Source organism: Streptomyces sp. NPDC086777 (assembly GCF_040702065.1).
Lineage (GTDB): Bacteria > Actinomycetota > Actinomycetes > Streptomycetales > Streptomycetaceae > Streptomyces.
Map to the genome: position 1 here is coordinate 1 of NZ_JBFBJI010000020.1, position 56,516 is coordinate 56,516.

The 56,516-nt window shown below is 72.7% G+C and carries 50 protein-coding genes and 2 pseudogenes (1 of these 52 running past the window's edge); 20 read left to right on the forward strand and 32 right to left on the reverse strand.

Translation table 11 applies throughout. The features are described from left to right. From AB0472_RS26265 to AB0472_RS26310, 10 genes and pseudogenes are all read right to left on the reverse strand, one after another. Positions 1–146: pseudogene (locus tag AB0472_RS26265) on the reverse strand (sulfate adenylyltransferase small subunit); the annotation flags it as partial. Further along, positions 143–688: pseudogene (cysC, locus tag AB0472_RS26270) on the reverse strand (adenylyl-sulfate kinase); the annotation flags it as partial. The pseudogenes cysC and AB0472_RS26265, both read right to left, overlap by 4 nt. Before the next feature lie 86 nt (positions 689–774). Further along, positions 775–1,485, reverse strand: a complete 711-nt coding sequence (locus AB0472_RS26275; protein ID WP_366359574.1) for a phosphoadenylyl-sulfate reductase — start codon at positions 1,483–1,485, stop codon at positions 775–777. Next, positions 1,482–1,661, reverse strand: coding sequence for a hypothetical protein (locus AB0472_RS26280; RefSeq protein WP_351328653.1), 180 nt, complete (start codon positions 1,659–1,661; stop codon positions 1,482–1,484). The genes AB0472_RS26275 and AB0472_RS26280 overlap by 4 nt, the downstream gene beginning before the upstream one ends. Further along, entirely contained in the window at positions 1,658–3,352 is a 1,695-nt protein-coding gene (locus AB0472_RS26285) for a nitrite/sulfite reductase (protein ID WP_366359576.1), read from the reverse strand. Before AB0472_RS26285 ends, AB0472_RS26280 begins: the two co-directional genes overlap by 4 nt. Positions 3,353–3,531: 179 nt before the next feature. Then, positions 3,532–3,615, reverse strand: a complete 84-nt coding sequence (locus tag AB0472_RS26290) for a putative leader peptide (RefSeq protein ID WP_309500612.1) — start codon at positions 3,613–3,615, stop codon at positions 3,532–3,534. 92 nt (positions 3,616–3,707) lie between these two features. After that, the gene (locus AB0472_RS26295; protein WP_366359577.1) at positions 3,708–4,298 is read right to left on the reverse strand and encodes a GNAT family N-acetyltransferase; all 591 of its coding nucleotides are present in this window, start codon (positions 4,296–4,298) and stop codon (positions 3,708–3,710) included. Positions 4,299–4,341: 43 nt separating this feature from the next. Continuing rightward, complete coding sequence (locus tag AB0472_RS26300) at positions 4,342–5,676, reverse strand: hypothetical protein (protein ID WP_366359579.1); 1,335 nt, start codon at positions 5,674–5,676, stop codon at positions 4,342–4,344. A 172-nt stretch (positions 5,677–5,848) separates the two neighbouring features. Continuing rightward, positions 5,849–7,120, reverse strand: coding sequence for a GAF domain-containing protein (locus AB0472_RS26305; protein WP_366359580.1), 1,272 nt, complete (start codon positions 7,118–7,120; stop codon positions 5,849–5,851). 413 nt (positions 7,121–7,533) lie between these two features. Beyond that, positions 7,534–9,177: an acyl-CoA dehydrogenase family protein gene (locus AB0472_RS26310; protein ID WP_366359582.1), complete on the reverse strand. Its 1,644-nt coding sequence runs from the start codon at positions 9,175–9,177 to the stop codon at positions 7,534–7,536. Positions 9,178–9,304: 127 nt separating this feature from the next. On the opposite strand from AB0472_RS26310, the gene AB0472_RS26315 reads away from it, so the two are divergent. Together AB0472_RS26315 and AB0472_RS26320 are read left to right on the forward strand one after the other, a co-directional pair. Further along, entirely contained in the window at positions 9,305–10,453 is a 1,149-nt protein-coding gene (locus AB0472_RS26315; RefSeq protein WP_366359584.1) for a YihY/virulence factor BrkB family protein, read from the forward strand. A 138-nt stretch (positions 10,454–10,591) separates the two neighbouring features. Continuing rightward, positions 10,592–11,260 carry a helix-turn-helix transcriptional regulator gene (locus AB0472_RS26320; RefSeq protein WP_366359586.1) on the forward strand — a complete coding sequence of 223 codons (669 nt, stop codon included), beginning with the start codon at positions 10,592–10,594 and terminating at the stop codon, positions 11,258–11,260. On the opposite strand, the gene AB0472_RS26325 is transcribed toward AB0472_RS26320, so the two are convergent. After that, on the reverse strand, positions 11,246–11,644 hold the full coding sequence (locus AB0472_RS26325) for a VOC family protein (RefSeq protein ID WP_366359588.1): 399 nt from the start codon (positions 11,642–11,644) through the stop codon (positions 11,246–11,248). The two genes, AB0472_RS26320 and AB0472_RS26325, sit on opposite strands and share 15 nt — an antisense overlap. A gap of 263 nt (positions 11,645–11,907) precedes the next feature. Between AB0472_RS26325 and AB0472_RS26330 the strand changes: the two genes are divergently transcribed. From AB0472_RS26330 to AB0472_RS26345, 4 genes are all read left to right on the forward strand, one after another. Then, entirely contained in the window at positions 11,908–12,456 is a 549-nt protein-coding gene (locus AB0472_RS26330; RefSeq protein WP_366359590.1) for a membrane lipoprotein, read from the forward strand. 31 nt (positions 12,457–12,487) lie between these two features. Beyond that, positions 12,488–13,138 carry a ThuA domain-containing protein gene (locus tag AB0472_RS26335; RefSeq protein ID WP_366359592.1) on the forward strand — a complete coding sequence of 217 codons (651 nt, stop codon included), beginning with the start codon at positions 12,488–12,490 and terminating at the stop codon, positions 13,136–13,138. A 156-nt stretch (positions 13,139–13,294) separates the two neighbouring features. Next, a complete protein-coding gene (locus AB0472_RS26340) occupies positions 13,295–14,161 on the forward strand; it encodes an isocitrate lyase/PEP mutase family protein (protein ID WP_366359594.1) in 867 nt (288 codons plus the stop codon). Then, positions 14,158–14,415 carry a hypothetical protein gene (locus tag AB0472_RS26345; protein WP_366359596.1) on the forward strand — a complete coding sequence of 86 codons (258 nt, stop codon included), beginning with the start codon at positions 14,158–14,160 and terminating at the stop codon, positions 14,413–14,415. The genes AB0472_RS26340 and AB0472_RS26345 overlap by 4 nt, the downstream gene beginning before the upstream one ends. A 110-nt stretch (positions 14,416–14,525) precedes the next feature. Here AB0472_RS26345 and AB0472_RS26350 read toward each other — a convergent pair whose 3' ends face one another. Beyond that, a complete protein-coding gene (locus tag AB0472_RS26350) occupies positions 14,526–14,732 on the reverse strand; it encodes a hypothetical protein (protein ID WP_366359598.1) in 207 nt (68 codons plus the stop codon). Between the two features lie 30 nt (positions 14,733–14,762). After that, positions 14,763–15,827 (reverse strand): substrate-binding domain-containing protein, encoded by a 1,065-nt coding sequence (locus AB0472_RS26355; RefSeq protein ID WP_366359600.1) that lies wholly within the window; start codon positions 15,825–15,827, stop codon positions 14,763–14,765. A gap of 544 nt (positions 15,828–16,371) precedes the next feature. Between AB0472_RS26355 and AB0472_RS26360 the strand changes: the two genes are divergently transcribed. Then, a complete protein-coding gene (locus AB0472_RS26360) occupies positions 16,372–17,931 on the forward strand; it encodes a carboxylesterase family protein (protein ID WP_366359602.1) in 1,560 nt (519 codons plus the stop codon). Positions 17,932–18,054: 123 nt separating this feature from the next. On the opposite strand, the gene mmuM is transcribed toward AB0472_RS26360, so the two are convergent. Further along, a complete protein-coding gene (mmuM, locus tag AB0472_RS26365; RefSeq protein ID WP_366359604.1) occupies positions 18,055–18,972 on the reverse strand; it encodes a homocysteine S-methyltransferase in 918 nt (305 codons plus the stop codon). 99 nt (positions 18,973–19,071) lie between these two features. On the opposite strand from mmuM, the gene AB0472_RS26370 reads away from it, so the two are divergent. Together AB0472_RS26370 and AB0472_RS26375 are read left to right on the forward strand one after the other, a co-directional pair. Next, complete coding sequence (locus AB0472_RS26370; protein ID WP_366359606.1) at positions 19,072–19,911, forward strand: PhzF family phenazine biosynthesis protein; 840 nt, start codon at positions 19,072–19,074, stop codon at positions 19,909–19,911. 193 nt (positions 19,912–20,104) lie between these two features. Next, a complete protein-coding gene (locus AB0472_RS26375) occupies positions 20,105–21,514 on the forward strand; it encodes an RICIN domain-containing protein (protein WP_366359607.1) in 1,410 nt (469 codons plus the stop codon). Positions 21,515–21,556: 42 nt separating this feature from the next. Here the strand turns inward: AB0472_RS26375 and AB0472_RS26380 are convergent, their stop codons facing one another. The 3 genes from AB0472_RS26380 to AB0472_RS26390 form a co-directional block, all read right to left on the reverse strand. Continuing rightward, a complete protein-coding gene (locus tag AB0472_RS26380) occupies positions 21,557–24,118 on the reverse strand; it encodes an Hsp70 family protein (RefSeq protein WP_366359609.1) in 2,562 nt (853 codons plus the stop codon). After that, the gene (locus AB0472_RS26385; protein WP_366359610.1) at positions 24,111–24,518 is read right to left on the reverse strand and encodes a hypothetical protein; all 408 of its coding nucleotides are present in this window, start codon (positions 24,516–24,518) and stop codon (positions 24,111–24,113) included. The genes AB0472_RS26380 and AB0472_RS26385 overlap by 8 nt, the downstream gene beginning before the upstream one ends. A gap of 136 nt (positions 24,519–24,654) precedes the next feature. Continuing rightward, the gene (locus AB0472_RS26390; protein WP_366359612.1) at positions 24,655–26,334 is read right to left on the reverse strand and encodes a rhamnogalacturonan lyase B N-terminal domain-containing protein; all 1,680 of its coding nucleotides are present in this window, start codon (positions 26,332–26,334) and stop codon (positions 24,655–24,657) included. 189 nt (positions 26,335–26,523) lie between these two features. Between AB0472_RS26390 and AB0472_RS26395 the strand changes: the two genes are divergently transcribed. Both AB0472_RS26395 and AB0472_RS26400 read left to right on the forward strand, forming a co-directional pair. Further along, a complete protein-coding gene (locus AB0472_RS26395) occupies positions 26,524–27,582 on the forward strand; it encodes a rhamnogalacturonan acetylesterase (RefSeq protein WP_366359614.1) in 1,059 nt (352 codons plus the stop codon). Positions 27,583–27,783: 201 nt separating this feature from the next. Beyond that, positions 27,784–29,481, forward strand: coding sequence for a DUF2264 domain-containing protein (locus tag AB0472_RS26400; RefSeq protein WP_366359616.1), 1,698 nt, complete (start codon positions 27,784–27,786; stop codon positions 29,479–29,481). A 42-nt stretch (positions 29,482–29,523) separates the two neighbouring features. On the opposite strand, the gene AB0472_RS26405 is transcribed toward AB0472_RS26400, so the two are convergent. From AB0472_RS26405 to AB0472_RS26440, 8 genes are all read right to left on the reverse strand, one after another. Continuing rightward, positions 29,524–30,492 (reverse strand): alpha/beta hydrolase, encoded by a 969-nt coding sequence (locus tag AB0472_RS26405; RefSeq protein ID WP_366359618.1) that lies wholly within the window; start codon positions 30,490–30,492, stop codon positions 29,524–29,526. A 254-nt stretch (positions 30,493–30,746) separates the two neighbouring features. Further along, positions 30,747–31,427 carry an alpha/beta hydrolase gene (locus tag AB0472_RS26410; protein WP_366359620.1) on the reverse strand — a complete coding sequence of 227 codons (681 nt, stop codon included), beginning with the start codon at positions 31,425–31,427 and terminating at the stop codon, positions 30,747–30,749. Further along, a complete protein-coding gene (locus AB0472_RS26415; RefSeq protein ID WP_366359622.1) occupies positions 31,420–32,010 on the reverse strand; it encodes a TetR-like C-terminal domain-containing protein in 591 nt (196 codons plus the stop codon). The genes AB0472_RS26410 and AB0472_RS26415 overlap by 8 nt, the downstream gene beginning before the upstream one ends. Positions 32,011–32,135: 125 nt before the next feature. Beyond that, positions 32,136–32,936, reverse strand: a complete 801-nt coding sequence (locus AB0472_RS26420; RefSeq protein ID WP_366359624.1) for an ABC-2 family transporter protein — start codon at positions 32,934–32,936, stop codon at positions 32,136–32,138. A gap of 5 nt (positions 32,937–32,941) precedes the next feature. Then, the gene (locus AB0472_RS26425) at positions 32,942–33,745 is read right to left on the reverse strand and encodes an ABC-2 family transporter protein (RefSeq protein ID WP_366359626.1); all 804 of its coding nucleotides are present in this window, start codon (positions 33,743–33,745) and stop codon (positions 32,942–32,944) included. A 1-nt stretch (position 33,746) separates the two neighbouring features. Further along, a complete protein-coding gene (locus tag AB0472_RS26430; RefSeq protein WP_366359628.1) occupies positions 33,747–34,748 on the reverse strand; it encodes an ATP-binding cassette domain-containing protein in 1,002 nt (333 codons plus the stop codon). Positions 34,749–34,921: 173 nt separating this feature from the next. Continuing rightward, on the reverse strand, positions 34,922–36,157 hold the full coding sequence (locus tag AB0472_RS26435) for an ROK family transcriptional regulator (RefSeq protein ID WP_366359630.1): 1,236 nt from the start codon (positions 36,155–36,157) through the stop codon (positions 34,922–34,924). Between the two features lie 82 nt (positions 36,158–36,239). After that, entirely contained in the window at positions 36,240–37,493 is a 1,254-nt protein-coding gene (locus AB0472_RS26440) for an FAD-binding protein (protein ID WP_366359632.1), read from the reverse strand. A gap of 163 nt (positions 37,494–37,656) precedes the next feature. Between AB0472_RS26440 and AB0472_RS26445 the strand changes: the two genes are divergently transcribed. The 5 genes from AB0472_RS26445 to AB0472_RS26465 all read left to right on the forward strand — a co-directional run bounded on the left by AB0472_RS26445 (position 37,657) and on the right by AB0472_RS26465 (position 43,785). Then, the gene (locus AB0472_RS26445; protein ID WP_366359634.1) at positions 37,657–38,664 is read left to right on the forward strand and encodes a hydroxyacid dehydrogenase; all 1,008 of its coding nucleotides are present in this window, start codon (positions 37,657–37,659) and stop codon (positions 38,662–38,664) included. A 71-nt stretch (positions 38,665–38,735) separates the two neighbouring features. Beyond that, the gene (locus AB0472_RS26450) at positions 38,736–39,839 is read left to right on the forward strand and encodes a LacI family DNA-binding transcriptional regulator (protein ID WP_366359636.1); all 1,104 of its coding nucleotides are present in this window, start codon (positions 38,736–38,738) and stop codon (positions 39,837–39,839) included. 67 nt (positions 39,840–39,906) lie between these two features. Next, complete coding sequence (locus tag AB0472_RS26455; RefSeq protein ID WP_366359638.1) at positions 39,907–40,581, forward strand: pyridoxamine 5'-phosphate oxidase family protein; 675 nt, start codon at positions 39,907–39,909, stop codon at positions 40,579–40,581. Between the two features lie 58 nt (positions 40,582–40,639). Beyond that, positions 40,640–41,959, forward strand: coding sequence for a radical SAM protein (locus AB0472_RS26460; protein ID WP_366359640.1), 1,320 nt, complete (start codon positions 40,640–40,642; stop codon positions 41,957–41,959). A 314-nt stretch (positions 41,960–42,273) separates the two neighbouring features. Further along, on the forward strand, positions 42,274–43,785 hold the full coding sequence (locus AB0472_RS26465) for a cellulose-binding domain-containing protein (protein WP_366359642.1): 1,512 nt from the start codon (positions 42,274–42,276) through the stop codon (positions 43,783–43,785). Positions 43,786–43,882: 97 nt separating this feature from the next. On the opposite strand, the gene AB0472_RS26470 is transcribed toward AB0472_RS26465, so the two are convergent. Genes AB0472_RS26470 through AB0472_RS26480 form a run of 3 tightly spaced genes read right to left on the reverse strand, consistent with a single transcriptional unit; the run spans position 43,883 to position 46,745 of the window. Beyond that, complete coding sequence (locus tag AB0472_RS26470) at positions 43,883–44,887, reverse strand: ABC transporter substrate-binding protein (RefSeq protein WP_366359644.1); 1,005 nt, start codon at positions 44,885–44,887, stop codon at positions 43,883–43,885. A 32-nt stretch (positions 44,888–44,919) separates the two neighbouring features. Then, the gene (locus tag AB0472_RS26475) at positions 44,920–45,954 is read right to left on the reverse strand and encodes an ABC transporter permease (RefSeq protein WP_366359645.1); all 1,035 of its coding nucleotides are present in this window, start codon (positions 45,952–45,954) and stop codon (positions 44,920–44,922) included. Beyond that, the gene (locus AB0472_RS26480; protein WP_366359647.1) at positions 45,951–46,745 is read right to left on the reverse strand and encodes an ATP-binding cassette domain-containing protein; all 795 of its coding nucleotides are present in this window, start codon (positions 46,743–46,745) and stop codon (positions 45,951–45,953) included. The genes AB0472_RS26475 and AB0472_RS26480 overlap by 4 nt, the downstream gene beginning before the upstream one ends. A 201-nt stretch (positions 46,746–46,946) precedes the next feature. Here AB0472_RS26480 and AB0472_RS26485 point away from each other — a divergent pair, with 201 nt between their 5' ends. Next, positions 46,947–47,963, forward strand: coding sequence for a LacI family DNA-binding transcriptional regulator (locus tag AB0472_RS26485; protein WP_366359649.1), 1,017 nt, complete (start codon positions 46,947–46,949; stop codon positions 47,961–47,963). Between the two features lie 325 nt (positions 47,964–48,288). Here AB0472_RS26485 and AB0472_RS26490 read toward each other — a convergent pair whose 3' ends face one another. From AB0472_RS26490 to AB0472_RS26500, 3 genes are all read right to left on the reverse strand, one after another. Continuing rightward, positions 48,289–49,917, reverse strand: a complete 1,629-nt coding sequence (locus tag AB0472_RS26490) for a DEAD/DEAH box helicase (RefSeq protein WP_366359651.1) — start codon at positions 49,915–49,917, stop codon at positions 48,289–48,291. An 86-nt stretch (positions 49,918–50,003) separates the two neighbouring features. Then, a complete protein-coding gene (locus tag AB0472_RS26495) occupies positions 50,004–50,207 on the reverse strand; it encodes a cold-shock protein (protein ID WP_016578941.1) in 204 nt (67 codons plus the stop codon). Between the two features lie 141 nt (positions 50,208–50,348). After that, positions 50,349–51,668, reverse strand: a complete 1,320-nt coding sequence (locus AB0472_RS26500) for an acyltransferase (protein WP_366359654.1) — start codon at positions 51,666–51,668, stop codon at positions 50,349–50,351. Positions 51,669–52,019: 351 nt separating this feature from the next. Here AB0472_RS26500 and rsgA point away from each other — a divergent pair, with 351 nt between their 5' ends. The 3 genes from rsgA (at position 52,020) to AB0472_RS26515 (ending at position 56,201) form a co-directional block, all read left to right on the forward strand. Next, on the forward strand, positions 52,020–53,114 hold the full coding sequence (rsgA, locus tag AB0472_RS26505) for a ribosome small subunit-dependent GTPase A (protein ID WP_366359656.1): 1,095 nt from the start codon (positions 52,020–52,022) through the stop codon (positions 53,112–53,114). Positions 53,115–53,284: 170 nt separating this feature from the next. Beyond that, entirely contained in the window at positions 53,285–54,697 is a 1,413-nt protein-coding gene (locus AB0472_RS26510) for an AlkA N-terminal domain-containing protein (protein ID WP_366359885.1), read from the forward strand. 322 nt (positions 54,698–55,019) lie between these two features. Then, a complete protein-coding gene (locus AB0472_RS26515; protein WP_366359658.1) occupies positions 55,020–56,201 on the forward strand; it encodes an SGNH/GDSL hydrolase family protein in 1,182 nt (393 codons plus the stop codon). 4 nt (positions 56,202–56,205) lie between these two features. On the opposite strand, the gene AB0472_RS26520 is transcribed toward AB0472_RS26515, so the two are convergent. Beyond that, positions 56,206–56,516: the 3' portion of a DUF456 domain-containing protein gene (locus AB0472_RS26520; protein WP_366359660.1), read on the reverse strand. Its footprint extends 175 nt past the window's final position; 311 of the gene's 486 nt are visible here — the last part of the coding sequence; its start codon lies off the right edge, out of view; its stop codon occupies positions 56,206–56,208.

Genomic DNA, 56,516 nt, shown 5'->3' on the forward strand with positions numbered 1-56,516 from the left:
CCGCCGGAGAAGAGGATCACCGGCCGTTCGAACTCGCCCGCGACCTCGCGGAAGATGTGGACCGCCTCGGACTCCAGCGCGTCCAGGTGCGACAGGGCGTACGGGGTGCCCGTGCCCTCCCCGTGTGCCGCCACGGTCGTCGTCATGCCAGTCCCTTCCCGCTCAGCAGGGCGTACACGGACGCCGCGGACTCCTGCACGCTCTGGTGCTGCGACTCGATCCGCAGATCGGGCGTCTCGGGCTCCTCGTACGGGTCGTCGACACCGGTGAGCCCGGTCAGCTCGCCCGCGGCCTGCTTGGCGTACAGACCCTTCACGTCGCGAACGGAACACACCTCGACCGGGGTCGCCACGTGCACCTCGACGTACGCGGTGCCGTTCTCGTCGTGGCGCTTGCGCACCGCCTCGCGGCTGTCCGCGTAGGGGGCGATCACCGGGACGAGCGCCTTGACGCCGTTGCGGGCCAGCAGTTCGGCGACGAAGCCGATGCGCTGCACGTTGGTGTGCCGGTCCTCGCGGCTGAAGCCGAGCCCCGCCGAGATGAACTCGCGGATCTCGTCGCCGTCGAGTACCTCGACGAGGTGGCCCTCCTCGCGCAGCCGGCCGGCCAGCTCGTACGCGATGGTGGTCTTGCCGGCGCTCGGCAGACCCGTGAGCCAGACGGTGGCTCCGGTCGTCACGGCGTTCTCCTGGTTCGTCGATTGGGGCGTCTGGTGGGTCGTCTGGTGGGGCGTCGTCCGGTGGGCCGCCTGCGGCGCCGAAGGTCCGGTGGTCGTCATCCGTGCAGTCCGCACTCGGTCTTGGCCCGCCCGGCCCAGCGGCCGGCGCGCGCGTCCTCGCCCTCCAGGACCCGGCGGGTGCAGGGGGCACAACCGACGGAGGTGTAGCCGTCCATCAGCAGGGGGTTGGTCAGCACGCCGTGTTCGGCGACGTAGGCGTCCACGTCGTCCTGGGTCCAGCGGGCGATCGGGGAGATCTTGACCTTCTGCCGCTTCTCGTCCCAGCCGACGACCGGGGTGTTCGCCCGGGTCTCCGACTCGTCGCGGCGCAGCCCGGTCGCCCAGGCCGCGTACTCCTCCAGGCCTCGCTCCAGAGGCAGCACCTTGCGCAGCCGGCAGCACAGGTCGGGGTCGCGGTCGTGCAGCTTCGGGCCGTACTCGGCGTCCTGCTCGGCGACCGTCTGGCGCGGGGTGAGGGTGATGACGTTGACGTCCATCACCGCCTCGACCGCGTCGCGGGTGCCGATGGTCTCCGGGAAGTGGTAGCCGGTGTCGAGGAAGACGACGTCCACGCCCTTCTGCACGCGGGACGCCAGGTGGGCCACCACCGCGTCCTCCATGGAGGAGGTCACACAGAAGCTCTTGCCGAAGGTGTCGACCGCCCACCGGAGGATCTCCAGGGCGGAGGCGTCTTCGAGGTCACGGCCGGCCTGCTCGGCCAGCGCCTTCAACTCCTCGGTCGTTCGCTCTTCCTGAGCGGTGGTCATATCTGTTCCCCTCCAGCTTCGGAGTGCTTCAGTCCCCGGGCGAGCAGCCCGAGGAACTTCAGCTGGAATGCGCGGTTGCAGGCCGCGCATTCCCAGGCGCCGTGGCCCTGCTCGCTGGGACGCAGGTCCTCGTCGCCGCAGTAGGGGCAGTAGAAGGGGGCCGCACGCTCGCTCATGACAGGGCCTCCTCACTGGCGCGGGCGGCCCAGGCGGCGAACCGCTCGCCGTCCGCCCGCTCCGCCTGGAAACGCCTGAGCACCCGCTCGACGTAGTCCGGCAGCTCCTCCGAGGTCACCTTGAGACCGCGGACCTTGCGGCCGAACCCGGCCTCCAGGCCGAGCGCACCGCCCAGGTGCACCTGGAAGCCCTCGACCTGCTCGCCCGCGTCGTTCAGGACCAGCTGGCCCTTGAGACCGATGTCCGCGACCTGGATACGGGCGCAGGCGTTCGGGCAGCCGTTGATGTTGATGGTGAGCGGCTCGTCGAACTCGGGCAGGCGGCGCTCCAGCTCGTCGATCAGGGTGGAGCCGCGCTGCTTGGTCTCGACGATCGCGAGCTTGCAGTACTCGATGCCGGTGCACGCCATGGTGCCGCGCCGGAACGTGGACGGCCGGGCGGTCAGGTCCAGCGCCTCCAGGGCCTCGACCAGCGACTCGACCTGGTCCTCGGTGACATCGAGGACGATCATCTTCTGCTCGACGGTGGTCCGCACCCGGCCCGAGCCGTGCGCCTCGGCGAGATCCGCGATCTTCGCCAGGGTGGCGCCGTCCACCCGGCCGACCCGCGGGGCGAACCCGACGTAGAAGTTGCCGTCCTGCTGCCGGTGCACACCGACGTGGTCCCGCCAGCGCGACAGGGGCTCGGCGGGCGCGGGGCCGTCGACGAGCTTCCGCTCCAGGTACTCGTCCTCCAGGATCTGGCGGAACTTCTCCGCGCCCCAGTCGGCCACCAGGAACTTCAGCCGGGCGCGGGTGCGCAGCCGCCGGTAGCCGTAGTCCCGGAAGATGCCGATGACACCCGCCCAGACGTCCGGGACCTCCTCCAGCGGCACCCAGGCGCCGAGCCGGACGCCGATCTTCGGGTTGGTGGACAGGCCGCCGCCGACCCACAGGTCGAAGCCGGGGCCGTGCTCGGGGTGCCGCACGCCGACGAACGCGATGTCGTTGATCTCGTGCACCACGTCCAGCAGCGGCGAGCCGGAGATCGCGGACTTGAACTTGCGCGGCAGGTTGGAGAACTCCTTGCTGCCGATGTACCGCTTGTTGATCTCGTCGATCGCCCAGCTGCCGTCGATGATCTCGTCCTCGGCGATGCCGGCCACCGGCGAGCCGATGACGACGCGCGGGGTGTCGCCGCAGGCCTCGGTGGTGGACAGGCCGACGGCCTCCAGGCGCTGCCAGATCTCCGGCACGTCCTCGATGCGGATCCAGTGCAGCTGGATGTTCTGCCGGTCGGTGACGTCCGCGCTGCCCCGGGCGAACTCCTGCGAGATCTCGCCGATCACCCGCAGCTGCCGGGTGGTGAGCCGGCCGCCGTCGATCCGCACCCGCAGCATGAAGTACTTGTCGTCCAGCTCCTCCGGCTCCAGGATGGCGGTCTTGCCGCCGTCGATGCCGGGCTTGCGCTGCGTGTACAGGCCCCACCAGCGCATCCGTCCGCGCAGGTCGTTGGGGTCGATCGAGTCGAAGCCGCGCTTGGAGTAGATCGTCTCAATGCGTGTCCGCACATTGAGACCGTCGTCGTCCTTCTTGAACTGTTCGTTGCCGTTGAGCGGGGTGAAGTGCCCCATGGCCCACTGACCCTCGCCACGGTGACGGCTCACCTTGCGGCGGGGCGCGGAGGCGGGGTTCTGCGGGGTGGCGGCCATGGCGATATACGTCCTTCAGACGGCGACGGGAGGGGCCGGCGCGAAGCGCCGTCGTTGAGGGGTGGCGGTCGGGTGGCGGGTGAGAGGCTCTGACCAGGGCCTGCGGGCGCGCGGGGGCATGTCTGCGCGGCACTGCGCAAGGAGGGGTCTGGACAGGGAGGCGCGGCGGTGCTGTGCTCTCAGCCCGCCGGACAGATGGCGCTGGACATGCGGCCGAGGTCGACGTGCCGCCGACTCACCAAGGCAATTCCAGTTCCAGACATGACGGAAGCGTGTCACGCGGATCTCCGGCCAGTCCACCATTGTCCGCGATTCGGACCCATCTATTCTGAATGGTGAGACAGGGTGGTGTGGGTCACGCCCCGTTCCGCGCGGCCGTGTACGCCCCGGGCCAGGGTCCGGGCGTCGGGACCTCCGGTTCCTCCTCGACCTTCGTGTCGAAGAGCCGGAACCCCCGCCGCTGGTAGTTCGCCATCGCGTGCTCGCCGTCCAGGCTGCAGGTGTGCAGCCACACCCGCTTGGTCGGCGGCAGCCCGTCCCACCGCTCCGCCAGGTCCCAGGCCCGCGCGGCGCCGTACGAGAGCAGGTGGCCGCCGATGCGGCGGCCCCGGAAGGCCGGCACCAGGCCGAAGTAGACGATCTCCACCACACCGTCGTCCTGCGGTTCGAGTTCGACGTAGCCCGCCGGGGTGCCCCGGTCGTATGCGACCCAGGTCTCCACGCCCGGCCGCGCCAGGTGCTGCTGCCAGCGGGCGTGGCTCCAGCCCAGCCGGTCGGTCCAGCGGATGTCACCGCCGACCGAGGCGTACAGGAAGCGGCTGAACTCGGGGGAGGGGACCTCGGCGTGGACGATCCGCACCGCGTCGCCGTCGGGGGCGGCGGCGGGCAGGAGGTCGGCCGGGGAGGTCTGCTCCAGGGACCAGGTGGTCACGACGATGCTGCTCATGGGGGCCAGGCAATCATCCCGGCCCCGGACGTGTCGACGTCTGTTATCCGAGTGACGCGTCGATCGAGCGCAGCGGGACCGAGAACAGCATGCGGTCCGTGACCGACCACACCTCGCCCGTGTCGGGTGCGTAGGAGAGCGAACCGGTGCCCTCGGCCCAGCAGCGGTGCGAGGCGTCCGAGCCGCAGCGGGCTCCGTCCGCGCCGCTGATGTCCTGCCGCCACAGGCTGCCGTGCCCGTCCATGGCGCCGGGCAGGTGCCCGACGTACCACTCGGAGCCGGTCGCGCCCGGCGGCCGGTACGACAGGACGCCCCGGATCTCCGAGGCCCCGGTCCGGTACGCCTCGACCGCGTCCACCCGGCCGGAGGCGTTCGTGGCGAGCAGTCCGGCACGCTGCGGGTTCTCGTCGAACGCGTACCGCCACAGCCGGGCGTGCGAGTCGCCGCCGGCGGACGTCCACTCGCCGAGGACCAGGCTGTCCGGGGCCGTCCCCCGGTCCACGGAGAGCGCGCTCGGACAGGGCGCCCCGGTCCGGGAGCAGGCCCCGGCGGTGAACCGGTACGAGCCCACGGCGGGCATCACGTACCGGAAGCCGTCGGCCGACCACCCGCCGGACACCCGGCCGACCGCGTCGGTCAGCACCGAGGTGCGCTGGATGCGGTTCAGGTCGTAGACGTAGAGCGCGTCGGCGCTGCCCTGGACGGTGGTGACCAGGAGCCTGTCCCCGTACCAGGCCATGCCGGAGATCTGTGAGGTCAGCCCCCGGTAGTCGCCGCCGCCGGCGGTGGGCACGGTCAGCAGGACCCACGAGTAGGAGGGGTGGGCGGCGTCGTTCGCGTCGATCACCGCGACCCTGGCCAGGCCCCGGGAGGCGGCGGGGCCGGTGGAGGTGCTGTGCGTCCAGCCGGCCAGCACGACCCGGTTGGCGCCCCACAGACCGTCGTCGTCGGCCTCCGAGGAGGTGGTCACCGAGGCGGGCCGCCAGTCGTCGGTGAGGGTGTCGGTGGGGTCCCAGCAGTACGCCTCGGTGGCGGCCGGGGTGACCGGCAGCGAGTCCCGGTCGTCGGAGTCGCAGTCGGCCGCCCGGCGCAGCGTGTGGTCGGAGGCGGCCAGCACGTCGGCGACCCCCACCGTGCCGCCCATCGCCGAGGCGAGCCGGTCCAGCGAGCGGCGCGGTACGAGGTGCTCCCGGAGCTGCAGGCGTGCGGTGTCGGCGGCGGACGTCAGCGGCTTCAGCGCGCCGGGGTCCTCGGCGACCGTGGCCTGCGAGGCGCTGACGATCGTGGCCGTCGCGGTGAGCGCCAGCGCGGTGCCGGCCAGGGCAGCGCGCAGGGCCGCACCCCGTCTGCGCCGCCGGTGTCTGCCGCGATGCTTCATGTCTCCTCCCGAGACGGGCCAACTGCGCCTGGAGGTCAAAGCGTTGACCATGGAGCAGGTGGGGAGCCCGTAGTGGGATGCTACGGCAGCCGGGGCCGCCGTACCTCGAAGACCCGGCAATTATGCGGAACATACCTGCCCGACTGCCCCGGATGCGTGGAATACGGCCGTGTCACATGCGTCCCGGTGCCCGGGACGCCGTCACCGCCGGGGCGGTCGAGTACGGCAGCAGGTCGCGCGGGTCGTCGGGGAGCAGCACCTCGACCTCCGCGTCCTCCCGGAACCGGTACGGCCGGTGTTCGAGGAGTGCCCCGAGGTACCGCCGGATCCTGGACATCTCCGCGCGTACGGTCACGGTCCGGGAGGCGTCCCCGAAGACGTCCTCGGCCAGCCCGGCCGCGCTGCGCCCGCCCCGCCGTACCGCCAGCAGGTACAGCAACTCGGCATGTCTGGGACTGAGTTGACGGGACCACGAGCCGGTACCGCCGCCGATCGTCACCGTGGGCCGACGGGGCCGGGCCAGGTCGAGCACGAGCCGCCCGCCGCCCGCCGGCGCCGGCTCGTCCACCGCCCGCAGCAGCCAGCCGCCGGCCAGCGGCTCCACCGCGCACAGCCCGAGCGCGGGCAGCCACCGGCGGCCCGGCGACAGCGACTTGGGCAGCCCTATCCGCTGCGGAGAGGGCATGCCGGTGACCGCCGCGGTCCAGCCTTCGGCGTCCACCACCACGGCCCGTCCGCCCAGCCGGGCCAGCGCCGGCGCCGCCACCGCCCGCAGCCGCTCCAGCGATTCCAGGTGCAGCTCCCGCAACCGGGCCTCGGCGAGCTTCGCCACCGCGTTCACCCAGGCCAGGGTCGCCGGATGCATCGTCTCCAGCGCGCCGCTGACGTCCACCACCCCGAGCAGGCTGCCGTCCCGGGGGTCGGTGATGGGGGCGCCGGAGCACGTCCAGGAGACGTGCGCGCGGACGAAGTGCTCGGCGGCGAACACCTGCACGGGCCTGCGCACCACCGCGGGGGTGCCGATCCCGTTGGTCCCGACGACGTCTTCGCGCCAGTCGGCGCCGAGTTCGAGGCCCAGCCCGTCCGCCTTGCGCAGCACCGGCGAGGATCCCTCCCGCCACAGCACCCGGCCGTCGGCGTCCGCCACCACCATGATGTGCTGGGCCACGTCCGCGACCGAAAGCAGCCCTTCACGCAGCACCGGCAGCACGTCCTTGAGCGGTGACTCCTCACGTCGGCGTCGGACTTCGTCGGCGGACAGCAGGCCCGCGCGGAAGCCGTGGTCGGGATCGACACCGCTGCGCAGCATCCGCCCCCAGGACTGCTCGATCACCGGCCGGGGCGAGACACGCCCACGCTGTCCGGCGAGTCTGGCCTCCCGCACCTCGCTCAGTACCCGCGCCGCCTGCGCCGCGTCCTTCGCGGCGAGTCGCGCCACGTCCATCGGCGGGTTCCCCACTGAGGTCCTCCCGGATACGCCTCGGAAGAGGCATCGATGAGTCGCTGTCAAGCGGTCCGGGCGGCGGTTTCCGGTCCGACTGCGCGTCTCATACTGCCGTTTTCCGATGCCGGAGGCACACAGTCCCCGCACAGTCACCGAGATGTTGCAACCCCTTGCAACCCTGGTGGACCGGCCGGGGGTGGCCGAAACTTGAGCCGACGCCGTGGCGTCAGTGGCCTGACATGGGCCGAAGAGGCGGGGGTGGTGCCGTGTCGGCGCAGCACCACCTCCGCCGCCCGGTCGGGCCGTTCGCGGCAGTTGGCGCGTCTCCAGGGGTGTCGGCGGCTGACGGTGGTGGAGGGTTGCTCGCGCAGTTCCTCCCCCAGCCTTCGGCCGGCGGACCGTCGGCGCCCTTTTCAGGTAGGGGTGAGCGCCCTTGCTCGATCCACCACGGCGGCCAGGTCCAGGCCGCCTGGCAGCGTGCCGAAAGTCGAACCCCAGTCGTTGCCCAGGCGGGACGCGCAGAAGGCGTCCGCGATCTCCGGTGGTGCGAAGCGGACCAGCAGCGAACCCTGGAGCACCGTGGCCAGGCGTTCCACGAGGCGTCTGGCCCGGGCCTCCATGCCCTCCAGGTCGGCGAGTTCGGAGAAGAGATCCTTGACGGCGCGGTCCAGGCGGTGGTCGGCGCCGTGGGCTCGGCCGATCTCCTGGAGATAGGCGTCCAGGGCGCCCGGTTCGCGTTGCAGGGCGCGGAGCGCGTCCAAGGCCTGGATGTTGCCGGCCCCCTCCCAGACGGAGTTGAGCGGGGACTCGCGGACCAGCCGGGGCAGCCCCGACTCCTCCACGTAACCGTTGCCGCCCAGGCACTCGGCGGCCTCCACGACGAGCGGCGCGCAGCGCTTGGTCACCCAGTACTTGGCGGCCGGCAGGGCCAGCCGCAGCAGGGCCCGTTCGGACTCGCTCCCGTCGTCGTAGGCGGCGGCCAGCCGCAGCGCGAGCGTGGTCGCGGCCTCCGACTCGACCGCGAGGTCGGCCAGGACGCCCCGCATCAGCGGCTGTTCGGCGAGCACCGTGCCGAAGGCCTCCCGGTGCGTGGCGTGGTGCACGGCCTGCGCGACCGCCTGCCGCATGAGTCCCGCCGAGCCGAGCACGCAGTCCAGCCGGGTCGCGGCGACCATCTCGATGATGGTCCGCACCCCGCGCCCCTCCTCACCCACCCGCCGTGCCCAGGTCCCGTCGAACTCGACCTCGGCGGACGCGTTCGACCGGTTGCCGAGCTTGTCCTTGAGCCGCTGGAGGAGGAAGGCGTTGCGGGTGCCGTCGGCCAGGACGCGCGGCACGAGGAAGCAGGTGAGGCCGTCCGGCGCCTGGGCGAGCACCAGGAAGCCGTCCGACATGGGTGCCGAGCAGAACCACTTGTGCCCGGTCAGGGTGTACGTGCCGGCCTCGGCCAGCGGGGCGGCGGTGGTCGTGTTGGCCCGGACGTCGCTGCCGCCCTGCTTCTCGGTCATGCCCATGCCGAACAGGGCGCCGGCCTTCCGTGCGGCCGGCCGCAGCTCACGTTCGTAGACGGTCGAGGTCAGCAGCGGCTCCCAGGCCGCGGCCTGCTCAGGGTCGGCGCGCAGCGCGGGCACCGCCGCGTTGGTCATCGACAGCGGGCAGCAGTTGCCGGCCTCCACCTGGGTCCAGACCAGGAAGGCGGCGGCGCGCCGCACGTGCCCGGACGGCCGCGTCCAGCCGGTGGTCAGGCCCGCGCCGACGCCCTTGCCCAGCAGCCGGTGCCAGGCGGGATGGAACTCGACCTCGTCGATCCGGTGGCCGTAGCGGTCGTGGGTGCGCAGCCGCGGCGGGTGCTCGTTCGCCTGGACCCCCCACTCCTGCACCTGCGCCGAGCCGGCCGAGACGCCGAGCCCCGACAGCTCGGTGCGCACCTCGTCGAGCAGTTCCGGGGCGGTGTGCCGCTCGACGGCCTCGACCAGGGCCCGGTCGGCACCGAACAGGTCGTACCCGACCAGCGGAGGCGGCTGGTTGGTCACGGTGTGCGTGGTGTTGCCTGCCATGTCTGCGAACCTACCCCGGAAGGCGGCGATCGCATCCAGCCTGGCACAACGGCCCCGGTCACCGCGCCTGCCCCGGCCGGAGCCCCGTGAGGTGAGGACGGCCCCGGACGGCGGATACCGTTAGGGCGTGCAGCCAGCAAGCGATACTCCCGAGCGGCCCTCCGGCCGGCTCCACCGGGCCAGAGCCCTCTACCGGAACGTCTCCAAGCGCAGGACGGCCTGGCTGCTGCTCAAGGACACCGTCAATTCCTGCATGGAGTACCGCATCCTCGGCCTCGCCGCCGAGGCCGCCTTCTTCACCCTGCTGTCCGTCCCGCCGCTGCTGCTCAGCCTCATCGGACTGCTCGGCTACGTCGACGCCTGGACCGGCGCCGACACCATCGCCAGCCTGGAGAGCAACCTGCTGGAGGCCTCCCGCACGGTCCTGTCCGACAAGGGCGTCAAGGAGATCGCCGAGCCGATCCTGCACGACGTGATGAGGGGCGGCCGCCCCGACGTCATCTCCATCGGCTTCCTGTTCGCCCTGTGGTCGGGCTCCCGCGCGGTGAACGTCTTCATCGACACGATCACCGTGATGTACGGCCTCGACGGCGTCCGGGGCATCGTGAAGACCCGGATCGTGTCCTTCCTCCTCTTCATCGCCGCGTTGCTGATCGGCTCGGTCGCGCTTCCGCTGATGGTGGCCGGGCCGGACGCGGTGGTCGGGATCGTGCCCTGGTCGGAGACGCTCGTCCAGGTCCTGTACTGGCCGGTCGTGATCGTCCTGTCCATCGTCTTCCTGACCACGCTGTACCACGTCTCCGTGCCGGTGCGCTCCCCGTGGATCGAGGACGTGCCCGGCGCCCTGGTCGCCCTGGCCATGTGGGTGCTCGGCAGCTTCCTGCTGCGCATCTACCTGACCAACACCATCGAGGGCGCGACGATCTACGGCTCCCTCGCCGCGTCCGTCGCCGTGCTGCTGTGGATCGGCGTCTCGGCCTTCGCTGTGCTGGTCGGCGCCGCCGTGAACGCCGCGATCGACCGGGTCTGGCCGGCCGCCGCGACGGCGGCGGCGCGCGCCGCCAACGAGCGGCTGCGGGAGGCCCAGGTCGCCGAGTACGTGGCCCGCGCGACCGCGGCGGCCCGGGAGGCGGGGCCGGACGACCCCGACGACCCGGACATGCCGTCGGAGTTCCCGGAGCGGTGGTCCCGGTTCCTGCCGCCGGAGGACGTCACGGCGCGGTTGCGGGCGCATGTGAAGAGCAGCCATCCGCCGCCGCGGAAGCCGGAGGCCTGAGGGGCCGACCCGGGTTCGACGCGTGGGGTCGCGTTGCCGGCGGGGTGCGGGCGCGTCGTGGCTGCTCGCGCAGTTCCTCCCCCAGCCTTCGGCCGGGGGGACCCCAGCGCCCCTGACGGCGCGTCTACGCTGGCGTGTGTGTACAAGGAGCGGGTGTCGCGGCTGGCAGGGGCGGTCGTCTGGGCGAACACCCCCGTCGGGGACGGGCGCGTGCTGCCGGACGGCTGTATGGATCTGCTCTGGCACGAGGGGCGGCTGCTGGTCGCCGGGCCCGATACGCGTGCCTACGTCACAGAGGGCGCCCAGGGGGCGTGGGTGGGCCTTCGTTTCTATCCCGGTACCGCGCCGGCCCTCCTCGGCGTGCCGGCCTACGCGCTGCTCGATCAGCGGGTCGAGCTGAGCGACCTCTGGCCGGCCGCCGACGTGCGGCGGCTGCGGGACCGGACGGGGAGGGCGGGGGACCCCGCCGTCGCGCTGGAGGAGATCGCCCTGGAACGAGCCCTGCCGTACGACCCCTCCCTGCGGCGGCTCGTCGAAGCCCTGGACGCCGGACGGCCCGTGGCGGCCGTTGCCGACGAACTCGGACTCGGGGCACGCCAGTTGCATCGGCGTAGCCGGGCCGCCTTCGGCTACGGGCCCAAGACGCTGGCCCGGGTGCTGCGGATGCAGCGGGCGCTCGCCCTCGCCCGGGCCGGGGTTCCGCTCGCGGAGACCGCGGTTCGGGCGGGGTACGCGGACCAGCCTCATCTCTCCCGGGACGTGCGGGAACTGGCGGGGCTGCCGTTGGGCGGGCTACTCGGCGGGTAGCGGGGCGAACAGGTCGACGCCGTTGCCGTCGGGGTCGTGAACGGTGGCGTACCGCTGGCCCCAGAACGCGTCCCAGGGCTTGAGCTCGCCGTGGTACCCGGCGCCGACCAGGTCGTCGTAGAGGGCGTCGACCCCGGCGGGCGAGTCGCAGCGGAAGGCGAGACCCACCCGGCCGCCGCCGGTGGGCGGGCGCCATGCCGGGTGGAAGGAGCGGATCGTCTCCTCGGTGTCCAGGGCCAGGGTGAGACCGCCGGGCAACTCGGCCTCGACGTGCGGCTGTTCCTCGGCTCCGGGCGGGAACTCCAGGCCGAGGCGGCGGTAGAAGGCGAGGGCGCCGGCCAGGTCGGAGGTGACGAGACCGAGCACCGCGAATCGTGGAGTCATGCCGTCACCGTAGGCGGCGGCCGGCCGCCGGTCTTGAAGGAATCGGACACGCGGTTCGGCGGAAGGCCACCGGGCCGTGCGGGCTGCCGACGGTGCAGGAGCGACAGCGGACCCCCGCCTGCCGCCGTGACCGCCGCGGCCGGGCCGGGTGGGCCGATCGCCCACGTGTCCGGGCCGGGTGGGGGCCGATCGCCCAGGTGGCCGCGGTCCGGACGCGAGGAAAACCGGTCCCCTGTGGAACGCCTGTGCGGCACGATGGACGCATGATCCGTGCCGTGCGCGTCCTGCCGCCCCTGCTCCTTGCCGCCGCCCTGCTCACCGGCTGCGGCACCGAGAAGGCGGGCCCCGGCGCCTCCGGGGACTCGGGCGCCCCCGCCGACCCGGCCGAACTGGCCTCCAAGGCAGCGGCGTTGGGGATGGCCCCGGACATGGTCTACGTCACCGACGCGCCGGGCTTCACCCTGGCCCAGCAGTCCGTCGGCGTCCAGGGCGACGACGGCTTCTCCGCCTCGTACGCGGACCGGACCGGCGCCGTCATCCACCTGTACACCGACCACCTGCGCTACGCCGGGCAGCACGAGTACGAGGTGTCGGAGAAGGACTGCGTGGTGTGGCTGGAGGGCGAGGGCGGGGTCTCCGGCGCAGTGCTGGGCAAGGCGCTGCGCGCCGTCCACCGGCCCACCGCCGCCGAGCTCGACACCCTGCTGCCCACCCCCGACCCGGCCTTCACCGACGACCAGCCGGTGCAGCGCGGCGACCTGCCGAGCGACGGCGGGGCGCCCGACAACAGCGTGCCCACACCGGGTCTTTGAGCCGGCCCCGGGCATGGGCGACGATGCGGGCATGGCCCCGCGACTGCTCGTCCACACCCGCACCACCGGCTACCGCCACGACTCCGTCCCCGACGCCCTCGCCGCCATGCGGGAGTTCACCGGTGCCGACGTCGACGCCACCGAGGACCCGGCCGCCCTCGAACGGCCCCTGGACGGGTACGCGGCCGTCGTCTTCCTCTCCACCAGCGGCGAGATCCTGACCCCGGCGGGGCGGACGCGGCTCGCCGCCTACGTCGAGGCCGGCGGCGGCTTCGCGGGCGTACACGCGGCGGCCTGCACCGAGTACGACTGGCCGTACTACGGCGAACTCCTCGGCGCCCGCTTCGACCGCCACCCGGAGTACCAGCCCGGCCGGGCGCTCGTCGAGGACCACGACCACCCGGCGACCCGGCACCTGCCCGCCGTCTGGGACTTCACCGACGAGTGGTACGACTTCCGCGACAACCCGCGCGGCCGGGTCCGGGTCCTGCTGCGCGCCGACGAGACGTCGTACGACGGCGGCGCGATGGGGGACGACCATCCGCTCGCCTGGTGCCGCGAGCAGGGGGCCGGACGGGTGTTCTACACCGCCCTCGGTCACGCCCCTGACGCCTACCGGGATTCCGGCTTCCTGGCCCACCTGTACGGGGGTGTCGCCTGGGCCGCACGGCTGGTCCAGTGACGTTTCTCCGGTGAACCGGATCCGCCATCGGGGTGAGTAAAGGTCGCGCACGGAGATAGTCACGTGCGTACCTAGAGATGCTCTTGTCTTGGCAAAGGGCTGCAGAGACGCGGAGGCCGGTCGTGCCGCCGCGCCACCCACAGGAGGAGCCGGACCTTGACTTACGGGAAGAAGCTGCGCGAGCAGATCGCCGGGCCGGGGACCACCCCGCTGATCGGCGTGTACGACATGTACTCGGCGTCGATCGCGGCCAAACACTACGACGGGATGTTCGTATCGGGCTTCGGCTTCGCCGCCTCGTACTACGGCCTGCCGGACATCGGGTTCATCGCCTGGCCCGACATGGTGGCCTTCGTCCAGCGGCTGCGGGGCGCGTTCCCGCACCACCACCTCCTCGTCGACATCGACGACGGCTACGTCGACCCCGAGGTGGCCTGCCACGTCGTGGAGGGGCTGGAGCGGATCGGCGCCTCCGGGGTGATCCTGGAGGACCAGAAGCGGCCGCGCCGCTGCGGGCACGCCGACGGCAAGCAGGTGCTGCCGCTGGAGGAGTACCTGGACAAACTGGAGCAGGTCCTGGAGACCCGGCAGGACCTGGTCGTCGTGGCCCGTACGGACGCCACCGACGAGCACGACATCCTGCACCGCGCGGAGCGGCTCGCCGCCACCGACGCCGACGTGATCCTCGTCGACGGGGTGCGAAGCGAGGAGTGGATCCGCCGGATCCGCAAGGTCGTCGGCGACAAGCCGCTGCTCTTCAACCAGATCGCCGGTGGCAAGTCGCCCCGCCTCTCGCTCACCGAGCTGGACGAACTCGGTGTCGACGTCGCGATCTACTCCACGCCCTGCCTGTTCGCGGCGCACGAGGCGATGGACACGGCGCTGAGCGAGCTGAAGTCCGCCGACGGCCGGCTGCCGTCGGTCGACGCGGCCGGTGGCGTGGGCGTCAAGGCGTCCACCACCCTGCTGGAGCGCAACATCGCCCGTGAGCGGCTCGACGAGCCCGAGGGCGTGGGCGTGTGACGAACCCGGGGGCGCGGCTGCGTGCGGCCGCGGTGGTCGCCGCAGCCGTGCTGGGCGGGGCCGCGGCACCGGCCTGTGCGGGCGGGAGCCTGATCACCGTGCTCGACAACTCCCACGCGGACTCCATCCTGGAGGTGGACCGCACGGCCAACATCCAGGCCGGGAGAGGGACGGCGGGCAGCGACCACGACGGCAGCGCCGTGGACGCGATCCAGGCCTTGATGGGGGAGCCGCGCCAGAACGACGACGAGTGACGAACCGGCGGGTGGGGAACTGCGGGACCGTTGTGGCTGGTCGCGCAGTTCCTCCCCCGGCCTTCGGCCGGGGTACCCCGAGCGCCCCTTTGGGGCGCCCGCCCGGCGCCTCAGTCCTCGGTCAGGTCCGGCCGGCCGTTCTCGTCCAGTTCCACGTCCTCCTTCGGGTCGTGCTCGTCGGTCGGGGTGGCGGCCACCGTGGCGTGGTGCTGAGCCGGGGCGACCGTCAGGGTCGTGGCCCGGGCGGTGCCCAGGGCCGTGGTCACGGCGGCTGCGGCCAGAACACAGGCCGCAGCGGTGCGCAGGGTGAGTTTCATGGACTGGAAACGATCTTGATCAGGGTGCGGTCACCGTCGTACGGCCGAACGGGCCGCCGGCGCCGCCGTACTCGCCCGCTCCACCAGCCTGGTCGACAGCTCGGTCCGGGTGCCCTCCGGGCGGTCCCCCTGCATCATCCGCACGAGCAGCCGCAGCGCCGTCGCCGCCATCTCCGCGAGCGGCTGGCGGACCGTGGTCAGCGCCGGGGCGCCCCAGCGGGCCTCGGGCAGGTCGTCGAAGCCGACCACACTGATGTCGTCCGGCACCCGCAGCCCGCGCTCGGCCAGCGCCGCGTACACCCCGAGCGCCATCCGGTCCGCGCACACGAACACGGCGGTCGGCGGCTCCGGCAGGTCCAGCAGTTCGTGCATACGGTGCCGGGCCGTGTCCTCGTCGTGGCCCGCGTGCCGGACGTACTCGCCGCGAGGGCGCAGTCCCGCGGCGGCGAGCGCCGACCGGTAGCCGGACACCCGGGCGCCGCTGCACATCCGGCGCCGGTGGCCGGCGATCACCGCGATCCGCTCGTGGCCGAGTCTGAGCAGGTGCTCGGTCGCGGTGACCCCGCCCTGCCAGTTCGCCGCCCCGACGGAGACCACGCCCGCCGGCGGTTCGTGGCCCGGGTCGATCAGCACGTACGGGATCCGGTGGTGCTCCAGCCAGGCGTACTGCGCCTCGGTCAGCTCGGCCAGGTTGAACAACACCCCGGAGGAACCGCGCGCGGTGAGTTTGTCCAGCCAGCCGCGCTCCGGACGGCCGTCCCGTGTGCGGGCCGGCCCCGCCGACACGATGACCTCCAGGCCCGCCTCGTACGCCGCCTCCTCCACCCCGTGCAGCACCGCGCCCGACCACGAGTTGTCCAGCGCCTGTACGACCAGGTCGATCAGGGTGGGGGCCTTCGTCGCGTCGAACCGCGGTCTGCGGACGTAGCCGAGCCGTTCGAGGGCCTCGGTGACCCGGCGGCGGGTCTCGGGTGCCACGTCGTCGCGGCCGTTCACCACCTTCGACGCGGTCGGCACGGAGACGCCCGCCTCGCGGGCCACCACCGCCAGCGTCGGACCGGCCGCCGCCACGCTCGTACCTCCGCTACGGACCATGGGGAACCCGCCTCTCCGGCCCGCCCTTGGGCCGACGAAAGTAACGAAAGTTGCGACCAACGCTGCTTCCGTGGTCTGCGCGCCAGCCGTGCAGTAAGCGCTTCCTACGATAGGTGGGCGCCAACACGGCGTGAAGACCTGGGAATTCGCGGGATCTTCGCAGGCGGGACTTTCGAAACTTCGAACAGGGCAGCCGGGGCCTCCGGTCGTGCGGGTGACCCGGAAATCGGTGAAGTCCGCGGTGAAGGACGCGTCGACGAGGTCGACCGCGTGGATGGCGGCCATCGCCCGGGTGAAGCGGAGGCGGGTGCCGTGGTCGTCGGAGAGGCGGGCGAAGTCGAGGGCCGGCCCGACGGGGTGGCGGGGTCCGTCGGCCGCGTACCAGAAGCGGGCGTCGGGCCTTCTGCTTCGGCACCCTGATGTACGCCGAGTAGCCGCGTGTGTCCGCCCGACCGCCGTGTGCGCCGGAATACTGGACGACGCTGTGGTGCTCTTTTCTTACCGGCGTTTCTGGTGCACGCGGCGGGAGGAGCTGGTGGGGCGGATGACGGCAGAGCCGACGGACCAGCAGGACCCCGTGGCCGACACCCCGTACGGGGCGGTGCGCGGCAGGTGGGAACACGGGGTCGCGGTGTTCCGCGGCATCCCGTACGCCGCCCCGCCCTTCGGCAGGCACCGGTTCCGTCCGCCCGTGCCGCCCGAGCCCTGGGACGGCGTCCGGGATGCGGGCACCTTCGGGCCGACGGCGCCCAAACCGCCGTACTCGCCGGCGTTCGCGCGGTACCTGTCCGACCCGGTGATCCCCGGCGACGACTGCCTCAACCTCAACGTGTGGACCCCGGAGCCGGGCCCCGGCGCCCGGCTCCCGGTCCTGGTCTGGCTGCACGGCGGCGCCCTGACCAGGGGATCGTCGGCCGTACCGGTGTACGACGGGCATGCGTTCGCCCGGGACGGGGTGGTTCTCGTCTCGGTGAACTACCGGCTGGGCGTGGAGGGCTACGGCCTGTTCCCCGACACCCCGCCCAACCCAGGGCTGCGCGACCAGCTCGCCGCTCTGCGCTGGGTCCACGACGCCGTCGCGGCCTTCGGCGGCGATCCGTCCCGGATCACCCTCTGCGGCCAGTCGGCCGGCGCCATCAGCACCGGCGCCCTGCTCGCCGCGCCCCAGGCCCAGGGCCTGATCCGGCGGGCCGTCCTGCAGAGCGGCCCGCCCGAGGCCGCGGACCGGGACAAGGTACGGCGCATGGTCCGCCGGATGGCCAGCCGCCTCCGGATCCCCGCCACCGCCCAGGCCTTCGCCGAGGTCGACCGCGAGCTGCTGCTGCGCACCCAGGCCGAGGTGGGCCGGCTCAGCAGCCCCGTCCTCGGCGGCCCCGCCTTCGGCATCGTCGTCGACGGAGACCTCGTCCCCCGCGACCCCCTCCAGGCCCTCCTCGACGGCGAGGCGGCGCGGGGCGTCGACCTCCTGATGGGCTGGACCCGCGACGAGTACCGGCTCTGGCTGGTACCCGGCGGCCTCGTCGACCACGTCGAGCGGCTCGGCCCGGTCGCCTTCGCCGGCGCCATGGCCCGCTGCCACGCAGGGCACGAGGTGCCGCGCGGCTACCGCACCCTGCATCCCGAGGCCGGCCCCGCCGAGACCGTCGGCCAGATGGTCACCGACCACCTGCTCCGCCTCCCGCTGCACCGGCTGGCCGAGGCCCGCCCCGGCACCTCCTACCTCTACGAGTTCGCCTGGCCCTCCAACCGGCCCGGCCTCGGCGCCTGCCACGCCCTGGAGCTGGGGTTCGTCTTCGACACCGGGGAGGACCCCGACTCGGCCCGGCTGGCCGGCGAGGGCGCCCCGCAGGAGCTCGCCGACGCGATGCACGGCGCCTGGGTCCGGTTCGCCGTCACCGGCGACCCCGGCTGGCAGCCCTGGGACGAGACCCACCCGGTCCGCGTCCTCGGCGACGGCGCGCCCCGCACCGTGTCCGGCCCCCGGGACGCGGAGTTCGCCCTCTGGAGCCCCGGCGCACCCGCGCCGCACCCCGAGCGGACCGCGGAACTCGCCCTGGCGGTGCGCCGGCTGCGCCGCTCGGTCGCCGCCGTACGCCGCCACTGAGTCCCGCCCCCGAGAGGGGCGCTGGGGGTACCCCCGGCCGAAGGCTGGGGGAGGAACTGCGCGACCAGCCCAGAACGACCTGCAGCCGCGAACCGGCAGAACCTCTACGGCGAACAGGCGGCCTCAAACCACCCCCGCGATCCCGGCGATCGCCTCCGGCCCCACCCGACAGCACCCTCCGATCAACCGGGCCCCCGCCGCCCGCCACCCCGCCACCTGCTCGGTGTCGAACAACGACCGCCCCGTCCACGCCCGCGCGTCCGCGTCCCACACCTCCCCGCTGTTGGGATAGACGACCACCGGCTTCCCGGTCACCCGCGCCGCCACCTCCACCGCACGGTCCACGTCCTCCGGCGCACAGCAGTTCACCCCCACCGCGATCACCTCGTCCACCTCCGCCGCCAGGGCGAACGCCGCCTCCAGCGGCTGCCCCGCCCGGGTGAGGCCACCGGCCACGCTGTACGACAGCCAGGCCGGCACCCCCAGCCCGCGCACCGCCCGCAGCAACGCCGCCGCCTCGTCCGCGTCCGGCACGGTCTCCAGCGCCAGCACGTCCGGTCCGGCCCCGGCCAGCACCTCAAGCCGCGGCCGGTGGAACCGCTCCAGCTCGTCGACCCCCAGCCCGTAACGCCCCCGGTACTCGGAGCCGTCGGCCAGCATCGCCCCGTACGGCCCGACCGACGCGGCCACCCACAACGGCCGTACGATCCCCTCCGCCCGCGCCCGCCGGGCCGCGTCGTGCCCCAGCTCCACGCTCAGCGCGAGCAGCCGGGCGGCCTCCTCGTGCGGGATGCCGCGCTTGCCGAAGCCCTCGAACGTGGCCTGGTAACTGGCGGTGATCGCGACGTCGGCGCCCGCCCGGAAGTACGCGAGGTGGGCGTCGCGGACCGCGTCGGGCCGGTCGGCCAGCAGCCGCGCCGACCACAGCTCGTCGCTCAGGTCGTGCCCGGCGGACGCCAGCTGGTTGGACATGCCGCCGTCGAGCACGACCGTCCCGGCGGCGAGGGCGTCGGCGAGGCTGGGGGAGTTGTCGCTGGTCATGTCCCCGACGCTAGTCGACCGGGCGCGGCGACCGCCATGACGGCCGCCGCCCGACGGCACCACGGCACCGCCACCGCGTCCTCCGCTACGCTCGCCCCCGTGACCGTCACCATCGTCCGCGCCTGCCTGCGCGACGGCCGCGGGGGCAGCCCCACCGCGGTCCTGGACGACACACCGCTCACCGACGACGAGCGCCGCGGGATACCGGCCCGTGCCGGTACGTCCCACGCCGTGTTCCTCTCGGCGGACCGGGACGGTGGCGGGGCCGAGCTGCGCTTCTTCACCGCCGAGGGCGAACTCCCCGGCTGCGGCCACGGCACGATCGCGGCGCTGGCCCTCCTCGCCGCACGCGCCGGCACCCACGCGGTCACCCTGCGGACCCGGGGCGGCATCCTCGAAGGCCGGGCGGTCCGGCACGACGGCGACGGCGGCCTGGAGGCCTGGTTCGCACCGGGCCCGGTCCACCTGCGCGCCCCCGAGCCCGGCGAACACGACGACGTACTGGCCGCCCTGGGCGTCGCCGGGCGCGCGCCCGGCTGTGTCGTCGCCACCCTGGGGCGGCCCCGGCTCCTGGTCCCGCTGCCCACGCCGTCCGCGGTCGCCTCGCTCGCCCCGGACCTCGACCGCCTCCGCACCGCCTGCGACCGGCTGGCCCTGCTCGGCTGCTACCTCTACTCGGCCCCGTCCCCCGAAGGCCGGGTGTCGGCCCGCATGTTCGCCCCGTCGATCGGTGTCCCGGAGGACGTCGCCAACGCCAACAGCACGGCCTGCCTGGCCGCCCACCTCGCCCGCGGGGGCCTGCGCAGCGTCACCGCGGACATGGGTGACCCGCTCGGCGCCCCGGCGACCGTCAGGGCCGCCGCACGCCACGAACCGGACGGCCCGGAGGTCCTCGTGGGCGGCACGGCGCAGATCACCCGCCCCCCGGGCCCGCGCTAGCCGGTCAGACGGCGTCGCGCCGGGACCGGGCTGCCGTGGACAACAGAGAACCGAGCGGCGGCCGGAGCGTCGAGAAATCGCTTTCCCCCTTGTCTTGTCAGATCCGTTGACCTTCTCGTAACGCGCCCGTACCTTTTCGCCGATCTCAGAATCCCCCAGAAGCCACCAGGAACAATCAAGGAGCGTGTGTGAGATGAGACGTGCGTACGCGATCCTGCTGTCCCTCTGTCTGGCGGTGATCGGTGCTCTGGCCGCCGCGGGACCGGCCGCGGCCGCCGCCCGGACCGTCACGAACGGCACGCAGTTCACCGACACCTCGGGGAACGTCGTCCACGCCCACGGCGGCGGGGTCATCAAGGTCGGCAGCTCCTACTACTGGTTCGGCGAGGACCGCAACTCCGACAACACCTTCAGGTCGGTGGACGCCTACCGCTCCACCGACCTGAAGACCTGGGAGTTCCGAGGCCACGTCCTCACCCAGTCCTCCGCCTCCGAACTCGGCACGGCCTACATCGAGCGCCCGAAGGTCATCTACAACGCGTCCACCGGCAAGTTCGTGATGTGGATGCACAAGGAGAACGGCGTCGACTACAGCCAGGCCCGCGCCGCCGTCGCCGTCTCCGACACCGTCGACGGCGCCTACGCCTACCTGGGCAGCTTCCAGCCGCTCGGCCAGTACATGTCCCGCGACCTGACCACCTTCGTCGACACCGACGGCACCGCCTACATGGTCTCGGCCGCCAACGAGAACGCCGACCTGCACATCTACAGGCTCACCGCCGACTACACCGGCATCGACAGCCTGGTCGCCAACCCCTGGGCCGGCGCCAGCCGGGAGGCCCCGGCCCTCTTCAAGCGGGGCGGCGTCTACTTCATGCTGACCTCGGCCGCCACCGGCTGGAGCCCCAACCAGCAGAAGTACGCCACCGCCACCTCGCTCGCGGGCCCGTGGACCTCCTGGACCAACGTCGGCGACTCCACGGCGTACGGCTCCCAGACTGCGTACGTCCTGCCGGTCAGCGGCACGTCGGGCACCTCGTACCTCTACATGGGCGACCGCTGGGGCAACTCCTTCGGCGGCACGGTCAACGACTCCCGGTACGTCTGGCTGCCGTTGACCTTCCCCACCGACACCTCGATGTCGATGTCCTGGTACCCGGAGGTCTCCGTCGACACGGCCACCGGCACGGTCACCGGCACCAGCGCCACCTACAACACGCTGGTCGCCCGGCACAGCGGCAAGTGCGCCGACGTCCCCAACCAGTCCCTCTGGGAGGCCGTCGCGATCAGCCAGTACACCTGCAACGGCGGCACCAACCAGAAGTGGTGGTTCAAGGACCTGGGCACCGGCTACTACGAACTGATGGGCCGCGGCAGCTCGCTCTGCCTCCAGGAGAACTCCACCGACGTCACCCAGGAGGACTGCACCGGCACCACCGCCCAGCAGTGGTCCGTCGTCACCTCCGGGTCGTACGTGAACATCAAGGCCCGCACCTCCGGCGAGTGCCTGGACGTCAGCGGTGCGTCCACCGCCAACTCGGCCGCCGTCATCACGTACACCTGCAACGGCGGCACGAACCAGCAGTGGACACGGGGAACCTGACGCCGGGCGCCCTGCCGGTGCCGGAAACCGACCTCCGTCGGTTCAGACCGACGGCGGCGGAGGGCCCACGCTCTCCTGCGGGTACGTGGGCCTGAGTGTCCTTCGGGGGTCGGTCTCCTGCAGCTCGGCGTGGGTGGCGCTGCGTCGGTCCAGCACCAGGGACGTCTCGGCACCGGTGCCGAGATCCTTGGCCGTCGCGTGCACCACCTGGTTCGCGTCGATGTCGAAGGTCACCTCGATCTGGGGCACCCCGCGGGGGGCCGGCGGCAGTTTCGCCAGCTCCAGCACCCCCAGCTTCTTGTTGTACGCCGCGATCTCCCGGTCGCCCTGGTAGACGGGAATCTGCGCGGACGGCTGGTTGTCCTCGACCGTGGTGAAGATGTCGGAGCGCTTGGTGGGGATCGTCGTGTTCGCCTCGATGAGCCGTGTCATGACGCCGCCCTGGGACTCGATGCCCAGCGACAGCGACGTCACGTCCAGCAGCAGGTCGTCGCGCAACTCCCCGGTCAGTACGGCGCTCTGCAGCGTCGCACCGATCACCACACCCTCCGGGATGATGGCCCGGATCGGCTCCCGGCCGCCCGCGAGCCTCCGCATGAGCGCGGCGATCGCCGGCATCCTGGTGGCTCCGCCCACCAGGATGAAGTGGTCGACGTCCGCCATCTTGTGGGTCTCGTAAGGGTTCTTCAGAGCCTGGTGGATCGGTTGCTCACAACGCTCCAGCAGATCCTGCGACATCGCCTCCAGCTGGGCGCGCGTCAGGGTGACGTCCAGATGCAGGGGCCCGTCGGGAGCCGTCGTGATGTAGGGCAGCCGGATGTCCGCGGCCGGAGCCTGGGACAGCTCGATCTTCGCCTGCTCCGCGGCCTCGGCCAGCCGCAGCAGGGCGGCCCGACCGGTGAGCCGGACACCGTGCCGGGAGGCGAAGTCGGCGACGAGACGGTCGACGATCCGCCGGTCCCAGTCACCGCCCCCCAGGCGACTGTCACCACTGGTGCCCCGGGTCTCGACGACCCCGTCACCGATCTGCAGCAGGGACACGTCCAGGGTGCCGCCGCCCAGGTCGAACACCATGATGAGTTCGTCCGCTTCCCGGCCGAAGCCGTAGGAGAGCGCGGCCGCGGTCGGTTCGTTCAGCATCCGGACCACTTCGAGGCCCCCGAGGGCTGCCGCCTCGGCCAGCGCCGCCCGCTGCACGTGGTTGAAGTAGGCCGGCACGGTGATGATCGCCCGGCCCACCCGCTCGCCCAGGTGGGACTCCGCGCTCTCGCGCAGGTCGGCGAGGATCCAGGAGGCCACCTCCTCGGCGGTGTACCTGCGGCCGGCGTACGGGAAGGTCCAGTCGGTGCCCAGCTCCAGTTTGACCCGGTGCACGGCGTTCTCCGGGTGCAGCGCGGCCTGTTCCCGCGCCGGCCGGCCCACCAGCCGCCGGCCGTCCTCGGTGAACGTCACGACGCTCGGCGTGGTGACCTCGCCGTGCCGGTTCGGCACCAGCTCCGCCTCGCCTCCGACGAAGACCGCCACCGCCGAATTCGTCGTACCGAAGTCGATGCCCAGGATGCGTCCACCGCCGGACGACGGCCGGGAGAGCCGGGCGGCGTCGGGTGTGCGCCGTGGCGGTTCGCCGAGGCCACGGCTGTACCAGAGCCGCTCGGCCTGGGCGCGGACCTGCGGATCACGGTCGTGGACCAGCAGAGTCAGGGCCTCCATGGCCGACTCCCGTATCGGACCGCGCCAGCTGCCGAGCAGCCGCTCCACCTCGTGGACCGCGCCCTGTCGCTGCCAGACGGCCCCGGTGAGGATCGCGGCGCGCAGCGAGTCGGGGAGGGTGGGGCTCTGCGGTGCACTCAGGTAGAGGCTGCCGGGGCTTCTGGTCAGGTAGAGGCTGCCCTCGGCGTTGTTGACGGTCCGGGTCGGGGTCTGGCTCGGCAGCCGGCTGCGGACGCGGTCGTGGACGAAGGTGTACAGCTCCTCGGCGGAGACGTACCCGTCCCCGTCCAGGTCCGCGGCGCCGTCCCGCAGTCCTTCCACGACGGCGGCGGTGAAGACCGACGGCTCCGCCCGCTCCCTGCTGCGCACCTCGCTCTCGTGGCTGTACTGCAGAGCGGTCGAGGAGGTGATCACGATCCGGCCGCGCCCCGAGAAGGGATCCGCCACGTCGACCGCCTCGGGTGCCCCACGGGTCCGCAGCCCCTTGGCGAACGCCCCGCTGTAGCAGCAGTCCAGCAGGAGGACGGCCCGGCGGCACGGGCTGTGCTCCAGCTGGTCGGCGACGAACTCGGAGGAGACGGCCGTAGCGTCCAGGTAGTCCCACTCGGTGTCCGAGGCGACGAAGTGGAGCCTGCCTCGCAGGTCCTTGCGGCCGTGACAGGACAGATGGAGCAGCAGGAGGTCCTGCGGCTGCGCTCGGGTGAAGAAGGACTGCACCGCCTTGCGGACCTGCAGGGCCGTCCCGTTCTCGACGACGGTGACCTCGAACTCGCCGATGGCCGGATCGCCCAGCACGCCGGCGAGCTGGTCGGCATCGGCGGCGGCGCCCGGGAGTTCGGTGAAGCGCGCGTCCGCGTAGTGCTGGTTGACGACGAGGAGTGCCGACTTACGCATCGGCGGCGTCGGCGGAACCGGTCGCGTCGGACGTGTGCCTCGCGGCGAAGAGCTCGATCGCACGGCGCTGGTCCGCGCGGGACGTCGAGGTCAGATGCAGTTCGTCGCCGTCGATCGTCATGTCGATCGATCCCGAGTTCCGGCGGGCCAGCCAGTCCTGGACCAGGGAGATCAGTCCCTTGAGGGCGGCGGTTCCGGTCGCGCTCACCAGGAGCGTCGTGTACACGAGGGACGCTGCCGCCCGGGTGCCGCCCGGAGCGGGGCCGACCGCCTGGTGGCTCACGGAGGACAGGTCCAGCTGGGACAGCTCCTCGACGAGGAGCGTCACGGCGTCCGCCGCCCCTTCCGGGTCCGCCTCGTCGGTGAACGCCAGCGTGGCCTCGAACGTGCCGTCGCGCATGTTGCTGTCTCCCCCCTGACCACCCGGGCCCCCATACCCGTGCGCATTCATGATGGCATGTCAGGCCGCACCCCGTCCCGCGCAGCGCGAAGGTGTCCGGTGGGCGGCACGGGGTGCGGGCGGGTGACCGGCGGGCTCAGGCCAGCAGGTCGATCGCGTCGATCGCGGTGCCGGCGCTGAGGAAGGACGTCGTGCCCGAGCCGCTCGCCACGTAGATCTTCAGCGTGTTGTAGGCGGTGGTGTCCGTCAGCCAGGCGGAGGCCGGCACGCTGTAGGTGAACGTGTGGTTGTTGCCCCGGTACGAGCCCACGGTCAGTGACCGGGTGCTCGGCTGGGTGGGAGGCGAGGGGACGGCCGAGGTCCAGGTGTCGTTGACGACGACCTGCGGCCGGCCGTTCGCGTAGGCCGTCGTCACGCCGATCCGCAGGGTGTGCGCGGCGGCGGCCTGGGCGGCCGTCAGCCTGAAGTAGACGACGATCCCGCTGTTGACGTCCTTCCACAGGTAGCAGGGGAAGGACGAGGTCTCGGTGCCGCTGCCGACGACCACGTTCCCGGTCCAGGACGCGGCCCGCACGTCCGACGGGTGCATGTACGTCATCAGGTCGGCGTTCTTGAACCCGCCCGGCGTACCGTCCCAGTTGTTGATCCGCCAGATGGCGGTGGCGTTGCCGGGGTCGTCGGAGGAGGGGACGGCGATGGTGTCGAGGGTGGTGGTCGCACCGGCGGAGACGGTCACCGAGGCGGTGTGCACGGCCAGTTCGCCCTTGAAGACGGTGAGGGTGTACGTGCCCGGCAGCACCCCCGCGATCGAGAAGTAGCCGTCCGACGAGCGCGCCGGACCCCAGTACTGTGCCGCCGGGTTGGCGAGGCCCACGGTGTACGGGTACGCCGTGTCCCGCCCCGTGATGCCGACGCCCGCGACCCGGCCGCGCCCGCCTGCCGCCACGTACCCGGAGATGCCGAGCGAGTCCGCCCACGGGGTGGTGAGGGTGCCCGGGTAGAGGGACGAGGAGGGTGCGCCGCCGTCCGTGAGGGCGATGACGTACGGGCCCTGGAGGCCGTAGCGCTCCGACTCGGTCTGGTTCTCGCCGTAGTACAGGATCTCGTACAGCCCGCCGCCGTCGGCACTCTGGTGGCGCAGGAGCGAGCGGTAGAACGGGCCGCCGGAGGCCTTCTCGTGGTTGCTGCGGACGATCCACAGGCCGACGCCGCCGGTGGTCCAGCCGATGTAGTCGTAATCCATCACCCGCAGCCTGGAGTAGTGCTTGGCGCGGGTCTGGCCGTCGGACTTCTCGAAGACGTCCGCGGACTCGATGACGGTGGGGGCGTAGGTGTAGGAGTCCGGCTCGTCGTTGAGGAACAGGCCGGCCTTCACGCGCACGATGTACCGGGTGGCGGTGACGGACGAGTCGGCCTTGTCGGTCCACAGGTAGACGTTGTTCTCGCCGCTGCGGGCCGCGTAGTAGTGCCTCAGCGTGCCGTACGCGACGGAGACCAGGATCGTCGAACCGGACTGGGCGATGGTCACCGTGGAGGTGCCGAGGCCCGACTCGACGTGTGAGTTCTTGCCGCCGTAGCCCTGGTACTCGGTGCCTTTGTAGACCAGTGAGGTGAGGTCGCCGTTGGTCTTGCTGACCTTGAAGACCAGGCCGGCGCCGGTGTCCACGACGTAGTCGGAGCCGTCGTCCGACCAGCCGAAGCTCGCCGCCGAGGCGGTCGTGGCGAGCGGTCCGGCGAGGGCGGCGGTACCGGCGGCGGCCGCGCCGGCGAGGACGAAGGTGCGGCGTCCGAGCGGTCTGCCGGTGGATCCGGACATGGGGGTGCCTCCTTCGGTGGGACGGGGGTGCGGGTGAGTGTGAGAGTGACAGCTGAATCGATATCGCGAAAGGGCTTTCGCTGTCACGGAGTTGGCAGTTTACGGAACTGGGTCCAGGGGCTGGAAAGCGCTTGCCAGCTTGGGGTACGGTCCGCGCCAGGTCATGTCGCCACGACGGAGGAGTCCCGCGTGAGACGTTTCAACGGTGTCCGTGCCGCCGCGCTCGCGGCGGCCGTCCTCGCCGCCGGCCTGACGGCCGCCCCCGCCGCCGGGGCGCACGAGCGGCTACCGTCCCCCGGTACGGAGAACTGCACCGCGACCGCCTGCCACTTCGACGTCCCGCCGGGCGACTACGACGTGACGGTCCGGCTCGGCGGCGCGGCCGCGTCCGCCACGAGCATCGGCGGCGAGACCCGCCGCTCGCTCCTCCCCGAGACGGCCGTCGCCGCGGGGCGGCACGTGACCCGCGGCTTCACCGTCGACGTCCGCACCCCCGAGGGCGAGCCGACGGGCCCGGACGGAACTCCCGGGCTGGACCTCACCATCGGGGGCCCGGCCCCGGCACTCGCCGGCATCAGCGTCACCCCCGCTTCCCGGCACACCCGGAAGCTGTTCCTCGTCGGCGACTCCACCGTCTGCGACCAGCCCGCCGACCCCTACTCCGGCTGGGGCCAGCAGCTCCCGCAGTACCTGCGCAGGGGCGTCGCGGTCGCCAACTACGCGGACTCCGGCGAAAGTACGGTGACCTATCTCCAGAACCCGCAACTCTGGGGTACCGTCCACCCGTTGATCCGCCCGGGTGACCTGGTCCTGATCCAGCTGGCGCACAACGACAAGACCACGGACGAGACGACCTACCGCGCGAATCTGGAGACACTGGTGGCGGGCGTACGGGAGAAGGGCGGGCGGCCGGTGCTGGTCACACCCATCGTGCGCCGCTGGTTCAGTGCCGACGGCACGCTGAACAACGACATCGCGCTTCTGGTCAACGGGCTCGGCGTCAATCATCCTGAGGTGATCCGTTCGGTCGCCGCCGCCGAGGACGTTCCGCTGATCGACCTCACGGCGAGGACCAAGGCGCTGGTGGAGTCCCTCGGCGTGGAGGGCTCCAAGGCGCTGTACCTGTACGACGAGAAGAAGGACAACACGCACACCTCCGCGTACGGAGCCACCGTCTACGCGGGCCTGGTGCGCGACGGACTGCTCGCCCAGCACCTGGTGCCCCGCGGCACCGTGCGGGCGGGATGAGCGCCTGGGGCGTCCCGACCGGAACCGGGGCGCCCCAGGTCTGCACGGCACGGGGTCCGGTACGGGATTCGGTACGAGGTCCGGTACGAACGAGGTCCGGTACGAAACTCGGTACGTACGGGGTCCGGTACGAGACTCGGTACGAGACTCGGTACGTACGAGGTCCGGTACGAGATACGGCGCGAACGAGAAAGGGCATCGATGCGACTGCCTCCTGAGGACCGCGGCCCCAGCCCGCGCACCGGCTGCACCCGCGCCCACTGGGAGGCGGCGGCCGACGCGCTGCTCGCCGCCGTCGAGCCGTACGCCACCCCGGACCGCGCCCTCTACCACCTCCCCGGCGACCACCAGAGCTGGTCGGGCCGGCTCTCCGACGGCCTGGAGGGGTATGCCCGCACCCTGCTCCTCGCGGCCTTCCGCCGGGACGAGACCGTGCTCCAGCGGTACGCGGACGGCCTCGCGGCCGGTGTGTCGGGTGTCTGGCCGCGCATCGAGGACCGCAGCCAGCCGCTGGTCGAGGCCGCCTCGGTCGCCCTCGCCCTGCGCCTGACCCGCCCCCTGCTCTGGGACCGGCTCGACGACGCCGTACGACAGCGCGCCGCGGTCTGGCTCGCCGACGCGCTGACCGCCGAACCCTGGCCGTGCAACTGGGAGTTGTTCCCGGTGACCGTCGGCGGCTTCCTGGCCGAGACCGGCCACGAGCCGGAGGCCGCGCACCGGGCGGTCGACCGCGGTCTGGCCCGCATCGAGGACTGGTACGTCGGCGACGGCTGGTACACGGACGGCGACGGCCGCAAGTACGACTACTACAACGGCTGGGCGATGCACCTCTACCCGGTGCTGCACGCCTGGCTCGCCGGCGACGAGAAGCTGCTCGACCTGTACGGCGGCCGGCTGGAACGCCATCTCGCCGACTACGCACGCCTGTTCGGCGGCGACGGCGCCCCCATGCACCAGGGCCGTTCCCTGACGTACCGCTTCGCGACCACGGCCCCGCTGTGGCTGGGCGCGCTCACCGGCCGCACGCCCCTGTCCCCCGGCGAGACCCGGCGGCTGGCCTCCGGAGCGCTGACGTACTTCCTGGACCGGGGCGCGGTGGACGACCGCGGGCTCCTGACCCTCGGCTGGCACGGCCCCGACACCGCCGTCCTGCAGGGCTATTCGGGACCGGCCTCGCCGTACTGGGCGAGCAAGGGCTTCCTCGGTCTGCTGCTCCCGCCCGAGCACGAGGTGTGGACGGCGACGGAGGAGCCGGGCCCGGCGGAGCGCGCCGACGCGGTCACCCCGATCGCGCCCGCCAACTGGCTGCTCCAGTCGACGCGTTCGGACGGCGTGGTCCGCCTCCACAACCACGGCAGCGAGGACGTCCGCTACGACCCGTACTACACCCGGCTCGGCTACTCGACCGTGACCGCGCCCTCGGCGTCGTTCGACAACAGCGTGCTCGTCGGCGACGACCCGAGCCGTACCCGGATCGAGCCACTGGGGGTGGGGGAGGGCTGGGCGGCCTCCCGGCACGCGGCCGGGGCGGGCGCCCGGGTGACCAGTGCGGTGCTCGTGCACGGGTCGGCCGAGGTACGGGCCTTCCTGGTCGCGGGGGCGCGGCCCGGGACCCCGGTCCGGGTGACCGGGTGGGCGGCCCCCGAGGGGTTCCGGGCCGAACTGCTGCCCGCCGTGGGCCTTGACGACGCGCTGAGCGGGGTCACGGGAGAGGACGCGACCCTGTTCGTCGCGCTGGGCAGGCTCACCGGGGCGGTGGACGCCGAGCCGCTGGGTGAGACGGTGACCGTCCGCGCCGCAGGGGAGCGGGAACTGACGGTGCGGTGGCGCGGCGGCCCCGGGCTCCGGGTCCGGTGGCACGACTCGGGCGTGGACGTGGAGCACACGGCGGAGAGCTGAGCCGCCCCGGCCGTGCTGCCGATCCGCAGGCGGACGTCGTCCCTACTCCCGGTCGGTGCCGAGGGCGTTGCGCAGGAACGTCGTGGCCTGGTCGATGGCACCACGGGTGGCCTCGGAGCGGCTGAGCGAGTTGAGCATCATGAAGTCGTGGACCGTGCCGTCGTAGCGCACCGTGGTCACCGGGACGTCGGCCGCGCGGAGCTTGGCGGCGTACGCCTCGCCCTCGTCGCGCAGCACGTCGGCCTCGTCGACGATCAGCAGAGCCGGCGGCAGGTCGGAGAGCTGCTCGGTGGTGGCCTGGTTGGGCGAGGCGGTGATCTCCGCGCGCTGGTCCGGGTCGGTCGTGTAGGCGTCCCAGAACCACTCCATCAGCTTGCGGCTCAGGTAGTAACCGTCGGCGAACTGGTCGTAGGAACCGGTGTTCATGGCCGCGTCCGTGACCGGGTAGTACATCGACTGCTGGATGAACGTGACGTCACCGCGTTCCTTGGCCATGAGGGCGAGCGCGGCCGTCATGTTCCCGCCGACCGATTCCCCGGCCACCGCCATGCGCTGTGCGTCCAGCCCCTTGGCGGCCCCCTCGCGGACGATCCACTGCGCGGTGGCGTAGCCCTGCTCGATGGCCACCGGGTAGCGGGCCTCGGGCGACGGCGTGTACTCCACGAAGACCACGGCCGCGCGGGCGCCGACCGCGATCTCCCGCACCAGACGGTCGTGGGTACCGGCGTTGCCGAGGACCCAGCCGCCGCCGTGCATGTACAGCACGACGGGCAGCATTCCGGTGGCGCCCTGCGGTTTGACGATCCGTGCCCGTACGTCGCCCACGGCGGCCGGCACGGTGATCCATTCCTCGTCGACCGGCAGTTTGTCGATCGGCGCGGCCTGGAGGTCGTCGAGGACCTTGCGCGCCGCGGCGGGGTCCAGCTCGTACAGGAACGGGTGGTGGGAGGTCGCTTCGGCGAGATCCCGTGCTTCGGGTTCGAGGACGATGGGGGCGATCTGGTCAGCCATGGGAGTGCTCCCTGGAAATCCGAGAACGGCATGGTCGGGAAGTCCGGGAAGGGCATGGGGGCCGGGCACGCCAGGCCGGCGCGCACCGCGACGCGACGGCGCCGATGCGGTGGCCGGCGGAACCTGCGCCCTGGGTCAGCCCCTCGGTGACGACCTCTCTCCACCATAATCACGGCTTCTCCCTCGCTGCATTCCCGGTGTGCGGCCGGTCGCTCTGCGTCGCCCCCCGCTCTGCCGCGCGCGGTCCGGCTCCGTCACCCGGTCGCGAGCAGTGCCCGCGCGACCCGGTCGGCGAACCCGGCCGGGTCCTCCAGGACGCCGAGGTGGCCGCCGGGGAACTCGGTGAAGGCCGCGCCGGTGTGCTCGGCGACGGACTCCGCGGTGCGGTGGAGGAGTTGGCCTTTCGAGTCGATCCCGGCAGCGATCGTGAGGCGGCGCAGGGCGGCCGGCGGCCGGTAGGCGGTGAAGGGGCCGAGGACGTGATCGAGGAAGACGGCCATCGGGGTCCCGGGGGCCGGGCGGGAGCCGCCGAGCTGCTCGACGAGCTCGGCGCGCAGCCGCTCGCCGTCCGGCAGCAGCGTGACGCACGGCGGCTCGTGCGCGACGACGTGCCGGAGCCGGTCCGGGTGGCGGGCCGTCAGGTCGAGGGCGGCGATGCCGCCGGAGCTGGTACCGAACACGTACGCCGACTCGCCGGGCGCCCGTACCTCCGCCAGCACCCGGTGCGCGCCCTCGCTCCAGTCGCGCACGGTCTGGTCGGCGACCGGGTCCCCGAGGCGGCCGTGGGCGAGGCCCAGCGGGTCGTACGTCACGACCGTGAAGTGCGGGGCGAGCCGCTCCGTGAAGGGGCCCAGGCCCATCGGGTGCCCGGCCCCGCCGGGGAGCACGAGCAGGACGGGGCCACTGCCGGTGACGTCGTAGTGCAGGTCAGACATGGTGGTCGGGTTCCTCACGGGGCCAGTTCTCGAGTGCGACGTGCAGGGCGTCGACGGCCCGTTCCCAGGAGGCGCGGACCTCGCGCGGCGCGTTGAAGCCGCCCGAGGCCTCCAGGGCGCAGTAGCCGTGGAAGGTGGCGCGCAACAGGCGTACGGCGTCGGTGAGATCGGGCTCGGCGAGGCCGTAGCCGCGCAGCATGCCGTAGGTGATCTCCACCGTGCGGCGCATGGCGCGGTTCTCGGGGTCGACGAGGGCGGGGTCGATGCGGATCCCGGTGGCCGCGTAGCGCCCGGGGTGGGCGAGCGCGTACGCGCGGTAGGCGTCGGCGTAGGCGGCCAGCGCGTCCCGTCCGGACCGGCCGGCCACGGCGACGGCGATCCCGTCGATCATCTCGCCGCCGGCCAGCAGGGCCAGCCGGTGGCGCAGGTCCTGGAGGCCGCGGACGTGCGCGTAGAGGCTCGCGTCCCGCACGCCGAAGCGGCGGGCCAGCGCGGACAGCGAGACCTGCTCGAAGCCGGCCTCGTCGGCCAGCTCGGCCGCCGCCGCGACCAGCCGGTCGGCGGTGATTCCGGCACGTGCCATGTGGACGCCTCCCTAGGGTTCCTAACAGTAATCCTAGAGCCCCTAGGTTTTGGTGCGCGAGCGATTATGGTGCCCGCCGGGCGGCACGCGTGTGTGGAGCGGCGCCGGTGCCGTGCGGGCGGAGGTCAGCCGTTCACCCCCGTGTAGTGCCCGAGCGCCCACCGCCACAGCCACCGCGACGCCAGGTAGGCCAGCAGCCCGACCAGGGGCGAGGCGGCCGCCAGCCAGTAGGGGACCACGGCGGAGTGGCCGTGTCCGGTGAGGACCGCGGCCGGGAGATAGGCGACGAAGGCCAGCGGAAGCCCGTAGGTCAGCAGTCCGCCGACCGCCCTGGGCAGCACGTTCAGCGGGTAGCTGCCGAAGGTGCCGAGGAGTTCCTCCAGCCAGCGGCTCCAGTAGTCGGCGGCCGGGTAGCGCAGCGAGGCACAGGCGACCACCGTGAACAGGGCCGCCTCCAGCAGCATTCCGCCCAGCACCGCCGCGATCAGGTACGAGACGCGGCCCGCCGACCAGTCGAGGTGACTGCGGCCGAGCGCGCCCGCCATCAGGCCGGCGGCCACCGTCAGGTCGCCGATCGCGTTGGTGGGGAAGTACTCCAGCTGCACCTGCCGGTGGACGGGCAGCGGACGCAGGAGGTAGGCGTCGATCCGGCCTTCCTGGATGTACCGGCCCACCCCGTGCACCCGGCCCAGCAGCAGCACGAACAGACCGTGCGCGAGCATCCGCGTGGCCGGGATGAGCAGGACGTCCGAGCTGTCCCAGCCGCCCATCCCGGTGAACCGCGTGAGCAGCACCGTGGCGAACACGATCACCGACACCTGCCAGACCGCGCCGATCGCGATCATCATCAGGAACTCGGTGCGGTACTCCAGCTGCGCACGGAAGTTGAGGCGCGTGATGCGCCAGGCGATCCGGACGGCGTTCAACGGCCTCAGCCTCCCTGGGAGATGACACGGCGGGCGGCTCGCCGCCACACGAAGCGGGTGAAGAGGTGCAGCGCCACGACCCAGCCGGCCTGGACGCCGAGCTGCAGACCGGCGTCCGACAACGGGATCCGGCCCACGTACAGGGACAGCGGCACACTCAGCGTCGCCTGGAAGGGCAGGAAGGAACTGAGCGTGATGAACCAGTGCGGGAAGAACCACAGCGGGGCGTACACCCCGGACAGCAGGTTCTGCGCGAAGACCAGGATGAGCATCGCGGCGCTGTTGCGCAGCGTCCAGAAGCAGAACTGGTCGATGAGGAGCATGACGTAGTACAGGACCAGCTGACCGAGCAGCAGACTGAGCGCGAACACCGCGGCCACCGCCGCCGAGCCCGGGGGATCCACCACCCCGACCGCCAGGCAGACCGCGTATCCCGCCGCCGCCCAGGCCAGCCCGTACAGTTGCTCGCCGACCGCGCGCAGTGCGTGATAGCGCTGGGGCGGCAGCGGCCGCAGGTACCAGTAGACGATCGTGCCGAAGTGCATGTGCTGCATGACCGAGTCCCGGCCCGCGTACTGGTCCAGCTCCCGCAGCCGGGAGGCGAGCACGGCCAGCACCGCGTAGGTGACCGCCTGCCCGCGGTCCAGGCCCGCGGTCGTACCCGACTGGGCGTACAGGCCGCGCCACAGCGAGGCGACCAGCACCACCTGCACGGTCAGCCGCAGCAGGACCCCGGTCATCCGGGGCGGGGTGTACAGCTCGCCCAGCGGGGTGACCCGCGCGGCGCGCCAGGCGTAGGGGAGGGCCATCTCAGGCCGCCTCGGCCTTGGCCTGCACGTAGGCCGCCCGCATGACGTCCTCCAGGTCCGCCTCGTCCACCGCGACGCCGGTCACCTCGTACCGCTCGATGACCTGCTTCAGCGCCTCGTGGACCGTGGGCGCGCCCGCGCCGTCCGGGCCGAACACCACCTGCGGGCCCGCCCGGTCGACCACGGCGATGCCGGGCAGCGGGCCGACCGGGGTGTGCGCGTCGGCGAGGGTGGCCCGCACCTGCCACGTCGAGCCGAACCGGCGGCGCATCTCGTCCAGGGTGCCGTCCAGCACCAGCCGGCCGTGGTTGACCAGCACCACCCGCTCGGCGAGCCGCTCGACCTCGGTCATGTCGTGCGTGGTCAGCAGCACGGTACGGCCGCGCTCGGTCACCTGGTACCGCAGGAACTCGCGGACCTGCTCCTTGACCACCACGTCCATGCCGATGGTCGGCTCGTCCAGGAAGACGACGGGCGGATCGTGCAGCAGGGCGGCGGCCAGGTCGCAGCGCACCCGCTGGCCGAGCGAGAGGTGCCGCACCCGGGTGTCCCAGAAGGCGGAGAGCTCCAGAAGGTCGTCGAACTCCCGTAGGCGTGCCGCGTGTTCGGCCTTCGGTACCTCGTAGATGTCGCGCAGGATCGCGAACGACTCGCGCACCGGCAGGTCCCACCACAGCTGGGTCCGCTGCCCGAACACCGCTCCGATGTTGCGGGCGTTGCGCTCCCGTTCCCGGTACGGCACCACGCCCGCGACCCGGGCCTCGCCGGAGGTCGGGGTGAGGATGCCGGTGAGCATCTTGATGGTGGTCGACTTGCCCGCGCCGTTCGGGCCGAGCAGGGCGAGGAGTTCGCCCGGGGCGACGTCGAAGGTGATGTCGGAGACCGCGTGTTTCTCGACGCGCTCGGGGTTGACCAGGGATCGCAGGGCGCCCGCGAAACCCGGGCGCCGGACGGTGGTGTGGAAGGTGCGGGACAGACCGCGGACCTCGATGTTTCCGGCCACGCTGGGGGACCCTCTCGTTCCGTGCACGACGTACGGCCGGTCGGCTTGTGAGGCCGACCGGCCGCGGATACGCCACGACGGTCGCAGAGCGCCGAGGAGCCCGGCAATGGATTAATCGACCCGCGATTTGGACTATTCGATCACCGCGTCGAGGGCCGGGACGGCGGGAGCGGTCAGCGGGAGGCCGGCACGGTGCGGCCCGGGCGTCCCGCGTTGCGCAGGCCCACCGACCGCAGCGCGCCCTCCAGGGCGAACGTGGCCGCGCCCAGGCAGACCGGGTCGGTGGGGATGGGGGAGAGGACGATCTCGGTGGCGGCGAACGGCCGCCCGAGCGCGTGCCGCCGGACCGCCTCGCGCACCTCCGCCAGCAGCGGCTCGCCGAGCCGGCGGGCCACCCAGCTGCTGAGCACGACCAGTTCGGGGTTGAGCAGGTTGACCAGGTTGGCGATCCCGGCGCCGATGTAACGGGCCGTGTCCCGGACGACCGCGACCGCGACCGGATCGCCCTCCGCCAGGCCCCGGGCCAGCGCGCCCACGGTGGCCGTCTGGTCCTCCGGGTGCAGCAGCGGGCTCTCCGGGCTCCGCTCGCGCAGGTTCAGCATGATGCCGGGGGCGCCGACGTACGTCTCGACGCAGCCGTGGTTGCCGCAGTGGCACGGCCGCCCGTCCAGGACGAGCGTCGTATGACCCCACTCCCCGGCGCTGTTGCTGACCCCCCGGTGCAGCCCCCCGCCGATCGCGAGCCCGGCGCCGACGCCCGTGCCGAGGTTCACCACCACGGTGTCCCCGCGCCCGCGCGCCGCCCCGAACCACTGCTCGGCCACCGCACACGCCCGCAGCGGGTTGTCCAGGTGCAGCGGGTAGGCGACGTGCTCGGCGAGCAGGTCGAGCAACGGCACGTCGTGCCAGTCCCAGTTGGGCGCGTACTCGGCGATGCCGGTGGCCCGGTCCACCTGCCCCGGCACGCTCACCCCGACGCCCAGCACCCGCGCGCCCTCGACGCCGGCCTGCGCCACCACCGCGCCGACCGCCGCGGCCACCTGGCCCACCACCTGCTCCGGCCGGTTCTCACCGGTCCGCATGTCCTCCTCGGCGCGGGCCAGCACGTTCAGGGCGAGGTCGAACAGCTCGACGTGGACGTACGTCTCCGCTATGTCGACGCCGATCAGCGCGCCCCCCGAGGCGTTGACCGCGACGAGCCCCCGGGGCCGGCCGCCGGCCGAGTCCTCGAAGCCCACCTCCGTGATCATCCGCAGCTCCAGCAGCTCCCCGACGAGGGTGGCGACCGTCGCCAGGCTGAGCCCGGTGACGGCCGCCAGCTCCTGCCGGGAGGTGGGAGACTCGGCGATGATGTGCCGCAGTACCTCGTAGCGGTTCGCGGTGCGGATGTCACGTGATGTGTGCTTCACGCGGCGCAACGCTATGGCCTGGGAAGCGCTTTCGACAAGGCATTACGTTAAGGGTTTGATTAAGTCGGGCGGGCCGACTCCGTCAGCCGTCCAGGAGATCCGCCACGAAGGGGTTCGTGAACTTCCCGTCGGGGTCCAGGTCCCGGGCCAGGGCGCGGAAGTCGCCGAGGCGCGGATACCGTTCGCGCACCTCCGCCGCCGGGACGGCGAAGACCTTGCCCCAGTGCGGCCGCGGGCCGAACGGTTCCAGCGCCTCCTCCAGTCCGCGCACCACCGGCAGCACGGCCGCCAGGTCGTCCACCCAGGTGAAGTGCAGGGCGACCGAGTCCCGGCCGTGGGCGGGGCTGAGCCACTGCGGATCGGCGGCGATCGTCCGCACCTCGCAGGTCTGCAGGACCGGGGAGACCGTCCGCCGGACCGCGTCCACGGCGTGCAGGGCCTCCAGGGCCGTCGCCCTCGGCAGCAGGTACTCGGACTGGAGCTCGTCGCCGCTGCTCGGCGTGAACTCCGCCCGGAAGTGCGGCAACCGCTCGTGCCACGGCCCCGCCACCCCGAACTGCTGGGTGCAGTTCCCGGCCGGCATGCCCGGCACCGGGTGCATCGCCTCGGTCGCGGGCGCGGCCCACTCGAACTCCGTGGCGGGCCGGTCGGTGCGCCGCTTCACCCACACCTGCCGGAAGCCCGGCTCCCGCCAGTCGGTGAACAGGCTGACGCTGTACGCGGCGCCGGAGACCGCCGGGAAGTCCAGGCCGTCCAGGGGGAGTTCGGTGTACACGGTCTGCGCCATGTCGTACGCCGGCTCCAGGTCCAGGGTGAGCGCGGTGACGGCTCCCAGCGCCCCCAGGGAGGTCACCGCCCCCTCGAACCCCGCCTCCCCGCGCGCGATCCGCGCCGTCGAGCCGTCGGCGAGGACCAGCTCCACCTCCCGCACCGGCGCCGCGAGCGACCCGTTGCCCACGCCCGAGCCGTGGGTGCCGGTGGCGACCGAACCGGCCACCGAGATGTGCGGCAGCGAGGCCATGTTGGGCAGCGCGAGGCCGTGCGCGTGGACCGCGCGGGCCAGCTCGGCGTACCGCACCCCGCCCGCGACCCGGACCGTACGGGCCGCCGTGTCCACCTCGATCACCGGCGGCAGCCCGGCGAGTGAGACCAGCACGCCGTCCGGGCCCGGGTCGGCGATGCGGTTGAAGGAGTGCCCGCTGCCCAGCACCCGTACCCGCGCACTGCCGGCCACCAGCGACCGCAGCGCGTCGAGGGAGTGCGGGCGGTGGAACTCCTTGGCGGTGTACGTGATGTTGCGTGCCCAGTTGGTGACCGTCCGTGTCGGATCCGTCATCTCTGCCGTCCTGTCCATGTCGTTCGCCGGAGAGTGCCGGCCGTCCTGATGAGCAGTGTCCGTCCCCGCCGGGCAGTGCCTGTCCATTGACCCTCTCATTCGCCGAGACCTACGGTAGAGACCGGTTGCTATCCGCGCGCCACCGAGCCGGAAGGTCACTTCCTTGCCCGAGCGTCCCCAGGCACTCTTCGCCATGACCGCCCAGAACGTGCCGCACATCTTCCCGCCGGAGGTGCTCACGCGCCTGCGCGAGTACGTAGAAATCGATCCCACTCTGGTGGCGCAGGACTTCACCGACCCCCGGGTACGGGAGACGCTCGCCCGCACCGAGGTCCTGGTCACCGGCTGGGGGTGCCCGGTCCTGGACGCGGCCGCCCTGGACGCGGCGCCGAGACTGCGGGCGGTGCTGCACGCGGCCGGCTCGGTCAAGGGCTTCACCACGCCCGAGGTGTGGCGGCGCGGCGTCGTCGTCTCCTCGGCCGCCGCCGCCAACGCGCTGCCGGTCGCCGAGTACACCCTGGCGATGATCCTGCTCGCCGGGAAGGGCGTCTTCGCCTTCCGCGACCTGCTCCGCGACCGCCGGGCCTTCCCCTACGGCGACATCGTCCCAGGCATCGGCAACTTCCGGCGCCGGGTCGGCGTCGTCGGCGCCTCCCGCATCGGCCGCCGCCTCATCGAACTCCTCCGCCCCTACGACCTGTCGGTCGCCCTCGCCGACCCCTACGTGGACGAGGCGGAGGCCGCCCGGCTCGGCGTCCCCCTGCTGCCCCTCGACGACCTGCTGCGCACCTCGGACGTCGTCACCGTGCACGCCCCGCAGACCCCGGAGACCCGGCACCTCGTCGGCGCCCGCGAACTCGCCCTGATGCCGGACGGATCGGTACTGATCAACACCGCGCGCGGCTCCCTCCTCGACCACGACGCCCTGGTCGAGGAGGTGCGTACCGGCCGTCTGACCGCGATCCTCGACGTGACCGACCCCGAGCCGCTGCCCGCCGACTCCCCTCTGTACGACCTCCCGGGCGCCTTCCTCACCCCGCACCTGGCCGGCTCGCAGGGCAACGAGGTGGCACGGCTCGGCCTCACCGTCGTGGAGGAGGCCGGCCGGCTGCTCGCCGGCGCCGGTCTCCTGCACGCCGTCGACCACTCGGCCCTGGAGCGGGCCGCGTGACGGGCCGACCGCCGGGTGCCCCCGGCGGTCTCGTAGGGTGACCTGAACACATGACGAGGGGGAGCCGAGCGGTGGCGAAGCGGACACAGCCGGCGCCGAACGGAGACGCCTCGACGGTGCGGGACGTCGCCGCGCGGGCCGGGGTCTCCGCGTCGACCGTCTCCCGGGTCCTCGGCGGCACCTACCCGGTGGCCGCCGCCACCCGCGCTCGGGTCCTGAAGGCCATGCGCGAGCTGGACTACGTGGTCAACGCGCACGCCCGCGCCCTCGGCGGCGCCACCAACAACACGGTCGCCTTCGTCGTCGACGATGTCACCGGCCCCTTCTACGCGCACATCGCCCGCGGGGTCGAGGAGCAGGCCTCGGCGGAGAACCGGCTGTGCATGCTGTGCACCACGCACGGCGACCCGCGCCGCATCCTCGCCGTCGTGGAGACCATGCGGGAGCAGCGGGCCGACGCGGTGATCGTGGTGGGCGGCGCCCTGCAGGACAAGGCGTACCACGACCGGATGACCCACTTCGCGCACGCACTGGACCGGTCCGGCTCCCGGCTGGTCCTGGTCGGCCGCCCGCCGCTCGGCCCCGGTGTGCCGGCCACGGTCGTCGACTACGACAACGAGGGCGGCGCCTTCGCCCTCACCGGCCACCTCCTCTCCGGCGGCCACCGGCGCATCGCCTACCTCGGCCGCGTCCCCGGACTGTCCACCAGCGCCCAGCGCATCGCCGGCTTCACCCGCGCCCACGAACTCCTCGGCCTCGCCCCGGACCCCGGCCTGATCCTCGACGGCGTCTTCTCCCGCTCCTACGGCTACCGGGCGACCCGTGAACTCCTCTCCTCCGGGCGGGACCTCACCGCGATCTTCGCGGCCACCGACATGATCGCCACCGGAGTGATCCAGGCCCTGCGGGAGTCCGGCCGCCGCATCCCCGACGACATCGCCGTGGCCGGCTACGACGACATCCCGGTCGCCCGCGACGTCTACCCGCCCCTCACCACGGTCCACGTACCCCAGGAGGAACTGGGCCGTGCCGCCGTCCGCCTGGCCCTGCACCGCGACGAGCTGCCGGACGGGCAGCATCTGGTGCTGGGCACCCATGTGGTGCTGCGGGAGTCGACCCGGCGGGCTGCCGGCGCCCGAGCACCGGGCGCTTCGGATGCGGATTTCGTTGCCTGACGTGCAGCTCATTGCTGTGATCGTTGATTGTGTAGCCATGATGCCGCGATATCGGTAGCGTGCGCGTATGACGCCCGACCCGCTGCCCGCACGCCTCCCGGCCACCGACCTCACCCGCCATCGCCGGCTGCGCGAGCAGGGCAGCCTCGACCGGGCCGATCTGGAGGCGATCCTCGACGCCGGGTTCGTCTGCCATCTGGGGGTGGTGGTGGAGGGGCGTCCGCTGGTCGTGCCGACGGTGTACGGGCGGGACGAGCGGCAGCTGTACCTGCACGGCTCGGTCGCCAGCCGCAGCCTCACGGGCGGGACCCCGGTGTGCGTGACGGTGACGCACGTCGACGGCCTGGTGCTGGCGCGTTCCGTCTTCGAGCACGGGGTCAACTACCGCAGCGCGGTGATCCACGGCACGGCCCGCAAGGTGACCGACCCGGAGGAGAAGCTGGCGGGGCTGCGCCTGCTCACCGATCACACGGCCCCGGGCCAGTGGTCGTACGCCCGGCTGCCGAACCGCAGGGAACTCGCCGCCACCACACTCCTCGCCCTCTCCCTGGAAGAGGCCTCCGTAAAGATCCGTACCGGCGCGCCGGAGGACGGCGATGGACCGGACGCGGAACTGGGGCTGTGGGCCGGCGTCCTGCCGCTGACCTCGGCCTGGGGTGCGCCGGTGACGGACCCCGCACTGCCCCCGAACACCCCCGTACCGGGACACATCGCGCGCCGAGAGGGGACCCGGCACGGGTGACGGCGGAGCGGGGGCATACCGTGAGGAGCTGAACGCCTGAGCCGGGAGGAGACACGGGATGGGCAGCCGTACCGCGCTGGTCGAGGATCTGATGGAGAGGTTCCCGCACGTACCGAGGGAAGCCGTCTTCAAGGAGGACCTGCTCCGGGGCGGTGTGGCCTTCGACCCGTCCGCGCTGAGCGACAACGAGAGCGGCGAGGTGAAGCCGAAGTCGTACTTCATCTTCTCCTTCGACCACGGCACCCTGCCCGAACTGGGCGAGGCGGCGCTGCGCCGGCCGCCGGAGGAGATCATCCTCACCGGTGGGCCCTACGACCTGCGCCGGACCGTGGTGTCGGTGCGGGTGAACCCCACCTCGCCGTACCGGGTCGCCGCCGACGCGGAGGGCGTGCTCGGGCTCTACCTCGACGGGAAGCGGATCGCCGACGTCGGCGTGCCGCCGATGCCGGAGTACTACCGGCACAAGCTCTCCAACGGGAAGTCCGTGATGGAGGTCGCCCCGACCATCCAGTGGGGCTACCTGATCTACCTCACCGTCTTCCGGGTCTGCCAGTACTTCGGCGCCAAGGAGGAGTGCCAGTACTGCGACATCAACCACAACTGGCGCCAGCACAAGGCGGCCGGCCGGCCGTACACGGGCGTGAAGGACGTCGAGGAGGTCCTCGAAGCCCTGGAGATCATCGACCGCTACGACACCGCCAAGGCGTCCACCGCCTACACGCTGACCGGCGGCGCGATCACCAAGACCGTCTCCGGGCGCGACGAGGCCGACTTCTACGGCCACTACGCCAAGGCCATCGAGGAGCGGTTCCCGGGCCGGTGGATCGGCAAGGTGGTCGCGCAGGCGCTGCCGCGGGACGACGTGCAGCGGTTCAAGGACTACGGCGTGCAGATCTACCACCCCAACTACGAGGTGTGGGACGAGTACCTGTTCAAGATGTACTGCCCGGGCAAGGAGCGGTACGTCGGCCGGGACGAGTGGCACAAGCGGATCCTGGACTCCGCCGAGATCTTCGGCGCGCGGAACGTGATCCCCAACTTCGTGGCGGGCGTCGAGATGGCCGAGCCGTTCGGGTTCAAGACCGTCGACGAGGCGATCGAGTCGACCACCGAGGGGCTCCGCTTCTTCATGTCGCACGGCATCACGCCCCGCTTCACCACCTGGTGCCCGGAGCCGACCACCCCGCTCGGCAAGGCCAACCCGCAGGGCGCCCCGCTCGAGTACCACATCCGGCTGCTGCAGGCCTACCGCCAGACGATGGAGGACTTCGGGCTCTCCTCCCCGCCCGGCTACGGCCCGCCCGGACCCGGCCGTGCCGTCTTCTCGGTCAGTTCCTTCATGGACAGCCTGCCGGCCAAGGAGCCGACGGAGGTGTGACGCCGGGCGGGCGCAGGCGACTTCCGGGAACGGTGAGTCGAAACGCGGTCGCTGTCCGTACTAGGGGACGGAGTTGTCGGTCACGGCGGGTACGAGGGTGCTCTCCGGCGGGCAGGCGCAGCGGTTGACGTGACACCGGGGACCGGTGGTACGGGTGACGGTGAGAATCCGTGGCACGACCACCGGTAAGCGGTTTCGCACATGCTGCTTGTCAGTTGTGCAGGAGACGTGAAAAGCTCGGGCCCTGCCGTGAGGTTCCCCCCAACTCCGTTGCCGATACGGTGAGTTGACCTCGCTTTGGATGCAGGAGACCCATGCCCGACCTGCCGACCCCTCAGGACGCCGCCGAGGCAGCGCTGTTCTCCGAATGCTGGGACGCGGTGCTCTCCTATGCCGACCTGTGCACGTCCGGCTCTCTGACGGCCAATCAACTGGCCACCGAGGCCTTCACGCTCGGCATGCGCGAGGCCCGGGAGTCGGACTTCGCGCCCATCCGCAGCTCCGGACGGCGCGCCGCCCGGCTGCCGATGATCCCGCTGCTGCTCACCGCCGTGCGCAACACGGCCGCCGGCTGGGAGTCCGGCGGGCTCGGGCACAAGCTCGACCCGGACCTCAGGCTGTGGCTCAACTCCGAGAAGGCCACGCGCTACACGGGCCCGCCGCTGCAGCGGCCCGTCGCGCTGCGCGGCCTGCGCGACATGCAGGAGGCCGACGCCTCGCTGCTGTGGCTGGCCGAGGTGGAGGCGCTGCCGCTGTCCTCCGTGGCGCGCCGGCTCGGTCTCGACCAGACCCTCGTCGCCCAGGAGCTGGAACAGGTGCGCGGCCTATTCCGCGACCGCTGCCACCGCGCCCATCTCGACACCCCGATGGCCGCCGAGTGCCGCAGCTACGCCCGGCTCCTCGACGCGGTCACCCGGTCCTCGGCGGCCGACACGCCCGACGACCTCTCCCGGCACCTCGCCACCTGTGTGCAGTGCGCCGAGGCCGCCGCCTGTCTGCGGCTGCACGGCGGCGGACTGCCCGCGGCGCTCGCCGGCGGGGTCATCGGCTGGGGCGGCCTCGCCTACCTGGAGCGCCGCCGCCGCGCCGCCGAGGTACGGCTCGGCCCGGGCCGCCCGGCCACCGCCGACGGCGACGGCGGCGACCCCGCCAAGGAGAGCGGCGCCGGGCGGGGCAAGGTGCTGCGCCACGGTCTGCTCGGCGCTGCGGTGCTGATCTCGCTGGTGGCGCTCGGCGTGTCGATGATGCCGATGGGCGGCGGCTCGGGCGACGACGCGACCGCCGCCTCCCACGACGACCGCCAGCCCGTCGCCGACCCCACCGTCGACGTCCCCTCGGCCGACCCGACCGCCACCCACACCGCCTCCGCCTCGGCGGCCCCCTCCGCCTCGGCCACCACCGGGAAACCTGGCCACAAGAACCCGGACCCGGAGCCCCAGGGCACCTCCTCGGCCACGGCGGGCACCGGCCGGCACGGCACCGCCTCCGCCCGCCCGACCACCCCCGCGGCGGCCGCCTGCCGGGTCTCCTACGACCTGGTCAACCAGTGGACCGACGGCTTCCAGTCCACCGTCACCGTCACCACCACGCAGGCCCTGACCGGCTGGCGGGTCCAGTGGTCCTTCCGGGACGGCCAGAAGGTCACCCAGATGTGGGACGCGACCGTCAGCCAGGACGGCGGCCGGGTCACCGCCGACGCCGCCGACTACAACCGGACGGTCGCCGCGAACGGCACCCTGTCCTTCGGCTTCCTCGGCACCTGGAGCGGCAGCAACTCGGCGCCGTACGCCTTCACGCTGAACGGCGACTCCTGCTCGCTGAACTGAGCGCGGGCGCCCGCACGACCGGCGGCCGGGAGGACCCAAGAGGGCGGGTCCGCCCGGCCGCTGACCGTCTGTCAGGCCTGTGGTGCCAAACCTGCGTTCAGCACTGCGACTTGTAGAAGAACTTGCTGACCGACGGCTCGTTCATGTTGTCCTTGGTGATCGCCACCATGTTGGTGCCGATCGACTTGCTGACCGACTTGCCCTCGAACGCGTTGGCGAGCTGGTCCACCGCCTGCCGGCCGATCGCCGCCGGGTCCTGGGCGACCAGCACCTGGAGGGTGCCCGCCTTCAGGGAGGCGATCTCGTCCGGCTCGGCGTCGAACGCGGCCACCTTGACCGCGCCCTCCTTGCCGGCCTGCTTCAGACCGGTGGCGATGCCCTGACCGGTGTTGGTGTTGCCCGCGAACACCCCGCCGAGGTCCGGGTGGGCGGCGAGCGTCGACTGGATCTGGGAGGCCGCGGTGGCCGGCAGGTCGTTGTCGTACAGCGTGGGCAGCACCTTGATGCCCGGGTACTTGCCCATCTCCGCGGTGAAGCCCTTGATCCGCGCGTCGGTCGTCGACACACCGGGCTTGACGCTGATGACGATGACCGAGCCCTTCTCGTTCATCAGCTTGGCCAGCGCGTCGGCGGCGACCCGGCCGCCCTTCTCGTTGTCCGACGAGATCCGGGTGATGCCGACCGACGTGTCGGTCACCGTCGTGTCCACCAGCGCCACCTTGGTGCCGGCCGACTGGATCTGCTTGAGCGACGGCGTCAGCGCGCTGGTGTCGACCGGCGAGATGAGCAGCCCGTCGGGCCGGGACGCGGCCGTCGAGTCGAGCAGCGGCCGCTGCACCGACACGTCCCACTGCGCGGAACCGTCGGCCGTGAAGTCCATCCCCTTGGCCTTGGCCTCCGCCTGCGCGGCACAGGTCATCGTGATGTAGAACGGGTCGCTCTTCACCCCGGTGATCAGCCGGACCTTCTTGCCCTTGGCGCTGCCCGAACCCCCCGAGCCGCCACCGTTGTCGGACGAACCGCACGCCGAGGCCCCCGCGCCGAGGGCCAGGACCGTGCCCACCGCGACCAGCAACCGACGCCTGCTGCGAATGTTCCCCATCACTGAGTCCTCCTTTGTCACGAGCGATTCCGTCATGCGCGTTCCCGGGTCTTCCTGCGCAGCTGGTCGATGTAGACCGCCACGACCAGCACCACGCCCACCGCCACGTCCTGCCAGTACTGCTGGACGCCGATCACGATCAGCCCGGTGGTCAGCACCGCCGGGATGAAGACACCGATCACCGTGCCCAGCACCGAACCCCGGCCGCCGAACAGGCTGGTGCCGCCGAGGACCACCGCGGTGATCACCTTGAGGTTGTCGGTGGAGTGCCCGGCGATCGACGTCGTGCCGTACGAGGCCAGCCACATCACCGCGCCGAGCCCGGCCAGCAGCCCCATCAGGCCGTACACCTTGACCAGTTGCCGGCCCACCGGAATGCCCGCCCGCCGGACCGCGGTCGGGTTCGACCCGATCGCGAGGGTGTGCTCGCCGAACCGGGTACCGGCCAGCACCGCGCCGAAGATCGCGGTCACCACGGCCGCCAGGATCACCATCCAGGGGATGCCCAGCACCTTGCCGAAACCGAGGCTGTTCTGCAGATGCGTGGAGGCCGCCCCGGCCGGGTCCTGGCCACCGGTGGCCAGTTCGGCGATCCCGAGGGCCGCGCCGAGCCCGCCCAGCGTCACGATCAGCGGCGGCACCTTGCCGGTCGCCACCACCGCACCCTGCAACGCCCCCCACGCCGTGCCCACCGCCAGCGCGATCAGGACGCAGACCGTGACCGTGCCCCAGCCCGAAGTCGCTCCGCCGTGATGGATGTTGTACTCGCCGGCCGCCACCGCGGCCAGCACCAGCACCGATCCGATCGACAGGTCGATGCCCGCCGTGATGATCACGAACGTCATACCGACGCCGAGCACCAGGTAGATGGCCGCGTTCACGGCGATCTGGGTGATGTCGTACGTGGTGAAGAACTTGCCCGGCGCCGCGATCGTGAAGACCAGGACCAGCGCCACCAGGATGACGAAGGTCCACAGTTCGTTGAGGGTCGCCGCGCGGCGCACCCAGTCGGGCACCGTGGACCGGCCGCCCACGGCCGCCGGGGCCTTCTCGCTCTGCGCCGTCATCGTGCGCCCTCCGCTTCCCCGGTGCCCTTCGGCCCGTCCAACGAGCCGGTCATCGCCCCGACCAGCTCCTCGATCGTCGTGTCGGTGGCGGTGTACGACGCGACGCGCCGGCCCAGCCGCAGCACCTCCACCCGGTCCGCGACCGACAGCACCTCGGGCATGTTGTGGCTGATCAGCACGACGCAGATGCCCCGGTCGGCGACCCTGCGGACGGTCTCCAGGACCCGGGCGCGCTGGACGACGCCCAGCGCCGCGGTCGGCTCGTCCATGAAGATGACCTTGTGGGCGAAGGCGACGGCACGGGCCACCGCGACGGACTGCCGCTGACCGCCAGACAACGTTGTCACAGCGGCCGTCACATCCTTCAGCTCCACACCGAGTTCGGCGAAGGCCTTGACCGCCTCCCGGCGCATCGCGGGCCGGTCGAGCACGCCGAGGCGCCCGAGCAGCCCCCCGCGCACCATCTCCCGGCCGAGGTAGAGGTTGGCCGCCGCGTCCAGGTCGGGCGCGAGCGACAGGTCCTGGTAGACGGTCTCCACGCCCTGCCGCTGGGCGTCCATCGGACCGGAGAACCGGACCGGTACGCCGTCCAGGCGGACCTCGCCGGCGTCGGGGGCGAGCACGCCCGACAGGACGTTCACCAGAGTGGACTTGCCGGCACCGTTGTCACCGATGAGGGCGACGACCTCGCCGGGGTATGCCGTGAAATCGGCGCCCGAGAGCGCCTGGACGTGGCCGAAGCGCTTGACCACCCCATGTGCCGTGAGCAGTGGTTCCCTTGCAGAGGCCATGTTGTGCCTTCTGGTTGGTATCGTTAACAGCTTGGCTGATTCTTGGGGCGTCCACAGCGGGGTGTCAAGGGTGGTGCAGCCGGTCGCCGAGGGCGCTGGTCGTCGTCTCATCTCCTGCTGTCCGCAAGGCTGTTGACACGCGTGCGAGTTGGTAACGTTAACGAGTCGACGCTCAACCGTGACGCAGGTGGAGGACGTGGCGTGGCAGCCACCCGGCCGACCATGAAGGACGTTGCCGCGGAAGCGGGCGTCAGCACGATGACGGTGTCCCGCGTCGTCAACGGCGATTCGGCCGTCGCTCCGCGGACCGCCGCGCGGGTGGAGGCGGCGGTCCGCAAGCTCGGCTACCAACGCGACGACGTGGCACGGCAGTTACGGCGCACCCACGAACTGAGCCAGATCATCGGCCTGTTGGTCGACGATGTGACCGACCCCTTCATGGCCGCGGTCGCCTCCGCCGCCGAGGACGTCGCCCGGCAGCGCGGCAGCATCATGCTCATCGGCTCCAGCCGCGCCGACCTGCGCCGCGAGCGCGAGGTGATCGCGGCGTTCACCGCCCGCCGCGTCGACGGCCTGATCCTCACCCCGGCCGCAGGCAGCCACCGCTTCCTGCGGCCCGCGCAGGCGCAGGGCACGAAGATCGTGTGCGTCGACCGGGCGGCAACCGGTCTGGACGTGGACGCCGTGGTGGTCGACAACTTCGGCGCGGTGCGCGGGGCCGTGGGGCAGTTACTGGCGCACGGCCACCGCAGGATCGCCTACATAGGCGACACACCGAGGATCTGGACATTCGGCGAACGCCGGCGGGGCTATCTCGCGGCGCTGGCGGCCGCGGGCATCACGGCCGACCCCGCGCTGCTCAGGGACGGCGTGCGCACCGGCCCGGAAGCGGCCGCGGCGGTCACCGGGATGCTGGCGCTGCCCGACCCCCCGACGGCCCTCCTCGCCGGCAACGAACTGCTCGCCTTCGGCGCCCTGACCGCGGCCCCCGGCGATCTCGCCTTCGTCGCGTTCGACGACTTCGACCTCGCCGCCCGGCTGACCCCGCCCGTCACGGTCATCGCCCAGGACCCGGTCGCCCTCGCCACCAGCGCGGCCCACCTCCTCTTCGCCCGCATCCACGGCGACGTCTCACCCCCACGCACCGTGGTCATGCCGACCCGCCTGATCCGACGCGGCTCCGGGGAGATCCCCGGACCGTTCGCAGCCCGAAGCTGACACGGGGACCTCCGGTCACCGGCCGGGTACGGGTCGGTGGACGCGGGCCGCCCGTCGGCGCGATGGTGCGTGCCGGGGTGTGGGGGCGCCGGGTGCGCGCCGGTGGGGGCGGGACGCGCAGTTCCCCGCGCCCCTGACGGGGCCCGATGGTGCGTGCCGGGGTGTGGGGGTGCCGGGTGGGCGCCGGTGGGGGCGGGTCGCGGAGTTCCCCGCGCCCCCGACGGGGCGCGGGGAACTGCGCGATCGGCCACGATGGTGCGCGGGTGGGGGGGACGGCCTGGCGTGCCCCCAAGGAGGGGAACTGCGCGGCCGCCGCGGCGGAGCCTCAGTTGGCCGGGGTGCGGCGGCCGCCTCGGCGGCCGGAGCCGTGGCCGTTCTTGTCGGCGGCGCCGCCGGCCGGCGCGCGTCGCCGGGACCCGCGGTCCTCCTTGCCGGCGGCGTTCCCGGAGGCCGTACCGCCCGCGGCTCTGCGGTCGGCACCCCGGCCACCCGCCGCGGCGGCGGCATCCCCCCTGGCCCCCGCGGTCCCCTTGCGGCCGGTCGCCGTTCCGGCGGCACCGCCGGAACGACGGCGCCGGCCTCCGGACCTGGCGGCGGTCTTCTGGTCCGCGCGGGGCCCCGCGGGAGCTGTCGGCTGCGGCACCTCGATGACGACCGGCACCCCGGACGGCTCGCGGGCGCCGGTGAGCGTGGTCAGCTCGGCGTCGCTCGACGCGATGCGGGCCGTACGGGGTCGGATGCCCGCGTCCGACATGAGCCGGGTGACGTCCCGCTTCTGCTCGGGCAGCACCAGCGTGACCACGCTGCCCGAGCCCCCGGCGCGGGCCGTACGGCCGCCCCGGTGGACGTAGTCCTTGTGGTCGGCCGGCGGATCGACGTTCACGACGAGGTCGAGGTCGTCGATGTGTATGCCCCGGGCCGCGACGTTCGTCGCCACCAGCGCGGTCACCTGGCCGTTCCTGAACTGCTCCAGCGTGCGGTTGCGCTGCGGCTGGGAGCGCCCGCCGTGCAGCGCCGCCGCGCGGACGCCGACGGCGAGGAGCCGCTTGGCGAGCCGGTCGGCGGACCTCTTGGTGTCCAGGAAGAGGATGACCCGGCCGTCGCGGGCTGCGATGCGGGTGGTGACGGCCTTCTTGTCGGTCTCGTCCTGGACGTGCAGGACGTGGTGCTCCATCGTGGTGACCGCCCCCGCGGACGGGTCCACGGAGTGCACCACGGGATCGGTCAGGAACCGCTGCACCAGCCGGTCGATGTTGCGGTCCAGGGTGGCCGAGAAAAGCAGCCGCTGCCCGTCCGGCCGTACCTGCTGGATCAGCTTGGTGATCTGCGGCAGGAAGCCCATGTCGGTCATCTGGTCGGCCTCGTCCAGCACCGTGATGCGGACGTCGCCGAGCACGCAGTCCCCGCGTTCCACGAGGTCGTTGAGCCGGCCCGGACTCGCCACGACCACCTCGGCGCCGCGCCGCAGGGTGGTGGCCTGCTTGGTGATCGACAGCCCGCCGACCACGGTGGCCACCCGGAGGTTCACCGCCGTCGCGTAGGGCGTCAGCGCGTCCGTGACCTGCTGGGCGAGCTCACGGGTGGGTACCAGCACGAGCGCGAGGGGCGCCTTGGGCCGCGCGCGCAGCCCTGCCGTACGGGCCAGCAGCGCCAGCCCGAACGCGAGGGTCTTGCCGGAGCCGGTGCGTCCCCGTCCCAGCAGGTCCCGGCCGGCCAGCGAGTTGGGCAGCGTGGCGGCCTGGATCGGGAACGGGGTGGTCACGCCCTGCGCGGTCAGCGTCTTCAGCAGCGCCGCGGGCATGTCCAGGGCGGCGAAGTCGTCGACGGCCGGAAGTCCGGGCGTCGTGTTCTCCGGCAGCCGGAACTCGCGCGCCGCCGCTCCGGACGGCGGGGACGCCGCGGAGGACGTGGACGACGAGGTGCGTCTGTTCGGCTTCTGGGGCCTGCGGGACATGCGGCTGTCTGCCTTCCTGGAACAGCACAAACCGGGGTCCGCACCATGACGATACGGACCCCGGCGGGTGGATGAGCGTCCGGCGATCAGGCGGGGACGATGTTCTCCGCCTGCGGGCCCTTCTGGCCCTGCGTGACGTCGAAGGAGACCCGCTGGCCCTCCTGGAGCTCACGGAAGCCCTGGGACTGGATGTTCGAGTAGTGGGCGAACACGTCCGGGCCGCCGCCGTCCTGCTGGATGAAGCCGAAACCCTTTTCGGCGTTGAACCACTTCACGGTTCCCTGTGCCATGACCTTCTCCGATCTTCAGGCAGAGGCCCCATCCGGAGATGCCGGTAAAAACAACTAATGCGCCTGCAGGAGAAACATTCCCGTCAGGCGCACATAGGTTCATGGGTACCACAACTGCAACTCGGTAAGCCTAGCACAACGTCACACCCGATCCGGAGCGCGCGTGGCCCCGGGCTGTCCGAGGCGCTCCGCGGCCGTCCACCGCGGAAGCATCACCAGCACCGTGCCCAGCGCCAGGCCCACGGCGGGCAGCAGGGGGAACCGCCCGTCGGGCGCGAAGCCCCGCACGGCGAAGCGGGCCAGGGCGGCGACGGCCATGGCCAGCCCGGCCCACAGCGGCCAGGCGCCGCGCAGGCCGGAGTCCGGGACGGTCCGCCCGTACAGCACGCCCAGCCCGCGCTCCAGCGGCCGGAGCGCGGCGACGACACCGGCCAGGACCGCGCCGAGCACCAGCAGCCACGGCACGCGCAGCGCCCACCACGCCGCGGACCCGAGCGCCGGCTCGGGCGCGAGGCCGGTCAGGTAGAACGCGGCGGCGACGATCAGCACCGGCAGCATGTGCCACAGGTACAGCGTCATGCTGGCCGCACCCACCGGCCGGACCGCCCGCCACACCCGCTCGCGCGCCAGCAGCCGCCGCAGCGGCGCCGCCGCGAGAAGGCTGACGCCGACCTGGGCGACCACCCACGCCAGCATCGCGGCCGACGGCGGATTGGTGTTGCTGGGGTTCTGCCCGGTCACCAGGATCAGGCTGAGCGGGAACGGCCCGAGGGCCACGAGCGCGGCGAAGGCCAGTGCGCCGCCCGCCGCCATCGCGAGCGGCACGGTCCGGCGGCCGGTCAGCAGCCCGTCCCGCCAGCAGAACCCCAACTGGTAGGCGACACCCCACACGAGCACGTAGTTCAGCAGTCCGACACCGGGCGTGTGCGCGGCCACCACGAGCACGTCGGCCACCAGGGCGACCGTCCCCAGCACCGGCGGGACCCATGGCCCCCACCGCAGATGCGCCGCGTACAGCACCGGCGTGAGTGCGCTGAGCAGCAGATACACCGGAAGGAACCAGAACTGCATCCCCATCGCCCAGCCCACCAGCGCCAGCGTGTCCGGGTCCACACCGGCCGCGGTGCAGACGCCGACGGCGAGCAGCACCGCACCGCTGTAGACGGCCACCGGCAGCAGCAGCCGCAGCGCCCGCCGCCCCAGCCACCCCGCGGGCGTGCCGCCGGCCGCCCGGGCCCGCGCCCAGGAGCCGCCCGCGGCGTGCCCCCCGGCCAGGAAGAACAGCGGCATGATCTGGAACCCGAGGGTCAGCCACTGGGTCCAGTCCACGGTCGCCAGCAGCTCCGGGGCGATGATCCGCCCGTCGGGCTCCCGGACCAGGCCGGTGATCAGCCAGTGACCGAGCACCACCAGCACGATCGCCCACGCGCGCAGGAAGTCGACGTACCGGTCTCTGCTCATGGCCCCCATGATCCCGGCGCCCGTCGCCCGTGGTGGCGGAAAGCCCCGGCCGCAACCGATCCGTGTCCGGTACGACACCGTCCGCGCCGTCCGCGGGGCCCGGTCGCGCGGAAGTCCCCCCGCCCCGCCGTAATTCGGTGGCGGTGCGGTGCGTGCGGGTTCTAAGGTCGGTGACGTCAAGGCGGCTGCCCCTCGGGGGCGCCGCGGGTGACCGGATTCGATCAGGGAGGTGTTGACCGATGGCTGTCGTTGCGATGGGCGCTGCCCGCGACCAGAAGTTCATCCATTCCACCTCCGCGGCCACCGGCTGACCTCTCGACATCCCGGGGCCGCCCCTGTGAAGGGTCACCCTTGACTTCCAGCTCCGCTGTTTTCTCCGACCTCGTCCCCTACGGCTGGGACGAGACCTGGGCGAAGGAGTTCGCCCCCTACGAAGCCGAAGGCCTGCTCGCCGGGCGCGTCGTCCGCGTCGACCGCGGGCAGTGCGACGTCGTCACCGCCGGCGGGACGCTGCGCGCCGACACCGCGTTCGTCACCCCGCACGATCCGATGCGCGTCGTGTGCACCGGCGACTGGGTCGCCGTGGAACCCGGCGGCAGCCCCCGCTACGTACGCGCGTATCTGCCGCGCCGTACCGCATTCGTGCGCTCCACCTCCTCCAAGCGGTCCGAGGGGCAGATCCTCGCCGCCAACGTCGACCACGCGATCGTCGCGGTGTCCCTCGCCGTCGAACTCGACCTCGGCCGCATCGAACGGTTCCTGGCGCTGGCGTGGGAATCCGGGGCGCAGCCGGTCGTGGTCCTCACCAAGGCCGACCTGGTCCCGGACCCGGTCACCCTTGCGTACCTCGTCCAGGACGTGGAGACGACGGCCCCCGGCGTGCCGGTCCTGACGGTCAGCGCGCACGCGGGCGCCGGCCTGGACCTGCTCGTCGCCCTCGTCGGCTCCGGGACGTCGGTCCTGCTCGGCCAGTCCGGTGCCGGCAAGTCCACCCTCGCCAACGCGCTCCTCGGGGAGGACGTGATGGACGTCCGGGCCGCCCGGGACGTCGACGGCAAGGGCCGCCACACCACCACCACCCGCAACCTCCTCGCACTCCCGGCCGGGGGCGTCCTGATCGACACGCCCGGACTGCGGGGCGTGGGGCTGTTCGACGCCGAGACCGGGGTCGGGCAGGTGTTCGCCGAGATCGAGGAACTGGCGGAGGACTGCCGGTTCTCCGACTGCGGACACGAGAGCGAACCGGGCTGTGCGGTCCGCTCCGCGGTGGAGTCCGGAGAACTGCCCGTACGCCGGCTGGAGAGCTACCGCAAGCTGATGCGGGAGAACCAGTGGATCGTCGCGAAGACGGACGCCCGGCTCAGGTCCGAGATGAAGAAGGACTGGAAGAAGCGGGGCGCGGAGGGGAAGGCGGCGATGGAGGCGAAGCGGGGGCGGTGGCGGTAGCACGCCCGCTGCGGGGGGAGGAGGCGTGGGGACCGAGCAGGCGCACGCGGCGCAAGCCGCACGGCGGCACGGCCCCGCGCCCCTGGCGGGGAGCTCCGTTCACGCGGCCCCGGCGTCATGTCCGATTCCCGCCAGCCCTCCTTCCTCCCGTCACCCACACTTGAACCGTGATGGACGAGGACACCAGGTACGAGGCGGTCCGCAGCCGGGACGCCCGGTTCGACGGCGCGTTCTTCTTCGCCGTGGAGACCACCGGCATCTACTGCCGTCCCAGCTGCCCCGCCGTCACCCCGAAGCGGCGCAACGTCCGCTTCTTCCCCACCGCGGCCGCCGCGCAGGGCTCCGGGTTCCGGGCCTGCCGGCGGTGCCGCCCGGACGCGGTCCCCGGCTCCGCCGAGTGGAACGTCCGCGCCGACGTCGTCGGCCGGGCCGTGCGGCTGATCGGCGACGGCGTGGTGGACCGGGAGGGCGTCGGCGGGCTCGCCGACCGGCTCGGCTACAGCGCCCGCCAGGTGCAGCGGCAGCTCACCGCGGAACTCGGCGCCGGCCCCGTCGCCCTCGCCCGGGCCCAGCGGGCGCACACCGCCCGCACGCTGCTGCAGACCACCGAACTGCCGATCACGGACGTGGCGTTCGCGAGCGGCTTCGCCAGCGTGCGGCAGTTCAACGACACCGTGCGCGCCGTGTACGCCACCACTCCGAGCGGGCTGCGCGAGGCCGCGCCCGGCGGCCGGGGCGCCCGGCGCGGCTCCCCGGCCGCCGGCATCCCGCTGCGGCTCGCCCACCGCGGCCCGTACCAGTCCGGGCCCGTCTTCGACCTGCTGGAACACGAGGCCGTACCCGGCGTGGAGGAGATCACCGGCACTCCCGGCACGCGCACCTACCGCCGTACCCTGCGGCTGCCGTACGGGCATGCCGTCGTCGCCGTCGACGAACGGACCGGCACGACGCGCGCGGCCGGTACGGGCCTCGGCGCCCACCCCGGCGGCTGGCTCGAAGCCCGGCTGCGCCTGACCGACCCGCGCGACCTGACCACCGCCGTACAGCGGCTGCGCCGGCTGTTCGACCTCGACGCCGATCCGTACGCCGTCGACGAGCGGCTCGCCGAGGACCCGCGGCTCGCCCCGCTGGTCGCCGCCCGGCCGGGGCTGCGGTCACCCGGCGCCGCCGACCCGGCCGAGGCCGCCGTACGGGCCCTCGTCGGCACGGCGGGCGCCGAGCGGCTGGTACGGCGGTACGGCACGGCGTTGGACGCTCCGCCCGGCGGCCCGACCCACCTGTTCCCCGAGCCCGCGGTGCTCGCCGCGGCGGAGCCCGACGGCAGCCTCGGGGCGCTGGCCGCGGCGCTGGCCGACGGGACGCTGCGGCTGGATCCGGGCGTCGACCGGGACGAGGCGGAGGCGGCGCTGCGGGCCCTGCCCGGGATGGACCCGGCGACCGTCGCCACGGTTCGCGTCCGCGCCCTCGCCGACCCGGACGTCGCGCTGCCCGGCCTGCCCGGCCTGGCCGTACCCGACGACTGGCGGCCCTGGCGCTCGTACGCCGTGCGCCACCTGCTGGCGGAAGGCGCACCGAGCGCCTGACGCCGGCCGGGGGACCCCCAGCACCCATCCGTGCCGCCCTGCGGCACCAGCTACGGGCAGGCGTCTGTCCGGGGAGGTGAGCCCGGTGACGGTAGTTCGCCGGCTGCGGGTGCGCAGGGGCTGGTCGCGCAGTTCCCCGCGCCCCTTACGGGGCGCTGCCCAGCCGCGTCACAGCTGCTCAGGCGAACCGGCGCCGTCCCCACCTCCGCCGGGTTCCTCCTCATGCTCCGCCACCTGGGTGGTCTCCTGGTCGCGTCGCTGTTTCAGGGCACCGCCCGTATGTCACCTTCCCCTCCTGTAGGCCTCGGAAGGGCAGGTGGGGATGGGCAAGGTCGGGCGCGTGCTCGTCGTGGCGTTGTTGTCGGTGATGGGGGTGAGCGGGCAGGCCGGAGCCGACCCGGAGCCCGCGCTCTGGGCCGGAAGCTGGGAGGCCGCCCCCTCCGGCACCGAACCGGCGGTGCCCGGCGCCGCGTACCGCAACGTCGTTCACCTGAGCGTGGGCGGCAGCGAGGTGCGGGTGCGGGTCAGCAACCGGCTGGGCGGCGCCCCGCTCCGGCTCGGGGCCGTCACCGTCGCGCTGCGGCAGGGCAGCGGGCCGGCCGCCGTCCCCGGCTCGATGCGCACCGCCACCTTCGCGGGCGCCGGCACCGCCGTCGTACCCGTCGGACAGGACCTGGTCAGTGACCCCGTGCCGCTCGCCGTGCAGGCCGGCGCCGACCTGCTGGTCAGCGTCGAGACCCCCGGCGACTCCGGGCCCGCCACCTACCACCGGGTCGCCCTCCAGACCAGCTACCTCGCCGACGACGGCACCGGGCGGGCCGACGACGAGGACGGGGGCGCCTACACCCGCACCACCGGCCACTGGTACTACGTCACCGGCGTCGACGTGCGGGCCGGGACCCGCGGCACCGTGGTCGCCTTCGGCGACTCCCTCACCGACGGCAACGGCACCAGCATGGACGCCAACCACCGCTGGCCCGACCGCCTCGCGGAGCGGCTGCGGTCCTTGCGGGTCGGCGTCCTCAACGCCGGCATCTCCGGCAACCGGCTCCTGTTCGACAGCACCGGAGGACCCGCGGCCCTCAGCCGCCTGGACGCCGACGGGCTCGACCGGAGCGGGGTCCGCACCCTGGTGCTCCTCGAAGGCATCAACGACATCAAGGGCACCCCCGAGGTCACGGACCCCGCCGACCTCGTACGGGCCTACCGCACCATCGTGGCCCGCGCCCACGAACGCGGGATCCGGGTGGTCGGCGCGACCCTCACCCCCTATGAGGGGTACAGCGCCTACACCGCGGCCCGGGAGGACGTACGCCGGCGGGTGAACGCGCAGATCCGCACCGGACACGTCTTCGACGCCTACGTCGACTTCGACGCCGTCGTACGCGATCCGCAGCAGCCCGGCCGTATCCGGCCCGCCTACGACCCCGGCGACCACCTGCACTTCAACGACACCGGCACGCGCGCCCTCGCCGACGCCGTCCCGCTCGCCGACCTGCTCTGAACGCTCAGCCGGTCCAGCACACCGCGGTCAGCCAGCCGGCCGCGACGAGCAGGCAGCCGAACAGTTCGGCCAGCACACTGGAGCCGCCCGCGCCCATCGCGGTGCGCAGGGCGGCCCGCGCCTCCGCAGGGCGGCCGAGCCGGAGGCGTTCGTGCAGGTAGATCCCGGCCATGAAACCGGGGATCGCACCGAGCACGGGGAACAGGACGAAACCGAGGACGGCGCCGGTACCGGCGTACACGCCCATCCGGGGGGTGGCACCGCTCGCCCGGAGCCGGCGCGGCGGCAGGACCCAGCGGACCACCAGCGCCAGCA

Bases quoted from the DNA above. Each gene is read 5' to 3' on its own strand.
- AB0472_RS26330 (WP_366359590.1), top strand. From the start codon at position 11,908: ATGATCCGTGCCGTGCGCGTCCTGCCGCCCCTGCTCCTTGCCGCCGCC.
- AB0472_RS26305 (WP_366359580.1), bottom strand. From the start codon at position 7,120: ATGGACGTGGCGCGACTCGCCGCGAAGGACGCGGCGCAGGCGGCGCGG.
- AB0472_RS26300 (WP_366359579.1), bottom strand. From the start codon at position 5,676: ATGAAGCATCGCGGCAGACACCGGCGGCGCAGACGGGGTGCGGCCCTG.
- AB0472_RS26465 (WP_366359642.1), top strand. From the start codon at position 42,274: ATGCCCGACCTGCCGACCCCTCAGGACGCCGCCGAGGCAGCGCTGTTC.
- AB0472_RS26475 (WP_366359645.1), bottom strand. From the start codon at position 45,954: ATGACGGCGCAGAGCGAGAAGGCCCCGGCGGCCGTGGGCGGCCGGTCC.
- AB0472_RS26400 (WP_366359616.1), top strand. From the start codon at position 27,784: ATGCGACTGCCTCCTGAGGACCGCGGCCCCAGCCCGCGCACCGGCTGC.
- AB0472_RS26335 (WP_366359592.1), top strand. From the start codon at position 12,488: ATGGCCCCGCGACTGCTCGTCCACACCCGCACCACCGGCTACCGCCAC.
- AB0472_RS26360 (WP_366359602.1), top strand. From the start codon at position 16,372: ATGACGGCAGAGCCGACGGACCAGCAGGACCCCGTGGCCGACACCCCG.
- AB0472_RS26510 (WP_366359885.1), top strand. From the start codon at position 53,285: ATGGACGAGGACACCAGGTACGAGGCGGTCCGCAGCCGGGACGCCCGG.
- AB0472_RS26390 (WP_366359612.1), bottom strand. From the start codon at position 26,334: ATGTCCGGATCCACCGGCAGACCGCTCGGACGCCGCACCTTCGTCCTC.
- AB0472_RS26280 (WP_351328653.1), bottom strand. From the start codon at position 1,661: ATGAGCGAGCGTGCGGCCCCCTTCTACTGCCCCTACTGCGGCGACGAG.
- AB0472_RS26490 (WP_366359651.1), bottom strand. From the start codon at position 49,917: ATGTCCCGCAGGCCCCAGAAGCCGAACAGACGCACCTCGTCGTCCACG.
- AB0472_RS26380 (WP_366359609.1), bottom strand. From the start codon at position 24,118: ATGCGTAAGTCGGCACTCCTCGTCGTCAACCAGCACTACGCGGACGCG.
- AB0472_RS26480 (WP_366359647.1), bottom strand. From the start codon at position 46,745: ATGGCCTCTGCAAGGGAACCACTGCTCACGGCACATGGGGTGGTCAAG.
- AB0472_RS26350 (WP_366359598.1), bottom strand. From the start codon at position 14,732: ATGAAACTCACCCTGCGCACCGCTGCGGCCTGTGTTCTGGCCGCAGCC.
- AB0472_RS26325 (WP_366359588.1), bottom strand. From the start codon at position 11,644: ATGACTCCACGATTCGCGGTGCTCGGTCTCGTCACCTCCGACCTGGCC.
- AB0472_RS26275 (WP_366359574.1), bottom strand. From the start codon at position 1,485: ATGACCACCGCTCAGGAAGAGCGAACGACCGAGGAGTTGAAGGCGCTG.
- mmuM (WP_366359604.1), bottom strand. From the start codon at position 18,972: ATGACCAGCGACAACTCCCCCAGCCTCGCCGACGCCCTCGCCGCCGGG.
- AB0472_RS26310 (WP_366359582.1), bottom strand. From the start codon at position 9,177: ATGGCAGGCAACACCACGCACACCGTGACCAACCAGCCGCCTCCGCTG.
- AB0472_RS26495 (WP_016578941.1), bottom strand. From the start codon at position 50,207: ATGGCACAGGGAACCGTGAAGTGGTTCAACGCCGAAAAGGGTTTCGGC.
- AB0472_RS26500 (WP_366359654.1), bottom strand. From the start codon at position 51,668: ATGAGCAGAGACCGGTACGTCGACTTCCTGCGCGCGTGGGCGATCGTG.
- AB0472_RS26415 (WP_366359622.1), bottom strand. From the start codon at position 32,010: ATGGCACGTGCCGGAATCACCGCCGACCGGCTGGTCGCGGCGGCGGCC.
- AB0472_RS26290 (WP_309500612.1), bottom strand. From the start codon at position 3,615: ATGTCTGGAACTGGAATTGCCTTGGTGAGTCGGCGGCACGTCGACCTC.
- AB0472_RS26375 (WP_366359607.1), top strand. From the start codon at position 20,105: ATGAGACGTGCGTACGCGATCCTGCTGTCCCTCTGTCTGGCGGTGATC.
- AB0472_RS26355 (WP_366359600.1), bottom strand. From the start codon at position 15,827: ATGGTCCGTAGCGGAGGTACGAGCGTGGCGGCGGCCGGTCCGACGCTG.
- AB0472_RS26405 (WP_366359618.1), bottom strand. From the start codon at position 30,492: ATGGCTGACCAGATCGCCCCCATCGTCCTCGAACCCGAAGCACGGGAT.
- AB0472_RS26460 (WP_366359640.1), top strand. From the start codon at position 40,640: ATGGGCAGCCGTACCGCGCTGGTCGAGGATCTGATGGAGAGGTTCCCG.
- AB0472_RS26470 (WP_366359644.1), bottom strand. From the start codon at position 44,887: ATGGGGAACATTCGCAGCAGGCGTCGGTTGCTGGTCGCGGTGGGCACG.
- AB0472_RS26295 (WP_366359577.1), bottom strand. From the start codon at position 4,298: ATGAGCAGCATCGTCGTGACCACCTGGTCCCTGGAGCAGACCTCCCCG.
- AB0472_RS26385 (WP_366359610.1), bottom strand. From the start codon at position 24,518: ATGCGCGACGGCACGTTCGAGGCCACGCTGGCGTTCACCGACGAGGCG.
- AB0472_RS26515 (WP_366359658.1), top strand. From the start codon at position 55,020: ATGGGCAAGGTCGGGCGCGTGCTCGTCGTGGCGTTGTTGTCGGTGATG.
- AB0472_RS26440 (WP_366359632.1), bottom strand. From the start codon at position 37,493: ATGACGGATCCGACACGGACGGTCACCAACTGGGCACGCAACATCACG.
- AB0472_RS26455 (WP_366359638.1), top strand. From the start codon at position 39,907: ATGACGCCCGACCCGCTGCCCGCACGCCTCCCGGCCACCGACCTCACC.
- AB0472_RS26285 (WP_366359576.1), bottom strand. From the start codon at position 3,352: ATGGCCGCCACCCCGCAGAACCCCGCCTCCGCGCCCCGCCGCAAGGTG.
- AB0472_RS26425 (WP_366359626.1), bottom strand. From the start codon at position 33,745: ATGGCCCTCCCCTACGCCTGGCGCGCCGCGCGGGTCACCCCGCTGGGC.
- AB0472_RS26410 (WP_366359620.1), bottom strand. From the start codon at position 31,427: ATGTCTGACCTGCACTACGACGTCACCGGCAGTGGCCCCGTCCTGCTC.